The sequence below is a fragment of the Cobetia sp. 3AK genome, assembly GCF_029846335.1.
Classification (GTDB): Bacteria; Pseudomonadota; Gammaproteobacteria; order Pseudomonadales; family Halomonadaceae; genus Cobetia; species Cobetia marina.
The window spans coordinates 403,701-461,371 of the sequence record NZ_JARWKR010000001.1; the positions used below are offsets into that span (position 1 = coordinate 403,701).

The window sequence follows — 57,671 nt, forward strand, 5'->3', positions numbered from 1 at the left end:
CCAGACGAGTGAGGCTAGGATGCCCAGATTACGTAGTTATTTCACTACACAATGGCAAGGTAATCGGCGAATGGCAGTACACGACCTCATCAACCGCATCCGCGAACGTCTCGACGACCTCAATCGTTCAGAGCGCAAGGTCGCTGACGTCATTCTGACAGATCCGTCGGCCGCCACGGGAATGAGCATCGCGGCACTCGCTCAGGCCTCGCTGGTCAGCGAGCCGACCGTCAACCGTTTCTGTCGCAATTTCGACGCCAAGGGCTTCCCGGACTTCAAGATCAAGCTGGCCCAGAGTCTGGCCGGTGGCACGCCCTATGTCTCGCGCAGCGTCGAGCAGAATGATGACGCCGAATCCTATGGCGACAAGATACTTGGCGCCACGGTTGCCGCTCTCGATGATGCGCGCCGCGCCCTTGATGCCAAGCGCATCGAACGTGCGGTGGATTATCTGAGCCAGGCCAAGCAGATCTGCTTCTTCGGTCTGGGGGCTTCCGGGCCGGTGGCGGCAGATGCCCAGCACAAGTTCTTCCGTTTCAATCTGCCCGTGATGGCCTATGAAGACGTGCTGATGCAGCGCATGGTCGCGGCCGCCTGCCATACCGGTGACGTGATCGTGATCATCTCCTATACCGGCCGCACGCGGGAACTGGTCGATATCGCCAGGCTGGCGCGCGGCAACGGTGCCGCCGTGCTCGGCATCACCGCGCCGGACTCTCCGCTGGCGCGCGAGTGTACCGAGGTGCTGGAAGTCATGGCACCGGAGGACACCGACATCTACATGCCGATGACTTCGCGCATGATCCATCTGGCTCTGATCGATGTGCTGGCGACCGGCGTGACGCTCAGGCGTGGCGTGGACTTCCAGCATCACCTCAAGAAGATCAAGGATAGCCTCAAGGACACCCGTTTTCCGCCGGAATCCTGACGGTTCAAGCAGCGGTGGACTTGCACCGATGCCGCCAAGGCACAACAATACGCGCCATGAACCTGCATGCGGCCGCTGGCTGCATGATCTCCCATGTCGTGAATGCCGAGGAAGCCCCCATGCGCTGGTTGGCCACTGCTGCTCTGACCCTGTTCTCTGCCCTGCCTTTCAGCATCAGTCTGGCGCAAGCCGAGACCTTCAAGTTCACTGCCATTCCCGATGAAGATGAGTCGCGTCTGGTGGAGCGCTTTGACAAGGTCGCCGACTACCTGGAAGAGAAGCTCGGGGTGGATGTCGAGTACGTGCCGGTCAAGTCCTACAGCGCCGCGGTCAGTGCCTTCCGCAATGATCAGATCCAGATGGCATGGTTCGGCGGCCTCACCGGTGTCCAGGCCCGCCAGCTGGTGCCGGGCTCCCAGGCGATCGCCCAGGGTGTGGAAGATGCCGCCTTCCGCAGCTATTTCATCGCACGACGTGATCTCAAGCTGGCCGGCGATGCACAGACGCCGCTGGAGACGCTGCCCGAATCCGTGGAAGGCCACTCCTTCACCTTCGGTGCCAAGACCTCCACTTCCGGGCGCCTGATGCCGGAATACTATCTGCGCGAACAGTTCGATGACGCCCCCGAGAAGGTCTTCTCGCGCGTCGGCTTCTCCGGTGATCACTCACGCACCATCGCGCTGGTTGCCGCCGGCACCTACGACGTGGGCGCCGTGAACTACGCCGTGTGGGAAGCCGCCGTCAAGGATGGCAAGGTCGATCCCGCCAAGGTCCAGGTACTGTGGGAAACTCCGGCCTACCCCGACTATCAGTGGACAGTGCGCGGCGATGCCGACAGCCACTACGGTGCGGACTTCACGCAGCACCTCACTCAGGCGCTGCTGGACATGAAGGATCCGGACCTGCTGGAAAGCTTCCCGCGCTCCGGCTTCATCCCGGCCAGCAATGATGACTACGACCCGATCAAGACGGTTGGCGAGCAACTCGGTCTGCTGCGCTGAGTCATGACCCAGGCAACACCCTCTCCCCTGCTGCACCTGTCACGACACCACCTCGGCCATGGCGCCGAGGTGGTGTTGCGCGATCTGGACGTTCAACTCGAGCATGGCGAGCGCGTCGCTCTGCTTGGCGCCAGCGGTGCGGGCAAGTCCACGCTGCTGGAAGCCTTGCGCAGCGCCCTGCACGAGCAGGGTACGCCTGCAGCCTGGTGCCCTCAGCGTCAAGGACTGGTGCCTCAGCTCTCCGTGTATCACAACATCTTCATGGGCAGGCTGGATCAGCAATCGTCGCTGACCAACCTGCTCAATCTGCTGCGCCCCAGGCCCGCTCATTGGCAGGCAGTCGCCGCCGTATGTGAACCTCTGGGCATCGCCGGCCTGATGGAGCGCTCGGTCGAGGCGTTATCCGGTGGACAGCGTCAGCGGGTGGCCATCGCCAGGGCACTTTATCAGGGACATGATCTGTTTCTCGGGGACGAGCCCGTGGCGAGCGTGGACCCGCATCAGGCCAGTCAATTGATCCACTGGATTCACTCTCGCCATGCCACCAGCGTGGTAGCGCTTCACCAGAAGGAGTTGGCACTCACTCACTTCACTCGTGTCATCGGTCTGGGCAAGGATGAGAACGGCAACGGCAAGGTACTGCTCGACGCCAATACCGACGACCTGAAGCCGCAGGACCTCGACTGCCTCTACCCTGCCGCCAGCAGTGAGCCACTTGATGTCGACTGAACCCGGCCTCGCGCTCTCCAGACTGCGCAAGCCGCCACGCTGGTGGCAGGCGCGCAGTGAAGGCTCACACCTGCTGCGGCTCGGTATCGGCCTGCTGGCTGCCATGCTGATACTGGCACCCTTCGGTGATCTCTCCATTACCTCACGGGAGCCATGGCAGGAACTTGGCCGCATGCTGAATGGCCTGGTGATGCCGGCCCCCAGTGCACTGGAATCACCAGTGCATGCCTTGATCCTGACGGTGGCGTTCGCCTTATGGGGGACGCTGCTGGGGGCGCTGCTGGGACTGCCCCTTGCGCTGCTCTACTCCCGCTCACGAGCATTGCGCGCTGTCTGCGCCGGCCTGCGGGCCGTGCATGAGCTGTTCTGGGCACTGCTGCTGCTGCAGGTATTCGGCCTGTCCGCCATCACGGCGCTGGCCGCGATCACCATCCCCTACGCGGCAACCTTCGCCAAGGTCTACGCCGAGATACTGGAACAGGTCCCCCAGGCACCGCGCCGCGCTCTGCCTGCCACCACATCACGCCTGATGTGCTTCGTGTATGCAGAACTCCCACTGGCATGGTCGCGAATGGCGAGCTATACCCGCTACCGTTTCGAGTGCGCGCTACGCGCCAGCGTCCTGCTGGGCTTCGTCGGCTTGCCGACGTTGGGCTTCTATCTGGAAAGTGCTTTCCGCGAAGGGCGCTACCATGAAGCCGGCGCTCTGCTGTGGATCTTCTACCTGCTGATCGCCACGCTGCCATGGTGGGGACATCGTCGCCTGCTGCCCTTTCTGGGAGTCGCCAGTCTCTGGTGGCTGGGGCCGTGGCCGGACGTGAATTCGACACTGCTGTGGCGCTTCCTCAGCCACGACATATGGCCAGCGCCGCTGGTCAATGCCAGCGTCGAATCACTGATCTCCGGCCAGCTACTTGCTGATCTGCTGGATTGGGCGAGCCATCTGCCCCACCTGCTGTCCGCGCTGGGCAACACCCTGCTGCTCGGCCTGCTGGGCACCGCAGGCAGCCTGCTGATCGCCATGTTGCTGTGGCCATTGGCCAGCCGACATGTGGGCAATCGTGTCTCCCGACAGGCCACTCAAGGGCTGATGATCTTCCTGCGCACCACCCCTGAGCTGATGCTGGCCTTCATTCTGCTGCTGCTGCTGGGCCCCTCGCTCCTGCCTGCCTGGCTGGCACTGTCCCTGCACAATGGCGCCATCATCGCCTTTCTGTGTGCACGGCATGCCAACCAGATCCAGCTGCCGCCCGGCAAGCCCCGCGGACGACTGGAAAGCTGGCTGTATGAGATCAACCCGAGAGTCGCGCCCGGCATGTTCGCACTACTCTTCTATCGCGCCGAGACCATCATTCGCGAGACGGCGATTCTCGGCATGCTCGGCGTGGCAACGCTGGGCTTCCATATCGATTCGAGCTTCGAGTATCTGATGTTCGACCAGGCCTTTGCATTGCTGCTGCTGACCGCAATACTCAATATCGTCGTGGACAGCGTCGCGCGCCGTCTGCGTCCGACGCATGAAATCGCCGAAGACAGCTGCGTTCGCTGACCTCACTCCTTGCTGACCTGCATTCGATTCATGTGCAAGCAGTCACTTCCCTCACACCCGGCCTGCCGCGAGCTTCCCATGACGACATCCGCTCAGATGAAGACAGATTCTGCCGCACAGGCCAGACGTGAGGCGCAGCGCATCACTCTGATCGGCGCGGCGCTGGATGGGGTGGTGGGCATCGCTAAGCTGATCGTCGGGAAGCTGGTCGGCTCTCAAGCCTTGATCGCCGATGGCATCCATTCACTGTCAGACCTGGTGACGGATGCCTTCGTGTTGGTGGCCACTCACTTCGGTCGTCAGGCACCGGATCGCTCCCACCCCTGGGGGCATGAGCGCATCGAGACGCTGGGCACGCTGGTGCTTGGCAGCTTGCTCATCGCCGTGGCGGGTGCAATCGGCTGGGAAGGTGTGCTGCGCAGCTGGGAGCTGATATTCGGCACGCTGAGCATTCCGCTGCCAGGGGCTCTGGGCATCGGCGTCGCGGTGATTTCCTTGATCGCCAAGGAAGCCATCTTTCGTGCAACGCTCAAGGTGGCTCGCAAACAGAAGTCCAGACTGCTGGAAGCCAATGCCTGGCACTCACGCAGCGATGCGCTCTCGACCGTCGCCGTGCTGGTGGGCTTGATCGGCACTCAGCTCGGGGCAGGCTGGATGGATGGAATAGCTGCCATCATCGTCGCGGTGATGGTCGGCAAGATCGGCGTATCGCTGGCGTGGGAAGCCTCACGGGAATTGATCGACACCGCTCTGCCACGCGAACAACAACGCGCCATGAGTGAATGCCTGCTGTCATTGCCGGAAGTGCGTGGCGCACATGATCTTCGCAGTCGCACGCTCGCGGGTCGTATCGTGCTGGAAGTCCACCTGCTGGTCGCGCCACGCATCAGCGTCTCCGAAGGTCATGCCATCGGCCATCACGCCGTGGCACGCCTCAAGTCAGAATTCCCCCAGCTCAGCGATGTGCTCTACCACATCGACCCCGAAGACGATTCACATATCGGCCAGGCGGATACGACACATCCCACACCCATGCAGCCACTGCCGCTGCGCAGCGAGATCATCACTGCACTTGATGTCTGCTGGCAGTCACACCCTGTATGGCAAGAACGCAGCGGGCTGATGCTTCACTATGTCAATCATGTCACCACACCCCCCTCTGCTCCCTCGAGTGCTCCACATGTCGATGTCCAATTGGAGGTTGCCGATCAGGCACTCACTTCGCTCAGCGAATGTAACCTGGCACCTGCCTCACGCAACACGACTGTCGACGAACTGCAACGCCTGGCAAAGGACATCCGCTGGCTGGGAACGGTAAGACTCAGCATCATTTCGCGTGCCCAAGACGCCGAAACGTGAGTTACACTTTGCGATACACAGCAGTCTGCGCGGCGGTGCAGTGCCTCAACGAACCCACTAGTGACGATGATGTTCGTCACCTTGCCCATCTTCAGTGATCACACAAACACCCAAGGAGCACGCCATGAGCAACGCATCCGGCGAAATGCACAAGACACGCATCATCAATGAACTGAAAGGTTTCATTCGCAAGCTGCTGCAAGACCCGAAGATTCTCGAGCAGTCACTGGTGGTGGCGCGAGCGCGCCTCAAGGAAGGAGCAGAACAAGGAAAAAGCGAGCAAGCGGTGCTGGCCATCATCGCCAACGAGATTTCTGACACTACCAGTATCCATATCCCGGAAGATCCGGCAGAACATTCCGATGCGGATAAGCTGTTCCTGGAGCTGCTGAAGGATGTGGTGGAAGAGGAAGAGGCGCTTTATTGATTTTTAATGCTGCCCTCTTGGGCAGCATTATTTAATTTCTTAGGATAGTATCCCCACTCACTATACTATATCTTTTCTCAAGAGTTAAAGATTTCTCAAACTCTGGCTTTAGGGATAAACGTCCGTTTTGTATCTGGTATCCTCCTACACTTTTGTGAACAATCTCGTCAATATTAACTTTAGCTTTAAGCATAGCATCTAGAGTATAACCAGTCTCAATAGTTAGCCCCCTTCTTTTTTCACAAGAGGAACTATCCAACAAATTACAACCATCGCTAGAAATATCTATACCTATATACCACTTAGCTAGCGTGGGAAACACATCCATCGTAGTTATAAAGCTATCATGTCTATAAGCTATTTCTCTATCAATGTTTTTAGAAAATGAAATAAAATTATTGTATTGCTCAACAATCTTTTCGGAAGTACCATGGCCAGATACATCATTACAACAATACTTTCCATGCGAATGCACACCTGAAAAACTTTCTCCATGATCGGACCAGATCACACCACTCAGTCTATTACTTGGCACAGCAGTAAACCCCATAAACTTATCAACTGCAGAACCAACATCCATCACCATTTGCTCATATTTTTCATGATTAGTCTTTTTTTTATCATAGGACCACTTATGCTCCCAAGGAAGATGAGGAAGCGTTAAATGAAATACAACTAAGTTATCGCCAGATGTCAACATTGCACCTATTTTATTGGCATAAAACTCTGCTGCTCTTTTAGGATCGTAAGTGATATAGTTTGCTCGGTTATGGACATGAAACGGGAGGAGCTTTTTGAACAAATAATCATATCCGGATAATAAATTAAGCATAGGGTAATCAAAAAATGGTGATGCTCCTATAAAATCTAAAGCTTGCGCCGAAGCTCCAATATTGTTTTTTAATTTACAGTTATCACCTATATGATTAAACCTTTTTTCATCTGAGCCATATATGATATTCCACCCATTCTTTTCGAATTCCTTAAAAAGTGTACATTTAGGAGCTTTAGCTGACAGATTAAATCTTATACCATTATTTAATGGAGTTTCACCTGTAGTTAGTACATTCCATGAAGCATAGGTTCTACCTACCGGTGTATAGGCATTCAAGTAAACCTCTTGATTATCGTTGATAAATTTAGAATTTTCTCTTAAATCTTCATAAGCATCCGCTCTAACAGCATCAATTCCTATTAAATAAGCAATTTCATTCACTTTATTAGGAGCGATGACCCTTGAAACAAAATTTATCGAATAATTGAATAGCAATAAACCTAGCGGTATTGCACATAGCATAACGCCGTAGACCTTTTCTCTACAACTAAGGCGGTTAAAAAGGAAAATTCCACCCCCTACAAACATCATGAATACCGTACCTAAATTTACAAAAGAATAACCTATAATTTTATCTGAATAAAAATGTTTATAATTTGAACCAGGGAACTCTATGCCGTTTATCGTTTCGAGCAGATATATTATAGAAAGATAAATAAGCGTAAAAGCCAAGGCATTGTTGATCTTACTAAGATATTTTTCTTTAATATTCATAAAAAAACTGGCAATGCAAGCAAGCCATAGCGAATACGACACTATAATCATAAAGTAGGAAATAACAGAAAGATAATCCTCTAAAGAAAAACTGGATAAATTAACATCAATCTCAGGAAAACGATTTATAAATCGCCCACCAAAACTATTCAATATAATAGACGATAATGGATAGACAAAAAGGAATAAAAGGAAGAATATCTTAAACATATTACACCATAACAATATGACTAATAAAAAGCCGCGCTCAAGGCGCGGCTTTCATCAAAATGCAAGGATATTCAAGAACCAGCCCCACAACCATTAGGAACGTAATTGGCATCGACAGTAGTAGAGCAAGACCAACCACCATCATCGTCACGTGTCCAAGTGAGCGTATCAGCACTCAATGCAGCGGCTGCATTACCACCAAATGTGGCTACGATAGTAGAAGTCTCTGTAAGAGGACTAGTAATAGCCGGGCGACTATTAGTCATCAGATTTGAGTCAGTAGCGCCAATATCACATTGGCCTGATGCTTCACCAACAGTTAATCTGCCATTAAGAATACACTCTTCTACACTAGTACGCAGCGTGCCAGTCTCGCTCATTACTCGCGCAACCTGTGAACGAGCAACGTAGTTCTGATATTGCGGAATCGCGATGGCTGCCAGAATACCGATAATCGCGACCACGATCATCAGCTCGATCAATGTAAAACCTGCCTGTTGCTTGCGTGTCATGTTGTGACTCCCTTGCCTTTGCGTAGTGAGATCAGGTCGTACGTCCTGAAACCCCGGTTACTGTCCCTGAACACCAAACTGTTACTTAGGGTGACATGCCGTGTCGAGCGTTGCGACTCTGTATCAGCATCTCACCATTGTTAGCATAACATTTTGATATCACGGGGTATCGACCGGACGGGACGATTGATACCACAGCCACAGTTCAGGTGCCATTGCCATGTCGCAAGTCGCTTTCAAGGCGGCGCTGACGGCTGCTTGTGAGTTACAATAGATTACACTCGGTCACATTGCAAGCAACACCATGAAATTCTTTCAGCCCATCAAACCAACGCAGCTCAACGCTCACTGCAACTGCCTGACTACATCAGACTTCCCCTCCTTGATGGCAGTCTGATGACAAGACGGCGTTCAAGGGCCAGTTTTGATCTCTCCTTTTTACCCTCCCTCTTTTGCCCTGCAAGTCAGCCTCTCAAGACACGCCATCAGTGGATCTTCTCCTGGCCACCGCTCGAACATCGCCGAGTCCGACTGAGGCACTGACGGCTGCCTCCAAGCCTCTAGCTCGGGAGTGGGCTGGTAAAGTGAGGGTGCCGGCATTTCTGCCAAGTGCCAATCAGGCTACACTGGAGACAACATCAGCACTCTCGCAACTCACCACCATGGCGAGAGCGTGCAACGGTATTGGGGGCTGTCAGGTATCGCGGCGCTCATCGACACTAGCCGCAAGACAGACTTTCAGATTCGCCACAGGACTTTTCTATGCCCCAGAGTGATCAGACATTGAAGGGATTTGCCGCTCGCCTGGTGGAATCAGGCTTGCTGGAGCCTCAGGCTGCCTTGCTGGCTGAGCAGGAGGCCAATGAAGCTGGCGAGAGTCTGCTGCTGCATGTCATCACTCATGGCTTGGCTTCGGCACGTGAGGCCACCTTGGTGGCAGCATGGGAATACGGGCTGCCCTATGTGGATCTCGATGCAATACGTATCGATTCACTCCCGAGCATTGATGAGCTGCCAGAGAAGGTACTGCGAAAGCTGGGCGTACTGCCGCTCTATCGACGCGAACATCGTTTGACCGTCGGCGTGCCCTCGCCATCGACACTGACTCACCTTGATGAATTGCAGTTTGCCACCGGCCTGTCGATTGAAAGCGTACTGGTCGCAGCCGATCAACTCGCACCTGCGCTAGAGCAATATCTGGAAGCCGGCGAAGAAAGCGCCATGGACATGCTGAGCGAAGATGGCGAGGCTCTAGATGGACTCGAATTCGAAGGCGAAGAAGACAACAACCATGATATGGCCATCACGGCCAATAGTGATGATGCGCCAGTCGTGCGATTCGTTCACAAGGTACTGTTGGATGCCATCAAACGTGGCGCCTCGGACATTCACTTTGAACCTTATGAATCCACGTACCGGATTCGCTTTCGTATCGATGGCATGCTGGTCGAGAATACTCGTCCGCCCTTCAACATGCGCAACCGTATCTCGGCGCGATTGAAGGTGATGTCGCGCATGGATATCTCCGAGCGACGTCTGCCTCAAGATGGCGCCATCAAACTGCGCCTGTCCAAGTCACGCTCCATCGATTTTCGTGTCAACACCTTACCAACCGTTTACGGGGAGAAGTTGGTACTGCGTATTCTTGACCCCAGTTCCGCCAAGATGGGGATCGAGGCGCTGGGCTTCGAGCCGGAACAGCGTGCCATGTTCGAGAAGACACTTGCCGAGCCTCAGGGCATGATTCTGGTCACCGGCCCTACCGGTAGCGGCAAGACCGTCACCCTGTATACCGGCTTGAACATCCTCAACACGCCTGAGCGCAATATCTCGACCGCGGAAGACCCGGTCGAGCTCAAGGTGGAGGGTGTCAATCAGGTCAACGTACTACCCAAGATAGGACTCGACTTCGCCTCGGCACTGCGCGCTTTCCTGCGCCAAGATCCCGACGTGGTGATGGTCGGGGAGATTCGGGACAAGGAAACCGCGGAAATCGCCGTCAAGGCCGCGCAGACAGGCCACCTGGTGCTCTCGACCCTGCATACCAATTCTGCCCCTGAAACGTTGACGCGCCTCAGCAACATGGGAATTGCGCCCTTCAACATCGCAAGCTCGGTTTCCTTGATCATCGCGCAACGCCTGGCGCGGCGCCTGTGTCCCCACTGTCGCCAACCTGCCGAGATCCCCCAGGAAGCCATGGCCTCGATGGGCTTCAGCGCAGAAAATAGCTTCAGTGCGGAAGATCTGGACAATGCCACCATCTATCGCCCAACGGGTTGCAGCCAATGCACGCTGGGCTACAAGGGACGCGTCGGCATCTATGAAGTGATGCCCATCTCTGATGAGATGAGCCGCTTGATCATGCGGGAAGGCACCGCGATAGAACTGGCGGACCAGGCGCGCAAGGAAGGGTTATCGGATCTGCGCCGCAGCGGCCTGCGCAAGGTCATGGCGGGCATGACCTCGCTGGAAGAGGTCAACCGTATCACCAAGGATTGATGACAGCACGCTGGAGCGTTGACAGCGCCGATGTGAACAATCTTCACCAGCGCTGACTTTTGCTCAGTCATCAGGCACATTGAACATGGATTACCTCCCACCGCGATGAGCAGGTCACTCATGCACTGACTGCCAGCAGTGTAAATCGCGGCAAAGGGAAGGAGCAGCCACTGGCCTGCTCACGTGTAACATGAGTCTCGCGAGTCAAGACGGGGACTCTCATTCATCAGGGAATGACAACCGACATGGCGACGATCAGAACTGCCAAGAAAGACAAGAAGAAGGCGGGCATAGAAACCTGGCAATGGACGGGCAAGAATTCGCGTGGTGAAAAGGTCAAGGGCGAGTTGATGTCCGCCAATGTCGACCAGGTGAAGAATACGCTGGTCGGCCAAGGTATCGTCGTCAAGCGTTTGCGCAAGAAATCCGCCCTGTTCGGTGGCAGCAAGAAAGTCAGCGGCAAGGATGTCACCATGTTTGCTCGACAGATGGCGACGATGATTCGCGCCGGCGTCCCCGTTCTACAGGCCTTCGGTATCGTTGCCGAGAGCATGAAAAGTCCAGGCATGCGCCACCTGGTGGAAGATCTGATGAGTCAGGTCGGTGCGGGCGCCAGCTTCTCGGAAGCGCTGCGCCAGCACCCGCAACATTTTGACAATCTCTTCTCCAACCTGGTCGCCGCAGGTGAGCAGGCCGGAGCCCTCGACAAGATGCTGGACCGCGTCGCGACCTACAAGGAGAAGATCGAATCCCTCAAGGCTCGCGTGAAAAAAGCGCTCTACTACCCCATCGCCGTCATTGGCGTAGGCATCGGGGTGACGGCGATTCTGTTGATCAAGGTTGTCCCCCAATTCGAGAGCCTGTTCCAGGGCTTTGGTGCTGAACTACCTGCATTCACCCAAATGACTATACGGTTATCCGAGTATGCTCAGAGCTACTGGTATATCGCTCTGATGGCAATAATTCTGGCAGGCATACTTGTCGCTCAAGGCATGAAGCGCTCCGACAAGTTCGCCTATGCCATGCATCGCTTCATGCTCAAGATTCCGGTGCTGGGTGATATTCTCGACAAGTCATCCGTGGCACGTTATTCACGCACTCTCGCCACCACCTTTCAGGCTGGCGTGCCGCTGGTAGAATCACTGGATACTGCTGCAGGCGCTTCCGGCAACAAGGTTTATGAACGCGCGATCGCCCAGATCAAGGAGGATGTCTCCACTGGTCAGCAGCTCAACTTTGCCATGCGCAATACTCAGCTATTTCCCACGCTGGCGGTGCAGATGGTGGCCATCGGAGAAGAAGCCGGCTCTCTGGATGCCATGCTCAACAAGGTGGCCGACTTCTATGAAGAAGACGTCGATAACAAGGTCGATGCCCTGACCTCACTGCTGGAACCCCTGATCATCGTGGTGCTGGGCACTTTGGTTGGCGGGCTGGTGGTGTCGATGTATCTGCCGATCTTCGAACTCGGCAACGCTATCTGATACTTCACGGTCAGATGCTTCATCATGACAGGCGGCCGCGACACCCGAAGGGGCGCGGCCGCCTCATTTCCAGTCCAGCTTTTCTGACAAGGATGTTCCGTGGATTCTCTCGCCTCCCTCTCCCCCGCTCTTCAGGCCTGCCTCTCGGGGATTTTCGGCCTGTTGATCGGCAGTTTTCTGAATGTAGTGACCACACGCCTGCCGGTGATGATGATGCGTCAGTGGCGTGCAGAAGCACGTGAAGCGCTGGAGCTGGAGCCGGAAGCGTCGCCACGCTTCAATCTGTTGGTGCCTGCCTCACGCTGCCCTAGCTGCGACACCCCAATCAAATGGCATGACAATCTCCCTGTCATCGGCTGGCTGAAACGCCGCGGCCGCTGCGCGAGCTGCAATACCCGTATCAGTGCACAGTATCCACTGGTGGAGCTCGCCGGTGGCGCGCTCGGCGCTTCCATCGCGTTGATCTACGGCCTGGAAGCACAGAGCCTGTGGATCTTCGGCGCCTGTCTGACACTGCTGGTGTTGTCAGTGATCGATTTCCGCACCCAGCTGTTGCCTGATGCCATCACGCTACCGTTGCTGTGGGCCGGTCTCGCCTACCAACTGCTTTTCCAGCCATTGATGCTGCCCAGTGCCGTGATTGGTGCCATGGCCGGCTATCTGGTGCTGTGGAGCTTCTACTGGCTGTTCAAGCTGGTGACTGGCAAGGAAGGCATGGGCTATGGCGATTTCAAGCTGTTGGCGGCACTGGGCGCCTGGCTGGGCTGGCAGTGGTTGCCACTGCTGTTGATCCTCTCTGCGGGACTCGGCGCAGTACTCGGCATCCTGTTGCAACTGCTGGTGCCGCGCCTGCGGGGAGCCCCCATGCCATTCGGCCCTTATCTGGCCGTGGCAGGCTGGATCGCGCTGTTGTTCGGCACCCCGCTAATGAGCCTCTACCTCAGCGTGATAGGTGCCTGATGACGACTGCGTTCAATCAAGGCCCCATCATCGGGGTGACGGGCGGTATCGGAAGCGGAAAATCCAGTGTGGCACGGATGTTCGGAGAGCTCGGCATCCAGTGGGTGGACGCCGATGATGTCTCGCGCGAGATCGTGCGTCCCGGCGAAACCGCACTGGCCGAGATCATCGCCCACTTCGGCGAGTCGATCGTCACGGCGCAGGGCGAGCTTGATCGCGCCGCGCTGCGCGAGCGGATCTTTGCTGCCTCCGAGGAGCGTCAATGGCTGGAGCGCTGCACCCATCCGCGTATCCGGGAGCGCATCGTGCAACACCTGGCGGCCATGACCAGCCCCTATCGCCTGCTGGTCTCTCCCCTGCTGTTTGAGTCCGGCCAGGACAGCCTCGTCTCACGCACCCTGGTGGTGGATGTCAGCCAGGATGTTCAGCTGGCGCGTACGCTGAGCCGCGATGGTGTCAGCGAAGCGCAGGTACGCGCCATCCTCGCGGCCCAGCTGCCGCGCGAGACACGACTGGCCAAGGCCGACGATGTCATCGACAATAACGGCAATCAGGCGAGCTTGCGTGAGCAGGTCGCGGCCATGGATGTCCGCTATCGCTCGCTGGCCGCCTCCAATGCATCATTTCAGGAGCTTCCCGATGTCTGACTCCGCGTCCTCACAGCCCCATAAGGCGCCCTTGTCCGTTGCCTGCCCGCAATGTCGAACCCCCGTGGCATGGAGCGCCGCCAGCGAATATCGTCCCTTCTGCAGCAAGCGCTGCCAGCTACTGGACCTCGGCGCCTGGGCTGATGAGTCCCACAGCATCGCCGGCGAGCCGGCCATGGACGAGACCAGCATCGACGAGATGGTGGCACGCATGGAGCGCGACATGAATCAGCAGTAGCGCTCGAGAGAGCCCTGCTGGTTCAGACTGGCTCAAGCTCGACGCTCAAGATGCTCGCCAAAAAAAGACCCTCGAGGCTGGCCTCGAGGGTCTTTTTCGTTCAGGCAACTGCCATCAACGCGCGATCATCACTTCCAGAAGTCACGGATCGATGCGATACCCTGGGCGCCGACGGCGCGCGCATGGTCACTGTCGTAGCGCGACATGCCCCCAAGGGCATAGACCGGCATGCAGGCCTGCTCGACCAGCTCCTGGAAGTCATGCCACCCCAGTGGCGCACGCTCAGGATGGGAAGGCGTGACACGCAGCGGTGAAAGGCTGACGAAATCACAGGTCACCCGTCCCGCCTGATCCAGCTGTGCCTGGTCATGCGTCGAGGCGGACAACCACTTGTTGGCCGCGATCGGACGCTCGCCCTTCTCTGCCAGCTCCGCCAGACGCACGCTGGTCAGGTGGATACCGTCCGCATCGACCTTGTCGAGCATGGAAGGCTCGGCATTGAGCAACAGACGCGCACCACGTGCATGACAGATCGCCAGCGCCTTCTCGGCCCGGGCAATGTACGCCGCCTCATCGAGTTCCTTGGCACGCAGCTGTACCAGGCGCACGCCATCTTCATCCAATGCACGGATCAAGCGTGTCTCGAAGATTCCCTCATCAGCCTCTTCCGGCGTGATCAGATACTCGCGTGGCAGCGAGACCGCGCGCAGAATCGGCAGATTCGCAGCCGGGAAGGCATATTTGTAAAGGTCCTCGATCTCGACCCAACGCACTGCCTGCCCTTCGCGGCCAAAGGGCTCGCCATTGAACTGACGCGTTTCCCACACGTCCAGCAGGATATGCTTGTCCGGGTATTCGTGATGAATGCGGATCAGCGGCTGAGCACGCGTGATCTCGACACCCAGCTCTTCGCACAGCTCACGCTTGAGCGCTTCCAGACCGGTTTCGTAGGGCGCCAGCTTGCCACCCGGAAACTCCCATAAGCCGCCCTGATCCACCGTCGAGGGACGGCGTGCAATCAGGACCTGGCCCTGTTCGTTTAAGATGGCGGCAGCCGCCACGTGAACCCTTCGCTTCGGCATGATGCCTGTACCTTTGACTCGCGTTGTACATCCGACTCCACCCTGATGAGGCGAAGCCTGCGGGAGATGTTGCATTACCGTTTCAGCGTAAGCCTCTGCCCTCAGGCATCAGCTACGATAATCGGCATTGATCGAGACGTAATCGTGGGACAGATCCGATGTCCAGATACGCGCCTTCTGCTGGCCACGCCCCAGGCGGATACCGATCACCAGCTCTTCCTCGGCCATGGCAGCACTGCCGGCAGCCTCGGTATAGCTGGCGGCTCGTCCGCCCTGCTCGACGATGCTCACGCCGTTGAGCGTGATCGCAACGCCGTCAACCTCAAGATTCTCCAACGGCGCCCGTCCGACGGCTGCCAGAATTCGTCCCCAGTTGGCATCACTGGCGTAGAGAGCCGTCTTGACCAGTGGCGAGTGAGCCACGGTGAAGCCGACCGCACGCGCCTCTTCCACGGAGCGCGCTTCCTCCACCTCGAGGGTGACGAACTTGGTCGCCCCTTCACCATCACGGATAATGGCCTGCGCCAGCTCGAGCATGACGTCGGCCAGCGCAGCCTCGAAGGCGACCAGATCCTCACCCTCGACCCGAGCGGCCCTGGCCGTGACAGCCAGCATGCACGCATCATTGGTCGAGGTATCGGAATCCACCGTGATGCTGTTGAAGCTTCTGACCACGACCCGGCGCAGCATCTCATCCAGCGCAGACTGATCGATGCCGAGATCCGCGTCAGTGGCCACGAAGCCCAGCATGGTCGCCATGTTGGGGCAGATCATGCCAGAGCCCTTGGAAACCCCGGCAATGGTGACACACTCGCCATTGGCCAGCGTCACGCTACGCCAGCTGCCCTTGGGCCGGGTATCGGTGGTCATGATGCCGTGTGCCGCGTCGGACCAATCTCCCTTGCCCAATGCCGCGAAGGCCGTCGGCAGTGCGCCGGTCAGACGATCCATCGGCAAGGGCTCACCGATCACGCCGGTGGAGAACGGCAGAACGGCCTGTGCATCACAACCCGCGACATCGGCCAGGAACTCACAGGTAGCAAGCGCGTCTGTCATGCCCTGCTCACCTGTCCCCGCGTTGGCGTTGCCGGTGTTGATCACCAGATAGCGCGGCCCATCGATCTCGGCCTTGAGATGTCGACGCGCGACATGCACCGGTGCCGCACAGAAGGCATTGCGCGTGAAGGTTCCCGCGAGACGCGATCCTGCATCGAGCGCCATGATCACCAGATCACGTCGCCCCGGCTTCTTGATACCGGCTTCAGCAACCCCGATCTGCAGGCCGGAAATTTCCGGCATGTCTGCGGGGAAAGTGGAAGGCCCTACCGCCATCGTTCACGTCTCCAGTCGCGTTGTCCTGTCACTACACGGCATCGCGGGACAGACGGTGCTGCTCCGCGATGCATTCGATACTCAGTACTGAAAAGCTATGCTCAACGCTGAAAATCTCAGCTCAGCTTGCCATGGCACTGCTTGTACTTCTTGCCGGAACCGCAGGGGCACGGATCATTGCGGCCAACCTTGGGGACATCACGGCGCATCGGCTCATTGTCGCCCTCCGCCTGCGGTGCCGCACCGTACTGCGCCTCGACGATCTCCTCGGCAGCCTGAACGCTCTCATCGCTGACGGTGTCATCTTCCACGCGACGCGTCTCGGCACTGGCCTGCTCGCGCTCGAGATTGGCACGCCGCTCCTCTTCCAGCGTGTCGACCTCTTCCTGACGACGTACCTGGACGTGACTCAGAATGCGCACCACGTCAGCCTTGATGTTGACCAGCAATGACTGGAACTGTTCGAACGCCTCGCGCTTGTATTCCTGCTTGGGATTCTTCTGAGCGTAGCCACGCAGGTGGATACCGCGCCGCAGGTTGTCCATCGCCTGCAGATGCTCTTTCCAACGCGTATCGAGCACCTGCAGCATGACCTGCTTCTCGAAGCGGCGCATCAGCTCGGGACCGACAGCCTCTACCTTACCGGCATAGAGTTCCTCGTGTGCCGTCTGCAGTCGTTCGCGCAGAGTCTCTTCATGGAAGTGCTCATCCTCTTCCGCCCATTGCACGAGCGGCAGGTCGAGGTTGAAGTCCGTCTTGAGGTCATTCTCGAGCCCCGGAAGATCCCACTGCTCCGGCAGGCTCTGCGGCGGCACGCGCATGGAAATGGCGTCGTCCAGCACTTCACGGCGGATGCCGGCGATGTTCTCGGCGATCTCGTCGGCTTCCAGAATGTCGTTGCGCTGCTCGTAGATCACGCTGCGCTGATCGTTGGCGACATCATCGTACTCAAGCAGCTGCTTGCGCACGTCGAAGTTGCGACCCTCGACCTTCTTCTGCGCGCGCTCGACGGCATTGGAGACCATCTTGTGCTCGATGGCTTCGCCCTTCTCGAGCCCCAGCGCGCCCATGAGGCGCTGAACGCGATCGGAGCCGAACAGGCGCATCAGGCTGTCTTCCAGCGACAGGAAGAAGCGCGTGGAGCCTGGGTCACCCTGGCGACCGGCACGACCGCGCAGCTGGTTGTCGATACGACGCGATTCGTGACGCTCGGAGCCGATCACGTGCAGACCGCCCGCCGCCAGCACGGCTTCGTGACGCTCCTGCCAGCCATGCTTGATCTCGTTGATCTGCTCTTCGGTCGGCGCTTCCAGCTCGGCAAGCTCGGCTTCCCAGTTGCCGCCCAGCATGATGTCGGTACCACGACCCGCCATGTTGGTCGCGATGGTCACCGCGCCCGGACGACCCGCCTGGGCGATGATGGCAGCCTCACTGACGTGTTGCTTGGCATTCAGGACGTGATGCTTCACGCCAGCCTTGTGCATCATCTGGGACAGCAGTTCCGACGTCTCGACTGACGCCGTACCGACCAGCACCGGACGGCCTTCGGCGACCTTCTCGCGGGCATCCTCGATGATGGCGTTGAACTTCTCTTCCGCGGTCAGATAGACCAGATCATTCATGTCCTTGCGCGCGATGGGCTTGTTGGTGGGGATCACCATCACGTCGAGGTTGTAGATCTGACGGAATTCGAAGGCCTCGGTATCGGCGGTACCGGTCATGCCGGCCAGCTTCTCGTAGAGACGGAAGTAGTTCTGGAAGGTGGTCGAGGCCAGCGTCTGGCTTTCCTTCTGGATCGCCACGCCTTCCTTGGCCTCGACGGCCTGATGCAGGCCCTCGGACCAACGACGACCTACCATGGTGCGGCCGGTATGCTCGTCGACGATCACCACCTCGCCGTTGTGGACGATGTAGTCGACGTCCCGCACGAACAGATTCTGGGCACGCAGCGCGGAGTGCACATGATGCAGCAGACTCAGGTTCTGGGCGGCGTAAAGAGAGTCTTCCTCGCCGAGCAATTCCTGGGCACGCAGCAGTGACTCGACCTTCTGATGGCCCTGCTCGGTCAGCTCGACCTGCTTCTGCTTCTCATCGAGAGTGAAATCGCCACTCTCCGGATCTTCTTCGTCGGTGCATTGCACGAGCTCACGCGCCATGCGATCGATGATCTTGTAGAGGTCGGTATTCTCCTCCACCGGACCGGAAATGATCAGCGGCGTGCGCGCCTCATCGATCAGGATGGAGTCGACCTCATCGATGATGGCGTAGTGCAGCTTGCGCTGGACCTTGTCTTCCAGCGCGAATGCCATGTTGTCGCGCAGGTAATCGAAACCGTATTCATTGTTGGTGCCGTAGGTGATGTCGGCCTGGTAGGCGGCACGCTTGTCCTCGTTGTTCTGGCCGGAGAAGATGACGCCCACGCTCAGCCCGAGGAATTCATACAGCGGACGCATCCAGTTGGCATCACGCGTGGCCAGGTAATCATTGACCGTCACCACGTGAACGCCTTCACCAGCCAGGGCATTCAGGTAAACGGCGAGTGTCCCCACCAGCGTCTTGCCTTCGCCTGTCTTCATCTCGGCGATGCGCCCTTCATGCAGCGCGATGCCGCCTACCATCTGGGTATCGAAGTGACGCATGCCCATGATGCGCTTGCTGGCCTCACGCACGGTGGCGAAGGCCTCCGGCAACAGCTTGTCGAGGTTCTCGCCTTGCGCAAGGCGCTCACGGAATTCAGCCGTCTTGCCCGTCAGCGCCTCATCCGACAGTGATTCGAGACTTTCCTCGAGGGCATTGACGGCATTGACCCGCTTGCGCAGTCGCTTCACCTCACGGTCGTTCTTGGAGCCCACTACCTTGGTCAGAAATTTACCCAGCATCATCTATCCCTGTCCGTGCCCGGTGGGCACGCCTTCTAGAATCTTGAGATATACGCGTGCGCTTCACGCGCCAGAAGCATCCCGCAGATGACAACTGGCAAACGGCACACGCGAAAAGGAAACGACATCACCATCACCGGCGCCGAGGGCCAGGTGACGGGCAGACTCTCTCAGGACACCAGAGGTGGTGCGCGCGGGGACATGGCATTCGCCAATCCGCGCAGCAGTACGCGAGCACAGGAGACAAAGCGTCGTTGACGCGAAAGATTGGGACTTCTCTGAGCACCGGGACGGATGAGTCGGCGCAGTGAACGCAGGCTCTGGCGGCGGCTCTCGGCGCGAATCACGCCCGGCGCCAGCAATTGGATGCTGGCCAGGGTCAGATTGACGCGCTCGACCTGCGCAGCGCTCAAGCCTGCGGGGAACAGACAGCTGATCAGCAGGCCGGCCAGCAGCCAGCGCGGTGCCGTGCGCACCGACCAGCGACGCGCGCTGCCGCTACCGGAAGCCGGCAACGGTCTCGAGCGTGCTATGGCGTCGTCATGGCTCATGCTGTTGCCGGACTCCTGCTCATGATAGATTGCCGGAAACCACTGAACCGGCATGCAAGCCCATGAGTATAAAGGCTAAGCGTTTCCGCGCCCAGCCCGCGGCGCGCCTCTTGAACGGCAAGGGCCAGCTTGGCAACGTCATGCGCCAGGCGCGAATGCTGGAGCAGGCCCAGTGGCATCTGCGTGAGGCCCTGCCCAAGGACATGCAGGAGCAGGTCTTCGTCGGGGGCTATCACGAAGGAACCCTGACACTGATCACCAATCGTGCCTCCTGGCTGACCTGGCTACGTTATGAGCAGCGCAGGCTGATCAGCGTCCTGCGCGAGATCCCCGAGCTTGCCGCACTCACGCGCCTCAACTTCAAGGTCCGCCCCGTTCGTCCTGTCTTCGTACCGGCTCAACAGCCCAGGCATCTCCCTGCTGCGGCAGCGGAGCATCTGTTGGACTGTGCCTCCCACACCCGGGATGAACACCTGCGCCGCTCGCTTGAGCGTCTGGCAGCACATGCTGATGATCTGCAGGACACCCCGTCTGGCGACGATTGATGGTTGCGCGACATCCCTCTCTCTTGCGGGCGACCGTCGCGCCGGCGCTATTTCATGAAGACAAACAAGCGCGCCGCCCATGAGGGCGGCGCGCTTGTGATCGTTTCCATGCTTCGGCTGGCAAGGACCGAAGTCTGACATCAGGCTGGACGGGCTAGGTCACAGTCAACTTTCTTCAGGTCGTGCTTGTCACCATCTCGTGATCAGACGGCAAGTGCCGGTGAGGCGTAGGAAATCGGCATCGCTTCGGCATTGTCGAAGGTCACGATCTCATAGCTGTCTGCATTCTCGAGCAGGGCACGGCACAGCAGATTGTTCAGGCCGTGGCCTGACTTGTAGCCACGGAATTCCCCGATCAGGCTGTGGCCCAGCTGATACAGATCGCCGATGGCATCCAGCACCTTGTGCTTGACGAACTCATCGTCATAACGCAGACCTTCGTCATTGAGGATGCGGTAATCATCCACCACGATGGCGTTGTCGAGGCTGCCGCCCAGCGCGAGGTTCTGGGAGCGCAGGAATTCAAGATCACGCATGAAACCGAAAGTACGAGCGCGAGACACTTCCTTGACGAAGGAGGTCGTGGAGAAGTCGACCGTGGTGGTCTGCTTCTGCTGCTCGAACACCGGGTGATCGAAGTCGATGGTGAAGGACACCTTGAAGCCGTTGTGCGGCAGGAAGGTCGCGACCTTGTCGCCATCACGCACTTCGATCTCGCGCTTGATGCGGATGAACTTCTTGAGCGCGGACTGCTCCTGGATACCCGCGGACTGGATAAGGAAGACGAACGGACCGGCGCTGCCGTCCATGATCGGCACTTCCTGCGCGGAGAGCTCGACGAAGCAGTTGTCGATCCCGAGACCGGCGAAGGCGGACATCAGGTGCTCGACAGTCATCACCTTGTCCTGACCGTTGGAAACGGCAGTACACATGGTGGTGTCACGCACGCCCGTGGCATCGGCACGGATGTGTGCATGCGGCTCGAGGTCGGTACGCACGAAGACGATACCCGTGTTGACCGGAGCCGGGCGCAGGGTCAGATAGACCTTGTCACCGGAGTGCAGACCAACGCCTGTTGCGCGGATCGTATTCTGAAGCGTTTTTTGTCGAATCATAGGAGATAGCCAGTCAGCCTGAATTTGGAAACAGTGTTCATGATAACAGCAAAGCAGGTATTCAACAAATTGTCACCTACCGCTGATAGGGAAATTCAACATTGCCACGGGGGCACCATTCAACCCTTCAAGATGCTGACTGGAGCCATGTTGACTATGAACGCGCAAACCCAAAACAGTTCTCACTCTCAGCGACATCAATCGATAATCAATGTGCAAGAACTGCCAGGTTCCTCCCTCTCTTACGCAGGCAACCGCCGTGGCGGATGCCTGCCTTTCCTCTTCAGCCTGCCTGTCATGCTGTCCACCTGAATCGCCTGCAATGCCTTTTCGCGCCTCCCAGAACGACTTCACCCACCCGGGTCGCCCCGGGTGGGTGAAGAAAGGCAAAGCGCCTCTATCTGACCGCGCTGTCACCAGAAGATGTCATGGACACCCTGTCGACGTGCGCTTCCCTCTCAATCCGCCTGACGGCGCAGGAAGGCAGGAATGTCGAGATAGTCATCCATGTCACGATTCTTGCGCGGTTCTGGCTTCTTGGCTGCGGCCTGCTGCTGCTCTTCCTTGGCCTGACGGGTGACCGTCGGCGTCTGGAGGCTGCGATAATCAGCCGGCTTCTCCACCGTGCGCTTGGCCGGTGCGGTTTCACGCGCAGCCGGCTTCTCGACACGGCCATCGAGACCCGCCGCCACGACGGTGACACGCAGCTCGTCGCTCATGTCCATGTCGATGGAGGTACCCACCACGATGGTCGCGTCCGGAGAAGCGAACTCCTGCACGGTGGCACCGACATCGTTGAACTCACCGATGGAGAGATCCGGGCCTGCCGTGATGTTGACCAGGATGCCGCGCGCGCCGTGCAGATCGATATCCTCGAGCAGCGGGCTGCGAATGGCCTTCTCGGCCGCCTCGCGAGCGCGGTTCTCACCGACGGCATCACCGGTTCCCATCATGGCCATGCCCATCTCGGACATGACGGTGCGCACGTCGGCAAAGTCGACGTTGATGATGCCCGGGCTGGTGATCAGCTCAGCGATGCCCTGGACAGCGCCCAGCAGTACATCGTTGGCCGCACTGAAGGCACTCAGCAGGCTGGCGCTCTTGCCGAGGACCGAGAGCAGCTTCTCGTTGGGGATGGTGATCAGGGAATCGACATGCTCGGACAGCTCCTTCATGCCCTGCTCGGCCGCCTTCTGACGACGCGGCCCCTCGAACGGGAAGGGACGCGTCACGACCGCGACCGTCAGGATGCCCAGTTCCTTGGCTACCTGTGCCACGACAGGAGCGCCCCCGGTACCGGTACCACCCCCCATGCCTGCGGTGATGAAGACCATGTCGGCGCCTTGCAGCAGCTCGACGATACGCTCGCGATCTTCCATCGCCGCCTGACGACCCACTTCCGGGTTGGCGCCAGCGCCGAGACCCTTGGTGATCTCGCTGCCGAGCTGAAGGACTGTCTTGGCGGCCACGCGCTTGAGCGCTTGAGCATCGGTATTGGCGCAGATGAATTCGACGCCTTCGATATTGCTCTCGACCATGTGATTGACGGCGTTACCACCGCCGCCACCAACACCGATCACCTTGATGACCGCGCTGCTGGAGGGTGCGTTATCTACCAGTTCGAACATATGCCCTGTCTCCTGGATCACAGTCTTTCTGTAATCCCTGTCAGAAATTTCCCTTGAACCAGCCCTTGATCCGCTCCAGCGTGGAGGTGTCGTGCTCATGGCCGTGAACGCGTCGTGCGGCAGATTCCTCCCTGCGCACCGCGACCGCAGTCGAGGATGGCGTATGCCGCTCCTGTTTCATCCCGTAATGTAGCAAACCCACACCCGTGGAATAAATCGGATTACGGACCACATCTGCCAGTCCACGCACATTCTGCGGGCAGGCAATGCGAACCGGCATGTGGAAGATCTCCTCCGCCAGTTCCACCACACCTTCCATGCGTGATGTACCGCCCGTCAGTACCACACCCGCTGCCACGAGATCTTCATAACCACTGCGACGCAGCTCATCGCGGACCAGGGTGAAGAGTTCCTCATACCTGGGCTCGACCACTTCCGCCAACGCCTGGCGGGACAGATCACGGGCCGGTCGATCACCGACACTGGGCACCTTGATCGTCTCGTCGCTGGACGCCAGCTGTGTCAGAGCACAGGCATACTTGACCTTTATTTCTTCAGCGTACTGGGTCGGCGTACGGAGTGCCATCGCGATATCATTCGTTACCTGATCTCCCGCGATGGGAATCACGGCCGTATGACGAATGGCACCTTCGGTGAACACCGCGATGTCGGTCGTCCCGCCACCGATATCCACCATGCAGACTCCCAGCTCGCGCTCATCCTCGGTCAATACCGCATGACTCGAGGCGAGCTGTTCGAGAATGATATCGTCGACTTCAAGACCACAACGACGAACGCATTTCTCGATATTCTGTACGGCATTCAACGCCGCCGTGACCAGATGCACCCGCGCTTCAAGGCGCACACCGGACATCCCGAGCGGTTCACGAATACCTTCCTGACGATCGATGGCATATTCCTGCGGCAGCACATGAAGAATCCGCTGCCCCTCGGAGATTGCCCGTGCACGCGCCGAATCGATGACTCGTTCGATATCGGACGGTGTCACTTCACGATCCTTGATCGCGACCACACCATCGGAGTTCATCGAGCTGATATGACTGCCGGCAATCCCCACGTATACCGAGTGGATATCGCAGCCCGCCATCAATTCAGCTTCCTCCACCGCGCGCTGGATCGATTGCACGGTCGACTCGATATTGATGACGACACCCTTCTTCATGCCGCGTGAAGGATGTGAGCCGATACCCGCAATTTCGATGCCACCATCGTCGGTCGGTTGCCCCACGATCGCGACCACCTTGGAGGTTCCGATGTCCAGCCCGACCACCATATCCTGTGATTTGGAATGTCCTGCCATAGGTCGGGCCAGCTCCTTGATTCTGGTTCGTCATGAAAAAAATAGCGCGATCGGCGGCGGCAAGAATGCCAGAAACCACCCAGTCAGGTTAACGCTCCGTTTAACCCGAAGATGAATTTGCCTTCATAGTATAGAAGTCACCACTAACGGCACACCAGCCTGAAAATACCAGGAGGCGCAAATCCCCGCTAGAATAGGCGGGATTGTCCCGAAATGAAACTGGAGATAACTCCATTTCACTAATATCAGCGCCTCAAGACCTTCGTTCTGAAGTGTCGCCGATTCTCCCTCAACCGTTGCTTTCTTCCAGTGCTGTCGTCTCGCCATGCCATGCCACGGCTACGCCGTTGGGATAGCGGAGGTCAATGTAGCGAATCTGCGACGCCTGCCCCCCCAATTGACGCTGCCAGGCTGCCATGAAGCGAGCCAGACGGGCCTCCCTGTCATTGCGACCCAGCATGACCCAGACGCTGTCATTGACCTGAAAACGCCAGGCGCCACGTGGTTCAAGACGCAACTGGGAGACATTGAGCCCCAGACCGCCCAACTGGCTCTGCAGCGCGTCCAGCTCGGCCAGCACCTCGGAACCGCTACCCTTGGGGCCTGCCAGATTCGGCAGATTTCCCAGCTGGGTGACAGGGGCTGCCTTGAAGGCCTCGCCTCTCACGTTGATCAACTCACCGTCATTCCAGTAGGCCACCGGCTGCTGCTCGAACAGCTCGAATTCGAGTGTATCCGGCCAGCGACGCGAAATGCTCACCTCACTCAGCCAGTCGATCGCCAGAGCGCGACGCCGAACTTCCCCCAGCGGGACAGAGAGCCAGCTTTGTCCGCGAATCAACGGCGCGATATGGCGCTGGAGATAGGCGGCGCTCACGTGTTCGAAGTCACCCTTGATGGTGACTCGCTCGATGGGGCGGTCCAGCCAGGTCCACAATGCCTGGCCACCCGCCACCATCAGTGCCGCTCCCAGCACCAGGCCGAACAGTGCACCTGCAGAGCTACGCGCCGCCATGGGTCAGTGTTCGCTCTGTGGGCAGGCGGACGCGGCGACGTCATGACGCTCGGTCAGCGTCGTGTCGAGAATCCGCAGTACCAGCGCCGTGAAATCCAGCCCCACATGCGCGGCTGCCTGTGGCACGAGGCTGTGATCGGTCATGCCCGGCGAGGTGTTGACTTCCAGCAGCCAGAAGGCGCCGTCCGCATCTTCCATCACATCGACACGCCCCCAGCCCTCGCAGCCCAGCACGTTGAATGCATTGAGCGAGAGAGTCGCCAGTTCGGCTTCGCGCGCAGCCTCCAGACCGCAGGGCAGCAGGTAGCGAGTGGTATCGGTCAGGTACTTGGCATCGTAATCGTAGAAACCGCTGTCCGCTTCGATGCGAATGGCCGGCAACACCTCACCGTCCAGCACCGAGACCGTATATTCCGGCCCCTTGATAAACTGCTCGGCCATGACGACACCATCGAAACGACAGGCATCCTGCCAGGCGGCCTTGAGAGCGCCAGCCTCCTCGACGATATGGATGCCCAGCGTCGAGCCTTCGTGCACTGGCTTGACCACTACCGGCGTACCGAGCGTCTCGAGCACATTCTGCCAGTCAGTGTCCGCCGCCAGCCGACAGGAGCGTGGCGTCGGCAAGCCTTCGACATCCCAGAGTTTCTTGGTGCGCAGCTTGTCCATCCCCAGCGCGGAGGCCAGCACGCCACTCCCCGTATAGGGGATGCCCAGAAGCTCAAGCGCCCCCTGCAGAGTGCCGTCCTCGCCACCACGTCCATGCATGGCGATGAAGACGCGGTCTGCGCGCAGCGCCTCCAGACCGGCCAGGCCATGGGCCATGTCGTACCCCTGCACATCGAGGCCGGCCCCTTCCAGGGCCGCAAGCACCGCCGCACCACTCTTCAGCGATACCTCACGCTCGGCACTCACTCCACCGAACAGCACCACGACGCGACCATAGCGTGTCGCCATTTCCGGCTTCACCGCGGTCATAGCGCCACCTCGGAAAGCTTGAGACCCGCACCGGCCAGTGACAGGGCGATGCCACCGACATCACCCGCCCCCTGGGTGATCAGAATATCGCCCGGGCGCAGCACATTGTTGAGCAGACTCGGCAACGCACGCTTGTGCTCGACGAACAGCGGATCCACCTGCCCACGCTGACGGATCGAGCCGGCCAGAGAGCGGCCGTCAGCCCCCGGAATCATCGCCTCTCCTGCGCTGTAGACATCCAGCAGCAGCAGGGTATCGACCTCGGACAGCACTCGCACGAAATCCTCGTAGAGATCATGGGTGCGCGAGTAACGGTGAGGCTGGTAGGCCATCACCAACCGACGCTCCGGCCAGCCGGCACGCACGGCACGGATCACCATTTCCACTTCTCGCGGGTGATGGCCATAGTCATCGACCAGCATCACGCTCTGCTCGCCATTGGGTGCCGCGAATTCACCATGCACCTGGAAGCGACGACCCACACCGGCGAAGCTGGCCAGCGCACGCGCTATCGCGTCATCGCTCACGCCGACATCGGTGGCGATCGCGATGGCCGCCAGAGCGTTGAGCGCGTTGTGCTCACCCGGCATGGCCAGCGTGATCTCCAGTGGCGCATGCCCCTCCGGACGCAGCGCAGTGAAGCTCAGCTGACCGCCGCCCTGGCGGAAGTCGCTGATGCGATAATCGGCATCCTCGCTGAAGCCATAGGTCACGAACTGGCGCTGCACGCGCGGCAGCAGCTCGCGGACATTGGCGTCATCGAGACACAGCACCGCCAGGCCGTAGAACGGCAGGTTGTGCAGGAACTCGATGAAGGTGTCCTTGAGGCGATTGAAGTCACCCTCATAGGTCGCCATGTGGTCGGCATCGATGTTGGTGACCACCGAGATCAGCGGCTGCAGGTGCAGGAAGGAGGCGTCGGACTCATCCGCCTCGGCCACGAGGTATTCCCCTTCCCCCAGGCGTGCATTCGTGCCGGCGCTGGTCAACTTGCCACCGATGACGAAGGTCGGGTCCATGCCGCCCTCCGCGAGCAGCGTGGCCGTCAGGCTGGTCGTGGTGGTCTTGCCATGCGTGCCGGCAATCGCGATCCCCTGACGGAATCGCATCAGCTCCGCCAGCATCTCGGCACGACGTACCACCGGCACCCGATGGTCACGCGCCCAGGCCACTTCCGGGTTGCTGGTATCCACTGCCGTCGAGACCACCACCACATCGCTGCCTTCCGCGTTGACAGCCGCATGACCGATCGCCACGCGCACACCACAATCCCGCAGGTGCGCCGTCACGGTGGACTCCTTGAGGTCACTGCCGCTGACCTCATACCCCATGTTGCTCAGTACTTCAGCGATACCACACATGCCCACGCCGCCGATGCCGACGAAGTGGATGCGACGGATGCGGCGCATGCCGACACCACGATCAGAATTCCTAGCGTTCAAGGCGAGTCTCCATGCAGCCTGCCAGCATGGTCGCTACCGCGTCGAGTTCCGCACTTTCGCGGGCGCGAGCGGCCATGCCAGTGAGTATCTTGGGATCCAGCAATTCCCCCAGCGTCTCGGCGAGACGCTGGGCATTCAGCGTATTCTGGGGAATCAGACGCGCCGCGTCGGCCGTGACCATCACCGCCGCATTGACGGTCTGGTGATCATCCACGGCATGCGGGAACGGCACGAAGATGGCAGGTCGTCCGGCGGCGGCAAGCTCAGCGACCGTCAAGGCACCCGAGCGACACACCACCAGATCCGCCCAGGCATAGGCCTCGGCCATGTCGGTGATGAACTCGCTGACCTCGGCCGTGACACTGGCGGTCTGATAGGCGGCAACGGTCGCCTCCTGCTTGTCACGCCCGGCCTGATGGCGCACCAGGGGGCGCGAAGACTCCGGCAACAGTGCCAGCGCCGGCGCCAGCTGCTCGTTGAGTGCCTGGGCACCCAGTGAGCCCCCCATCACCAGCAGGTGAAGCGGTCGCGCGCGCATGGCCTGCTCCCGGGAAGCGCTCTCGGTGTCTGCCGTCTGACCGACGGCGGCGATCTCGTCGCGCACCGGATTGCCCACCACCTGCGCAGCGATGGCGGCAGGGAAGGCGCCGGGAAAGGCGGCGTAGACCCGCGTTGCCATCCGGGCCAACACCTTGTTGGTCAGTCCGGCGATGGCATTCTGCTCATGGATCACCAGCGGAATGCCCTCCAGGCGTGCCGCCAGTCCGCCAGGACCGCTGGCGAAGCCTCCCAGCCCGACGACCAGCACCGGCTTGAGTTCACGGATGATGCGTCGCGCCTGCAGAACGGCGCGGGTCAGGCGAAACGGGATCGCCGCATAGCCGGCAAGCCCCTTGCCACGCAGCCCAGCCACTTCCACTCGATGCAGCGGATACCCCGCCTCCGGAACCAGTCGGTTCTCGATGCCACGCGGACTGCCCAGCCAGTGGATTTCATGTCCCTGGCTGGCGAGAGCACGCGCCAGCGACAACGCCGGTATCACATGCCCCCCCGTCCCTCCAGCCATCATCAGCACGATGCCTGCAGAGGGCGTGTCAGCAGGGGCGTCAGAGGTCTCGGGTCGCGAGGCATCAGCCGCAGGCACTGCAGAAGAAGATGACGTCATGCCTTGGCTCCTTGCGTGGTCTCGGGCGACTTGCCGGTCTTGCGCCGCGCGGGACTCTTGCCGCGCGTCAGCAGACGAACTTCCGTATCGATTCGCATCAGAATGGCGATCTGTATGCAGCTGACGATCAAGCTGGAGCCTCCATAGCTCATCAGCGGCAGCGTCAGCCCCTTCGTCGGCAGCAATCCACTGGCGACCCCGATGTTGATGAAGGCCTGGGCCCCCAGCACGAGGGCGATACCGTAGCCGAGGTAGGCGCTGAACGGCAAGCCGGCAAGCTCGGCACGTCGGGCGATCTTGAAGGCCCGATAGATCAGGAGCGCGAACAGCCCGACGACCGCCGTGGCACCGATCAATCCCAATTCCTCGGCCAGTACCGCGAACACGAAATCGGTATGCGCTTCGGGTAGATAGAAGAGTTTCTGCACGCTGTTGCCCAGCCCCATGCCGCTCAGGTGTCCTCGCCCGAAGGCGATCAGGGCCTGGGTCAGCTGATAGCCGCTGTCGTACATGTTCGCCCACGGGTCGGTATAGGTGGTCAGGCGCTCCCAGCGATAGGGTTCGGCGATCGCCAGCGACCAACCGCCGCCGATGGCCGCTGCCAGCAGGACGATGAAGCCCCACCAGGCGACCCCCGCCAGCAGCAGCATGCCCATCACCGCACCGCCCATCACCACGATGGACCCGAAGTCAGGCTCCAGTGCCAGCAAGAGAATCATCAGCATCAAGGGCATGCAGGGCAGCACGAGACCATTGACGACACTGGCGCGCACCTTGTCGAGACGCCGATCCAGATACCCCGCCAGCCACATCATCAGGCACAACTTGGCGACCTCGGAGGCCTGCACCCCGCCGATCACCGGCAAGGGAATCCAGCGCTTGGCGCCGTTGATCTCACGCCCGACCACCAGCACGACCACCAGCAACACGAACCCCAGCATCAGCATCGCGAAACTGCGTTGCTGCCAGGCCGACATCGGTATGCGCAGCGTGCAATAGGCCGCCACCAGTCCGATCAGAATGAAGATGCCGTGACGCATGCTGTAGTAGAAGGCGTTGCCGTCAAAGCGCTCGCTGGAGATCTCGCTGGAAGCCGAGGTGACCATCACCCAGCCGATACACAGAATCGCCAATGCCGCGAAGACCAGCCAGCCATCCACTGGCTGCTGCTCGGTACTCATCGCCTGACGCACTCGACTGGCCTTGTCACCCATCCGCTTCGCCCTCGTTGCCCGCGTCCATCACATGCTCCGACACCCAGTCACGAAACGCATCGCCGCGCACCATGTAATTGGGGAACTGATCGAGACTGGCGCAGGCAGGTGACAGCAGCACGCAATCTCCCGGCCGAGCGACTCGCTGAGCATGCGCCATGCCTTCCGCCAGCGTCGCGACCCGGCTGACGCGAAGGCTATCCTCCAGCGCCAGCGACAGGCGTTCTGCATCCTGTCCGAAAAGCACCGCCTCACGCGCAAAGCGTGCCAGCGGCGCGGCCAACGGCGTGAAGTCCGCGCCCTTGCCCTGGCCACCGGCCAGCAGAATCAGCTTGCCATCGAGTGTCGGACCGAGACCGGCGATCGCCGCCAGCGTCGCGCCGACGTTGGTGCCTTTGGAATCGTTGATCCAGCGCACGCCTGCCACGTCAGCGATCAGCTCGCCCCGGTGCGGCAGCCCCGCGAAGTGCTCGAGTTCGGCCACCATGGCCTCCTGCGCGAGACCGATCGCCGTGCCCATCGCCAGCGCCGCCAGCGCGTTGGCCTGATTGTGACGCCCGGCCAGACGCACCTGTCCGGCAGGCATCACGCCATGCAGGCCTTCGGATGCCACGTGACACAGCATGAGCGTGCCGTTCTGCTCCGCCAGACGCCATTCAGCCCCTTCACTCAACTCCTCGCTGTCATCACCAGAGTCGCCCTCATCCAGGCATACGCTGAAGCTGGCGCGCGCCACTGCATCCTCCTCGGCCGGCCAGCTCCAGGCATCGTCGGCATTGATGACCGCCAGGCCCGCCCCGCGGAAGATGGCACGCTTGGCGGCCTGATAGCCGCGCATGCCGTCATGGCGATCGAGATGGTCTTCGGAGAGGTTCAGGAAGCAGGCGACATCTGCCTTGAGCTCGGGCGTGGTCTCGAGCTGAAAGGATGACAGTTCCAGCACATACAGTTCGGCATCGGGCTGCTCACGCAGCAGCGTCAGCGCGGCAGTGCCCAGATTGCCACCGACCGCCACGTCACGGCCTGCCCGCTCGGCCATCCTCGCCACCAGCGTGGTGACAGTGGACTTGGCGTTTGAACCGGTGATGGCGATCAGCGTCGGCCGCCTGCCCTGCGCATCCCGGGCCTGGCGTTCATCGAGTGCCCGCACGAACAGCGCGATCTCGCCGACCAGGCGCTCGCGTACCGGGTCAAATACGGCCTGACGCGGGTCGATGCCCGGACTGAGCACCACTTCACCAAAGCGTGACAGATCCAGCGCTTCCAGCGGCCCGAGATGGACCTCGGCCTGCGGTGCATGCTCGCGCAGATTCTCGAGCCCCGGCGGTGCACTGCGGGTATCGGCGACGGCAAAATCGATGCCACGATCACTCAGATGGCGAGCGATCGCCTGTCCGGAGACACCAAGACCGACCACCAGGGTCGGTCCTTCTGCAGGCACCGGCGGGGCCGGTGCGTGGGAGGTGACAGAGAGGGTCATCGCGAAAGCGTCCTCAGCGAACCTTGAGTGTGGCCAGGCCAAGCAGCACCAGCACGACGGTGATGATCCAGAAGCGCACGATGACGCGCGGCTCCGGCCAGCCCTTGAGTTCGAAGTGGTGATGCAGCGGCGCCATGCGGAAGATGCGTCGTCCGGTCAGCTTGTAGGAGCCGACCTGCAGGATGACCGAGACGGTCTCCATCACGAAGACGCCCCCCATGATGAACAGCACGATTTCCTGACGCACGATGACCGCGACCACGCCCAGTGCCGCACCGAGAGCCAAGGCGCCCACATCGCCCATGAAGACCTGGGCGGGATAGGTGTTGAACCACAGAAAGCCCAGGCCGGCGCCCGCGATGGTGGCACAGAACACCGCCAGCTCGCCGGAACCGGCGATGAACGGAATGTGCAGATACTCCGCGAACTTCAGGTTGCCCGAGGCGTAGGCGAAGATCGCAAGCCCCATGGCCACCAGCACGGTCGGCATGATCGCCAGCCCATCGAGGCCATCGGTCAGATTGACGGCATTGGAGCTGCCGACGATCACGAAATAGGTCAGCACCATGTAGAAGATGCCCAGCGGGATGACGACATCCTTGAAGAACGGCACCAGCAGTGCTGTCTCGGCAGGCGTGGAAGCCGTCAGGTACAGCACCACGGCCGCCCCGATGCCCACCACCGACTGCCAGAAATACTTCCAGCGCGCCGGCAGGCCACGGGGATTCTTCTCCACCACCTTGCGGTAGTCATCCACCCAGCCGACCGCACCGAAGCCCAATGTGACCGCCAGCACCACCCAGACATACAGATTGGTCAGGTCGCCCCACAGCAGGGTCGAGACGGCCATCGACAGCAGGATCATCACGCCGCCCATGGTCGGCGTACCGGCCTTGGACAGGTGGGACTGAGGGCCATCATCACGCACGGCCTGGCCGATCTGGCCATCCACCAGCTTGCGGATGACCCAGGGGCCGAGCCACAGGCACAGCAACAAGGCCGTCAGCGTGGCCAGCACCACACGCAGGGTCAGATAATTGAAAACCGTAAAGGCGCCATTGAATTGGGCCAGAAACTCAGCAAGCAGCAGCAGCATGACTCACATTCACCTTGATGCGTCGACCTTGAGCGCGGCAACGACATGTTCCATGCCTGCGCTACGAGACCCCTTGACCAGAACACTGGCCCCGGTGGGTAGATGGGTACGGGCGTAAGCTTCAAGCTCCGCCCGCTCCTTGAAATGCATGCCACCTGCGCCGAAGGCCTCGGCAGTCGCTCTGGCCTTTTCACCACAGGTGGCAACGAAATCGATACCGAGCTTGCGGGCGTAGGCGCCCACCTCGGCGTGCAGCCGCTCGGCGTCCTCGCCCAGCTCGCCCATGGCGCCCATCAGGCACCAGCGCGGAGCAGGAAGGCTCGCCAACAGCTCCAGCGCGGCCAGCATGGCCCCGGGGTTGGCGTTGTAGCTGTCATCGAGCAGACGAGCCCCATTTTGTCCTTCCACGACCCCCAGGCGACCCGGAACGCTCTCGGCGCTCTCGAGCCCCTCGATGACCAGCTGGCTGTCCACGCCCAGCGCCAGACAGGCAGCGGCTGCCGCCAACGCATTGGCGACATTGTGCCGTCCCAGCAGGGCAAGCTGGACCCGCCCCAGCGAGTGGCCGTCAAACGTCAGTTCGAAAGCATAACGCCCGAGCTCATCCGCGCCTAGCTTGCGTGCCTGCAGGCGTGCCGAACTCTCCGCCAGGTCCGCGACGCTGAAGTCGATGATATCCATCGCCTGCCCCGTCACTGCCAGCGCCTGCCAGAGCGTGAAATAGACATCATCACGATTGAGTACCGCCACCGGACGGCGCCCCCCCAGCGGACTGAGTCCGGCAAGAATCTCGCCCTTGGCCTGGGCGATCTGCCCCATGCCACCGAATTCCCCGACGTGAGCACCGGTGACATTGGTGATGACCGCCACCTGTGGCCGTGCCAGCGCGGTGGTCCAGGCGATCTCACCGAGATGATTGGCGCCCAGCTCGACGACGCCATGCTGATGCGCATCGTTCAGGCGCAGCAGCGTCATCGGCAGACCATAGTCATTGTTGAGGTTGCCCTGTGTGGCAAGGCTCTCGGCGTCGAAGCGCGCGGCATCACGCACCAGGATGGCATGCACCAGTCCCTTGACGCTGGTCTTGCCGCTGTTGCCGGTCACGGCGATCAACGGCCGCCCCCAGGCTCGCCGACGTGCCGCCGCCAGCAGACCGAAGGCGAGCCGCGTGTCAGGCACCACGATCTGCGGCAACGGGTCATCCACCGGATGCTCGACCAGCGCCGCGATCGCGCCATTGTCACGAGCCTGAGCCAGGAAGTCATGGGCATCGAAACGCTCGCCCTTCAGCGCCACGAAAAGCGGCGCCCGCTGGCTGGACAGCTTGCGGGTATCCGTCTCGATGGCCCCCAATGATCGGCCGACCAGCGCCGAAGGCAGCCGAGCCGAGAGCAGCTGAGCCACCTCATCGAAGCACTCCAGGCCAGGAGACTGCACTGACGCACTCATGCGTCGCTCTCCAGACCTTCCTGAGTGGAGAGCGCACGACGCTCGAGCGCCGCCACCGCATGTGCGACATCCGAGAACGGCAGACGCTCGCCCGCCACTTCCTGGTAATCCTCGTGGCCCTTGCCGGCGATGAGAATCACGTCATGTTCGCCTGCATCACGGATGACCTGGGCAATGGCCTCGGCGCGCCCGGCGATTTCCCGGGCGCGCTCCCGGGCCTGGATGCCATCCATCATCTGCTGACGAATGACAGCGGCCTCTTCACTGCGCGGGTTGTCATCGGTAATGACGACGCGATCGGCGCCCTGCTCGGCGGCCGTCGCCATCAGCGGGCGCTTGCCGGTATCGCGATCACCGCCACAGCCGAGTACGCACCACAGGCGCGCATCATCACGCGCCGGCAGATGGGCACGCAGTGCCGTCAGCGCGGTCTCGACCGCCTCCGGGGTGTGGGCATAGTCCACCACCACCACGGGCGCGCCCTCGCGGGTCAGGCGCTGCATGCGTCCCGGCACCGGCGTCAGACGCGGTGCCGCCGCGAACAGGTCCGCCAGCGAATGGCCGAGACCATGCAGGATCAGCATCGCCAGCAAGGCATTGTCGAGGTTGAAGCGCCCCATCAGATTGAGGCCGAGCTCACGCTCACCGTCAGGCGTCGCGATCACGGCCACCTGCCCCAGCGGCTCGGGGAAGACGTCCAGCACGCGCAGGGTGGCCACCTCGTCACGCCCCATCGCCAACACGCGCACACCGCGCTGCATGCCGGCCAGCATCAGACGCGCCAGCGCATCATCGGCATTGAGCACCGCAAGCTTGAGTTCCGGTCGCTTGAAGAGCTTGGCCTTGGCCGCGGCATATGCCGCCATGCTGCCGTGGTAATCCAGATGATCACGCGACAGATTGGTATAGCCCGCCACCGTGAAGCGGCAGCCGTTGACACGGTCCTGGTCCAGCGCATGGGAAGAGACTTCCATCGCGACCAGTTCCGCACCGGCCATGCTCAGGCCCTTGAGCGCCGCCTGGACGGCGAGTGCATCCGGCGTGGTGCGCTCGCCGGCGACCAGCGCGCCAGGGCGGCCGATCCCCAGCGTGCCGATCATGCCGGAGGGGATGCCGAGCGCTTCGGCAAACTCGGCAATGTAATGGGTCACGGAGGACTTGCCGTTGGTGCCGGTCACGCCGACCAGCGTCAGTGACTCCGGCACGCCAAAGGCCTGTCGTCCCAGCTCGCCGAGCTGCGCGCCGAGCCCCTCGAGCCAGACGACACGCTCGTCTGCGTGAGACTCAGGCGAGGCTTCCCCTTCGGAAGACTGCTGTGCCACTACCAGCGCCGCGCCCTTCTCGAGGGCGGAGGCAATGTAGTCGCGACCATCGCTGCCGATACCGGGTACCGCGATGAACAGCGACCCCGGCGTCACGTGGCGACTGTCGATCGTCAGATGCCAGTCGTCTTGCGCCATCACGAGTGCGGTCAGGCGACTATCGCTGAACACGCCGGGCCACAGCGCCATGAGCGCGCCAAGCAGCTCGCTGGCTGTCGCCAGTGGCCGTGCCAGAAATTCGCCCAGCGGCTCTGCCGAGGCCTGCTCGGCCAGATCTTGCGATGAAGTCATGCTGGAAGACCTTCCTTGTTGCTGAAGCTGGGACGTATTCGCTACACGAAAGAAATGGATGTCACGCGCCGTCTCCGGGATGCATGGCGGCAGATGTCACCGCTCACTCGCCGACGGCGCTGTCAGGTGGCACATCCAGAAGGCGCAGCGCCTTGCCGACCACGCGACCGAACACCGGAGCCGCGACTAGGCCCCCGTAGTATTCCTCGCCCTTGGGATTCTCGATCATCACCACGGTCACGATGCGCGGGTCGGACACCGGCGCAATGCCGGCGAACAAGGAGCGATAGGCCGTCTTCTGATAGCCACCGGAGGTCACCTTACGCACCGTACCCGTCTTGCCCGCGATACGGTAGCCCTCGACCACGGCACGCTTGGCGGGACCATTGGGCTGGACGATCTTCTCCATCATCCCGAGCAGGGCATGGGAATTCTCGGGCGAGATGATCTGATCCCCCACCGGCGGGGTATTCACCTTGAGCAGCGACGGCGCCAGCCGGCGACCATCATTGGCCAGCGCGGTATAGGCGCTGGCCAGCTGCAAGGCCGAGACACTGATCCCGTACCCGTAGGACATGGAGGCCCGCTTGCTGCGCGACCAGTTGGTCGGGGCCGGCAGAACGCCCGTCGTCTCGCCCGGGAAGCCGGTACCCGGTGCCTGCCCCAGACCCAGCTCATAATAGCGATTCCATACCGCGTCATCCTCGAGGCTCAGCGCCATGCGGCTCATGCCGATGTTGGAGGAGTGATAGAGAATGCCGGCCATGTCGAGCTTGCCGTAATTGCGAAAATCGCGAATCGTAAAGCGGTCGACCCGCATGTAACCCGGCGTGGTGTCGATCACCGAGTCCGGCTGATACTTGCCGGAGGCCAGACCTGCACTCATCGCCAGAGGCTTCATGACCGAGCCCGGCTCGAAGGCATCGGTGATCGCACGGTTGCGCAGACCGGCAGGGTCAAGCCCCGCACGATTGTTGGGGTTGTAGGACTTCTGATTGACCATCGCCAGCACCTCCCCCGTGCGAGCGTCCATCATCACCAGGGTGCCACCGTCGGCACGGTGCTCGGCCACGGCGGCCTTCAGCTCACGGTAGGCCATGTACTGCAGACGCAGGTCGATGGAGAGGGTCAAATCACCACCGGGCTTGGCTTCGCTGATCAGATGCAGGTCACGCACCAGGCGACCCTTGCGGTCCTTGAGCACGCGACGCTTGCCCTGCGTACCGGAGAGGTAGGAATTGTAGGCAAGCTCAAGCCCCTCCTGGCCCTTATCATCGACATTGGTCACGCCGACCAGCTGCGCGGAGACCTCGCCCGAGGGGTAGTAACGCTTGTATTCCTGCTTGTGGTGGACACCCGGAACATCCAGGTCGATGGCGGGTTGTGCCTGAGGAGGGGTCATCTGACGCTTGATGTACATGAAGCCCTTGCCGGCATCACGATATTGGCGCACACGGCGGATCAGGTCGTCAGGCTGCTGGCCGAGCGCGCGTGCCAGCAGTGACAGGCGCACCGGATCATCCGGCACCAGACGCGGGTCCGCCCACAGCGTGATGACCGGCGTCGAGATGGCCAGCGGCTCGCCACTGCGATCGGTGATCATGCCACGGTGCGCGTTGATGCTGTCGACGCGCAGGGTGCGCGCATCCCCTTGATCCTGAAGGAACTGCTGATCGAAGAGCTGCAGATAGCCGATACGCCCCACCAGGGCCAGGAGCCCTGCGAACACGATACCCAGCATGATGCGATAGCGGGCGGACCCCATGGGCCCACGCGCACTCTTGCGCGCCCCGGCGGCGGCAGAACCAGCCGTCTTGCCGCGACTGGCCGCGCCGGGTGGCGCAGTGCGTGCGCCGCGGGAGCGAGGGGCCTTGGGGTCCGAGGAAGGAGGTCGACGTGTAGCCATCAGCGAATGACCTCGACATCGTGGACATCCGGTACGCGCATCTCGAGACGCTCGGTACTGATGCTCTCGATACGCGCAGGGGCGGACCAGGCACTTTCCTCAAGCAGCAGGCGCCCCCAGCGAGCACGCGCATCATCACGCGCCGCCTCGAGCTTCTGGAGTTGCGCGTATTGGCCGCGCGAGAGATGGGAGCTTACGACGACAGCAGCGGCGGATCCCAGCAGGCAGATCATCAGCACCACGAAGCACAGATGACGCCAACGCATCTGGAACCTGATCGGCCAGTTCCCTCTCCAGCTGCCCTGCTGCTTGCGTCCCGCCATGCTGACTCCCTTATCACTCTGAACGCGGTGATCTGCACCACGATTTATCCCTGCGGGACGACCCGTCGATCCATGCATGCCAGGCATGCAACACCCGATGGCTGACGGCTTGTCCTGTTCATCGCCGCAACATGCCGGCCACTCATCACTCGTGATGACCAGCGGTACCATCAGGCGACGACCGGCGCATTATGTCAGCTTGTGGCGTTGGTCGTTAAGCGTTGCGAGGCACCGACACACATGTCGCACAACGCTGCGCCCCCTTGCGAGCGCGCCTGCCAAAAGGCAGGCGCTGGGATGACTACGATACACGCCACGAACCGGGCGTTATTTCAGCTTCTCGGCGATGCGCATCACGGCGCTGCGTGAGCGTACGTTCGCCTGCACCTCGCTTTCGGAGGCCTTCTGAGCCTTGCCGACCAGCTTGAGGCGCTTGTTGAGTTGATCTTCGCGAATGGGCATGCCACGCGGCGCCTGATCGCCACGCGCCTTGTCGCGCATGAAGCGTTTGACGATGCGGTCTTCCAGCGAATGGAAGCTGATCACCACCAGCCTTCCCCCCGGCTTCAGGGCTTCCAGGCCCGCATCCAGCGCGCGGGTCAGCTCATCCAGCTCGCCGTTGACATGGATGCGGATCGCCTGGAAGACACGCGTCGCCGGGTGCTTATGCTTCTCCCAGTTGGGATGCGCGTCCTTGATCAGGCTGGCGAAGTCACCGGTCCGCGTGATGGGACGCTCGGCGCGGCGCTCGACCACCGCACGTGCGAGACGCTTGGCATAGCGCTCCTCACCATAGGTCTTGAAGACCCACGCCATGTCCTCGGCACTGGCACGTGACAACCACTCAGCGGCACTCTCGCCACTGGTGGGGTCCATGCGCATGTCCAGCGGACCATCATTCATGAAGCTGAAGCCACGCTCGGCATCATCCAGCTGCGGCGAGGACACGCCGATATCCAGCAGAATGCCATCGAGCTGACCATGCACGCCTTCCCGCTCGGCATATTCGCCCAGGCGGGCAAATTCACCGGCGTGAATGGAAAAACGGGAATCCTCGATGGTGGCGGCTTCCGCCAATGCCTGGGGGTCGCGATCACAGGCGATCAGACGTCCACCGTCATCGAGACGCGACAGGATCAGGCGTGAGTGACCGCCGCGCCCGAAAGTACCGTCGAAATAGACACCGGAGACGTCCTGAATCAGCCCATCCACCGCGCCATCGAGCATGACACTGACATGCGCGAAGCGATCCGCAGCTTCGGATTCGGCGGCTGACATGGCAGCGGCTGATTCGGGAACGGAGGGAGCGCTGGGCTTGGACATGACGAAATTCGGGACCTTGGCACGCGTTGCGGGCAGTAAAGGCGGACGCCAGTCGTCTGGCGGTAGACCGCAGGAAAGCAGAGACATTCGCATGATTATCGATGGCACAATCGACAACCGGCGCCGGTCACGGCTTCATGTCCGCCGCCATTGCAAATGGCCAGCCACGGAGCACGGAGCGGACGGCGCCGGTCATGCGGTGTCACATGTCAGCCCTGAACTGCGCGTTTCGCATCACAGGGCTGACATCTTCAATATTAGGCGGGAGACGGCCGATAAGCCGGGTCTTGTCGTGGACAGTCATTCATCTAGGCCCTGAATCACTTCAGGGCTCAAGCAACCAACCCGCCCCCACTGCGGGCAGCAGCATAGGGGGCCTATTTGGTCTTGCTCCAGGTGGGGTTTACCTCGCCGCGAACTGTTACCAGACGCGCGGTGCGCTCTTACCGCACCCTTTCACCCTTACCGGCCAGCCGAAGCTGACGTAGGCGGTCTTCTCTCTGCTGCACTTGCCGTCGGCTCACGCCGCCCAGACGTTATCTGGCACCTTGCCCTATGGAGCCCGGACTTTCCTCCCCCAGCTCACGCTGGCGGCGACTGTCTGGCCATCTCCCAAGCGCGCAAGACTATCAGTGTCACATCGTTTCCACAAGCTGGCGCTGCAGTGCACCTGGCCCGGAGGAACGCCGAAAAGCCAGACATGCCAAGCACTTGGAAAACACCTCTCGCTTACGCTTCTCGTGGTTCCGCCGCATCCTTCATGGCTTGTGCCTTGGCATACCAGGCCTTCTTGCGCCCGCCGACCAGACGAGTGGCGATCGCCGCCATCTGCTTGACGCCGACCCCCTCTTCCCACAGCACCTTGAGAAGCGCATCACCCTCGACGCTGGCAGCCTCGTCGCCCTCACGTGCCGGAGCCCCTTCGATCATGACCACGAATTCACCGCGCGTCTGATCGCCATCCGCCTCCATCATCGCCAGCAGCTCAGCAGCCGTCCCGTCCAGGAAGGTCTCGAAGGTCTTGGTCAGCTCACGTGCCAACACGACTCGGCGCGCCCCGAGAACGTCGTGGACATCCTTCAACAACGCCTGGATACGGTGAGGCGACTCATAAAGCACATGCGTCGCGCCATCCTCACGCAGTGCCGTGAGACGCGCCTGACGTGGTCCACCCTTGTGAGCGAGAAACCCCTCGAAGGTGAAGCGATCCGTCGGCAGGCCAGCAGCGCTGAGCGCGGTAATCAACGCGCAGGGGCCGGGAAGCGGGACTACCTTGAAGCCGCGCTCCCGCAGCGCCCGCACCACGATGAAGCCGGGATCGGAGATCAGCGGCGTCCCGGCGTCGGAGACCAGCGCGACACGCCGCCCCGCCTCCAGGGCCTCGCACAGCTGATCGACCCGCCCGCGCTCATTGTGGTCATGCAGTGACATCATGGGGACTTCCAGCCCCAGATGGCGCAGCAGACGGGCACTGTGGCGGGTGTCCTCAGCCGCGATCAGATCCACTTCGCCCAGCACCCGCGCGGCACGTGGGCTGAGGTCATCGAGGTTACCAATCGGCGTGGCGACCACGTACAATACGCCTTCAGAAGACTCAGACATTCAATGCTTCGACTCGTTGAACTCAGTGGTAGATATGGACGTCAGAGACAGCCGAGTGGCCTGACCACCTGCGGCAGACATGCCCGCACGAGCAGCCACTCCGAGACCCGTCTCATTCGTCATTGCAGTATTCATCCGTCATTACAGCAGCGGCGACGCGGGCCACGGCCTCATCGCCCATCAGCCAAGGGACCGTCGTACATGGGCCAGACATGGAATCGTGCGCCTGACAACGTGCTGCGCACTGCGTCAACCATTCGGCACAAGAGCTTGCGCCTCCCACGCACCAGCCTGCGCGGACTGGCCGGCATGGCCATCGCGGCACTGCTGCTGGCCGGGTGTGCCGGGCAGTCCTCCCGTCCCAGCGGACCGGGGGCGGACGCGCTGCTGGCTCAAGCGGAGCAACAACAGGGCCAACAGGCCGCCGGCACCCGACTGCAGGCCGCCGATATCCTAGCACGCAGCGGCGACAACGCGCAGGCGATCACCATCACCTCGGACATCGACCCCGCGAGTCTGGAACCCCAGCAACGCGTGCAATGGGCCCTGTTGCTGTCGCGCATCGCCCTCGAGCAGCAGGATGGCTGGAACACGATACTCGCCACGTCCGTGCTGGAAGACGACATCACGATGTCCAGCGACGATCAGCGCACGCTGCGCAAGCGTCGCGGACTGGCGCTCGGCATGGTCGGCGAACCTCTGGCCAGTGCCCAGACGCTGATTGCCCTGCAGGCGGACACTGATGACCTCAGCATCAATGACACCCTGTGGGAACAGCTCACGCGCCTGTCTCCCAGCCAGCTCGGCGAGCTGGCCAGCGCCAACGCCATTGCCAGCGGCTGGACGGACCTGCTGCGTCTGCAGCGGCGCTTCGGCGGCAACATCGACCAGATGTTTTCCGCCATCAACGACTGGGCGGATGCCAATCCGCAGCATCCGGCCGCACGCCAGATGCCGCAGGGCATCCTCGATCTGCGCGAGCTCTCCGGCCAGGAAGTCCGCAAGATCGCGGTCTTCCTTCCGCAGTCCGGCCCACTCAAGCGTATCGCGCAGGCAATTCGTGAGGGCATCGAGGCACGCCATCGCAGCGCCATCGACAATGCCGAAGCCACGCCGCAGCTGAGCTTCTTCGATACCTCAGGCGCCGATCTCAAGACATTGTATGCCCGCGCGACCATGGAGGGAGCTCAGGTCGTGCTCGGCCCGCTGGACAAGCAGCTGGTCAGCCAGCTCGAGACCCAGAGCAGCCTGCCGCTGCCAACCCTGGCCCTCAATTACGGCACCCATGAGCGCAATCAGGCCGACAATCTCTTCCAGTACGGCCTGTCCGCCGAAGACGAAGCGCGACAGGTCGCACTGCGCGCCTCACTTGACGGTCATCGTGGTGCCGCGGCCATGATTCCCGACAATGCCTGGGGTCAGCGCGTCTACAGCGCCTTCCGTGATCGCTTCGAGCAAGAAGGTGGCGACATCGTTTCCATCGAGCGCTACAACCCCAAGGGCCCGGTCAGTGAAGCGGTCAAGGATCTGCTTTCCGTCTCCAGCCAGGATCAGGCGCGCATGAAATCCGCCAAGAAATCCGGCAGCAAGTATGGCCGCGCCCACTCCGGCAACATCGACATGATCTTCCTGCTGGCGCTGCCAAGCTACGCTCGTCAGGTGCCGCCGATGCTGGACTTCTACTACGCGGGCAACCTGCCGATCTACGGCACCTCACACCTTTACGAAGGCTCCCCCCAGCCCGCTCAGGATGGCGACCTCAATGGCGTCAATTTCGTCGACATCCCCTGGGAAGTGCCGCAGGCCTCCTCCGGCGGCAAGGCCACTCTGCCGGAAGCCGATACCTATCGCGCCCTGTCGGATGCCTCTCCGCGCATGCTCAAGCTCAATGCCATGGGCGTCGATGCCTATCGCCTGGCACAGCGCGTTCCGCTGATGCTGGCCGGTGCCGGCGGGGAACTCTTCGGAGCGACCGGCAGTCTATTCCCGCGTCATGATGGACGCATCGAACGCACGCTGCCGTGGGCGGAGTTCAGAGGCGGCGTACCACGCCCGCCGCTGAAAGGCGCCAGCAGCCGCACCGTCGAAGCCTACACGCCCTGACATGGCGCGCCCTGGAACGACCGGGCAGGAGCCACCACAGCGTCGCGCGAGAGCGCGCGGCGCCGTGATCGAAGCCGAGGTCGAGAAATGGCTGTCAGCCAGAGGTCTCGTGCCTGTCACGCGCAATTCGCATGCCAAGGGCGGCGAGATCGACTTGATCATGCGTGATGGTGACACCCTGGTGTTCATCGAAGTGCGTTACCGCGCCAGCTCCCGGTTCGGCAGCGCACTGGAAAGCGTGACCGACACAAAGCAACGCCGGCTGATCAAGGCCGCGCGTTTTTATCTGGCCCATCACGGGCTATCATGTTCCTGCCGCTTCGACGTGGTCGGCGTGGAGGGTCCTCCCCCTCTCGCCATTCACTGGATACGCCACGCATTCGAAGCGTTCTGAAGCCAACGACCAAGAGCCATCATGGATTTCCAATCTCGTATTCTCGGCCACTTCAACGCCAGCATCGACACCAAGACATACGCCAGTGAAGTGCTGCCGCCCTTCATCGAAGCGGCGAGTCAGATGATGGTCCAGAGCCTGGTCAATGACGGCAAGATTCTGGCCTGCGGCAACGGCGGCAGCGCCGGTGACAGCCAGCACTTCTCGTCAGAGCTGCTCAATCGCTTCGAGCGTGAACGCCCGAGCCTGCCGGCCATCGCCCTGACCACCGACACCTCGACGTTGACGTCCATCGCCAACGATTACAGCTACAACGAGGTGTTCTCCAAGCAGATTCGCGCCCTGGGCCAGCCCGGCGACATCCTGCTGGCCATTTCCACCAGCGGCAACTCCGCCAACGTGGTACAGGCCATCCAGGCGGCCCATGACCGCGACATGCGCGTGGTGGCACTGACCGGTCGTGACGGTGGCGACATGGCTTCCCTGCTGGGCAGCGAAGATTGCGAGATCCGCGTACCGGCGACCTCCACCGCGCGCATTCAAGAAGTCCATCTGCTGGCCATTCATTGCCTGTGTGATCTGATCGATCACCAGCTGTTCGGCAGCAACGAATAACGCCTTGCGACACACGGCGCTCACCAGGAGATTACGGCATGACGCCAAAGTACCTGCTTTCCCTCATGGCCACCGCCGGCTTTCTATCCCTTGCGGGCTGTACCACCGTGGCCGACCTGACTCACAGTGGTCCCATTGACGAGGACTACGGTGATCGCACTCTGGGCGCTCAAGTGGAAGACGAGAGCATCGAGACCAAGATCGAAGTCAATCTCGGCAAGATCGATGCGCGCTTCAATGACGCCCATGTCAACGTGAATGCCTACAACGGCATGGTCCTGCTGACCGGGCAAGTGCCCAGCGACGAGCTCAAGCAACGCGCCGCGGAAGTCGCCAAGGATGTCCGTCGCGTACGCCAGGTACACAACGCCCTGGAAGTCAGCGCCAATGCGCCTACCAGCCAGCGCGTCCAGGACACCTGGCTGACCACCCGCGTCAAGGCGACTCTCGCGGCCGATGCCAACATCGATTCCGGGCGCATCATGGTGCTGACCGAGAATGCCAGCGTCTACCTGATGGGCATCGTGACCCGCTCGGAGGCCGACCAGATCGTCAGCAAGGTCTCGGAAGTCGGTGGCATCCAGCGTATCGCCAAGGTCTTCGAGTATCTTGATTGACGTCGACCGCACTCCCTGACGTATGGGTGATAACGACGACGCCCCACAGGCCTGGCCTGTGGGGCGTCGTCGTTATCAGCCCAAGAGGACTGAAGAGGAGTGTCCGCTTACTTGATGACTCGCAGCGACGGACGCCCCTTGCGGGGAGGCTTCGGCTGATCATCGCCGCCATCCTCATCGGAAGAGGAGATGCTGCCGCCCTCCTGCTCCTCGGCACTCGCGACCTCATCGGCCGCCGCATCACCCCGTGACGCCTCCTCACCCTGCTCATCATCAGCAGCGCTGCTGGCACCACCGACACTGGCCAGAGTCGGACGTGAAGGTGCCTGAGCCTCCTCACCGGAGGTCGCCTCATCCGAGGCTGCCTCACCGAAGGCCAGGTCATCCGCACCCGGCATGACAGGCTCATGCCCGAACACCATGCCAACGCCATTCTCGCGAGAGTACAGCGCCACCAGCGCCGGTGTCGGCACGCTGACGTGCATCGGCTGACCACCGAAACGGGCATTGAAGCTGACACCCTCATTGGCGATGAGCAGATCACGCACGGCACCCGGCGCGATGTTCAGCACGATCTGGCCATTCTGCACGTGTTGACGCGGCACCTGAACGCCATCCTGCTCGGCATCCACCACGATGTACGGCGTATTGTCGTTATCCAGCAGCCACTCGTAGAGCGCACGTGCCAGATAAGGGCGACTGGAAAGCATGAGAGAACCTCTTGAACTGCAATGGATGTCACGATGACCGACGTCCTGCGACGCCGAGCTACAGCTTGCGGGCACTGACACCACGTGACGGTCGAGACACCTGACCTCGGCCCCTCCCCGCCTCATGATCCGAGCCCGGAACCCACCCCGGAGTGGGTTCCAGCGACTCAAGCACCCCTTTCGGGATTGCTCAAGCGAATCAGATACGCATCTCGCGCTCTGCCTCGGAGAGAGACGCCTTGAAGGCATCACGATCGAACAGACGCTCCATGTAGTTCAGCAGCGGCTTGACCTGCTTCTCCGGCAGCTCGATGTTCAATGTCGGCAGACGCCACAGAATCGGGGCGATGCACGTGTCGACCAGAGAGAACTCGTCGCTCATGAAGAACGGCATGTCATCGAAGATCGGCGCGATTCCGATCAGGCTCTCGCGCAATTCCTTGCGTGCCTTGTCGGCTTCCTTCTTGGTGCCATTCTGGATGGTTTCCATCATCGGCACCCACTCGCGCTCGATGCGGTGCATCCACAGACGGCTCTGGGCGCGCGCCACCGGATACACCGGCAACAGCGGCGGATGCGGGAAGCGCTCGTCCAGGTACTCCATCATCACCTTGGACTCGTAGAGGACCAGGTCACGGTCCAGCAACGTCGGCACACTGTTGTACGGGTTCAGATCAGCCAGCTCGGCCGGACGGTTGTCATCATCTACATCAATGACATCGACTGCTACACCCTTCTCGGCCAGCACGATCCGTACACGGTGGCTGAAGTGGTCGTCACCACCGGAGTAGAAGGTCATCGATGAACGCTTGGCCACAACACCCATGAAACTGTCCTCGCATCTGTTCGAGCCATGCCCGCGTCAGCTTTTGGCCTGACGAACGGGAATAAGTTTCCTCTGGGCGCCTCATCAACTGCGTGACGCGCCCAGAGGGTCAACCTTGCGTCACCCGCAAGCGACGCAAGCGGGCGCACGACCGATCAGCCGTGCGCCCGTCACTGCCTGCACGCCATTATCAATGAGCGCCACTCCGGGAGCCATCAATGAATGTCGCGCCAGTATTCCTTCTTGAGAAGATATGCCAGCAGAGTAAAGATCAGGATGAATATTAACACCTTGGGGGCCATGCTCTCAGCCTTGAGTCGCGATGGTTCGCCCACATAGGCCAGAAAGTTGGTCAGATCCCACACGGCCTGGTCGAATTCCTCTGCTGTCATGCTGCCCGGCGAGGTGATCTCCAGCACGTCGCAGGAGTCATAGTGCCCCGTTGCCGGGTTCAGCTCCGCGCCCGGAGGCACCAGGTCGCTCTGGGCGCAGACCTTTTCCTGAACGCCCTGCAATGTCTCCAGCACATTGGGCATCGCCACCAGCGGATAGACAGCATTGTTGACACCCCAGGGGCGCTCGGGATCGCGATAGAAGCTCTTCAGGTAGGAGTAGATCCAGTCCGTCCCGCGCAGACGCGCCTCGAGAGACAGATCCGGTGGCGGCGTACCGAACCAGCTCGCGGCGTCCTCAGTCTTCATCCCGATGCGCATGGTGTCATTGATCTTGAGTTCTGGCGAGAAAATCAGATATCGCTCGACCAGATCCTCGGGCATCTCCAGGTCCTCTGCGGCACGCGAATAGCGCTGATACTGCAGGCTGTGACAGCCGAGGCAATAATTGGTGTAGAGCTGCATGCCGCGCTGCAACGAGGGCTTGTCATGCAGATCCGGCTGCATCGACTCACGCACTGCCTCGCCCCCTGCCGCGCTGACAGCTCCCGCCCCCAGCAGGCCGGCCACCACCACGCCTGCAGCCAGTACATGCCTCAGCCAGTCCCTTGACCCACCCTTTTGCCCGCTCATCGGCCTGTCACCCTGTCCGGCACCGCTCGCGTCTTCTCGAATCGCGTATACAGCGGCATCAGTATGAAGAAGGCGAAGTACGCCACCGTCGCGATCTGCGCGATGATCGTGCGCTCGAACGTCGGCGGCATCACGCCAAGCACCCCCAAGGTCACGAAGCTGACCACGAACACGAGTATCGCGATACGCGATAGCCAGCCCTTGTAACGGATGGAGCGCACAGGAGAACGATCAAGCCATGGCAACACGAACAGGATGGCGATCGCCAACCCCATCACCACCACGCCCCAGAACTTGGCATCGACCCCGAACAAGGGATAGTTCACGGCCCGCAACATCGCGTAGAACGGCGTGAAATACCAGACAGGGGCAATATGCTCAGGTGTCTTCAACGAGTTGGCCGGTTCGAAATTGGGCGTCTCGAGGAAGTAGCCGCCCCCTTCCGGGAAGTAGAAGATCACGGCACAGAACACGAACAGGAACACACCGACACCCACCAGATCCTTCACCGTGTAGTAGGGATGGAACGGAATGCCATCCAACGGCTGACCCGCCTCATCCTTCCTGTCCTTGATCTCGATGCCATCCGGATTGTTCGACCCCACCTCATGCAGCGCCACCAGATGCAGCACCACCAGCCCGACGATGACCAGTGGCAAGGCGATGACATGCAGGGCAAAGAAGCGATTCAAGGTAATGCCGGACACCAGATAGTCGCCACGGATCATCTGCGCCAGATCCGCTCCGATGACCGGGATCGCCGTGAACAGCGAGATGATCACCTGCGCCCCCCAGTAGGACATCTGCCCCCAGGGCAGCAGATACCCCATGAAGGCCTCGGCCATCAACGCCAGATAGATGCACATGCCGAAGATCCACACCAGCTCACGCGGCGCTCGGTAGGAGCCGTAGATCAGCCCCCGGAACATGTGCAGATAGATGACGACGAAGAATGCGGACGCCCCCGTGGAATGCATGTAACGGATCAGCCAGCCATATTCCACATCGCGCATGATGTATTCGATCGAGGCAAAGGCCCCTTCGGCGGTCGGGGTATAGCTCATGGTCAACCAGATACCGGTAATGATCTGATTGACCAGCACCAGCAGCGCCAGCGAGCCGAAGAAATAGAAGAAATTGAAGTTTCTGGGCGCGTAGTAGCCTGTCAGATGGTCCTGCAGCATCTGGGTGGCCGGAAAGCGATCATCGATCCAGCGCATGATGCCTCGCGACGCCTTGGCACGTTCTGGATTCCCCATCACACAGCCTCCTCATCGACGCCGATCACCAGCACCTGCTCGCTTTCATAATGATGCGGCGGCACCTCGAGATTCGAGGGCGCCGGCACTCCGATGAACACGCGACCCGCGAGATCGAATTTCGAGCCATGACAGGCACACAGATAGCCACCCGGCCAGTCAGCGCCAAGATCCGCGGCCCCCATCTCGGGTCGATAACCCGGCGAGCAGCCCAGATGGGTGCAGATTCCCACCAGTACCACGTACTCAGGCTTGATGGAGCGCAGGACAGCATCCACATAGGCTGGCTGCTGGGGACGGCGTGATTCGGGGTCCTGCAACTCGGCGTGCGGGATGGCCCGGATGTCATCAATCATCTCGGGGGTGCGACGCACCACCCATACCGGCTTGCCGCGCCACTCGATGGTCATCTGCTGACCCGGTGCCAGGCGCGAGATATCCGCCGTGACAGGTGCACCTGCCGCTCTTGCCCGTGCGCTCGGCTGCCAGGAAGCCAGAAAGGGCGTCGCGATGCCAACGGCGCCTATCGCCCCCACGACACTGGTCGCACTGACGAGGAAGCGGCGCCGCCCTCGATTCACACCTCGATTAGCCATATTGTTATTGTCTCCCGAACACCACCGCATGCTGCCAGACCATTCCCTTGCCGGGCACTTGACGCTTGACTGTATTAAAGGGCAAGAACCCACCGCTCACAACTCAAGAAAATCACTTTACCAGAAGCGGCTTTCTTCAATTGCGCTCGCACCATGCGCTTGACGCCCCTATCAAGATCGCAAAAAAAACGCCCAGCACCCTTTCGGGTACTGGACGTTCTTGTGGTCGACGCCTGTTCTCTTAACGCTTGGAGAACTGCGGACGACGACGGGCCTTGCGCAGGCCGACTTTCTTACGCTCGACTTCACGAGCATCACGAGTGACGTAGCCGGCGGCACGCAGTGCCGGACGGAAGTCCTCGTTGTAAGCCATCAGGGCACGAGTGATGCCGTGACGGATGGCGCCAGCTTGAGCGGAACCACCACCACCGGCGACAGTGACGTAGACGTCGAACTGTTCGGTAGTTTCGGTCAGCTCGAGCGGCTGGCGAACAACCATGCGACCTGTCACACGACCGAAGTAGTCGTTCAGGTCACGCTGGTTGACAGTGATTTTGCCGGTGCCCGGCTTCAGGAAGACGCGCGCGGTAGAAGTCTTGCGGCGCCCGGTACCGTAGTGCTGCTGTGTCATGGCGATGCTTCCCTCAGATGTTCAGTTCTTGCGGCTGCTGCGCAGCGTGCGGATGCTCGGCGCCAGCATAGACTTTCAGCTTGGACTGCATGGCACGACCCAGCGGGCCCTTCGGCAGCATGCCCTTCACCGCCAGCTCGATCACGCGCTCAGGCTTGTGCTCGATCATCTGGTTGAAGTTCATGGAGCGCAGGCCGCCCGGGTAACCGGTGTGACGGTAGTAGGTCTTGGCTTCTGCCTTGCGACCAGTCACAGCGACTTTCTCGGCGTTGATGACGACGATGTAGTCGCCAGTGTCAACGTGCGGAGTGTACTCGGCTTTATGCTTGCCGCGCAGGCGACGAGCAATTTCGGTAGCCATACGGCCCAGCGTCTTGCCGGCTGCGTCGACGACGAACCAGTCACGCTGGACGGACTGCGGCTTGGCAGTAAACGTCTTCATGGATGAATCACCTATAGTCGGGTCTTGCACTTGAGTGCGCGACCAATCCCTATTTTTCTTGGTTGTCCGACGCCTGGCAGTCAGTGGCAGGCCGCTTGCGCGGTCACCGCCGACTCGACTCCAGACTGCCCACGCCCATCAAGGGTGATTGACCCAGGACGACTCGTGGACCGGACAACAATTCGAGCGAGCGCGCATTGTACATGCCAGACGCCCGCACCACAAAGGCTATTTCGTCTTCCGACATCGCCTCATGGCTTGTGAGGCAGCGCCAGGTATTCACGCGACTGCATTTCCTGCAGGCGTGACAGGGTGCGCTCGAATTCGAAGTCGAGGTTGCCGCCGGTGTAGAGCTGCTCGACCGGTGTCTCGGCACTCATCAGCAGCTTGACGCCACGGTCATAGAACTCATCGACCATATTGATGAAGCGGCGCACCTGATCATCGCTGTCACGCCCCATCTGCGGCACCTCCGACACCAGCACGGTGTGGAACTCGCGCGCAAGCTCGATGTAGTCATTCTGGCTGCGCGGGCCATCGCACAGCTCATCGAAATGGAACCACACCACATCCTCGTGGCGACGCAAGGCATGCAGCACGCGGTGATTGATGCTCAAGCCTTCATCGGCATGACCTTCGGCTCCGGCAATGGAGCGGAACTCACGCGCCAGTCTGGCACCGCTCTCGTCACCCAGCGGACTGTGGAACAGCTCGGCATGCTCCAGAGCGCGCAGGCGATAATCGATACCCGAATCCACATTGACCACGGTGCAATGGCGCTTGACCAGGTCGATAGCCGGCAGGAAGCGCGCACGCTGCAGGCCATCCTTGTAGAGATCATCCGGCACGATGTTCGAGGTCGCGACCAGTACCACGCCCTGCTTGAACAGCTCCTCGAACAGGGTGGCGAGAATCATGGCATCGGTGATGTCCTTGACGAAGAATTCGTCAAAGCAGATCACGCGCGCTTCCACGGCAAACTTGGCCGCCACCAGCGTCAGCGGGTTCTTCTCGCCCTTGTAATGGCCAAGCTCGTTGTGGACGCGCTGCATGAAGCGGTGGAAGTGCGTCCGCATCTTGTCCGCGAAGGGCAGGCTCTCGTAGAAGGTATCGACGAGATAGGTCTTGCCGCGCCCCACGCCACCCCAGAAATACAGCCCCATGATGTCCGGGGTCCTGTCGACGGCGGCCGGCCGCGACGGCTTGCCGAACAATCGACGCACCTTGGAGCCAAGCCCGCCATTGCCCGTGACATCTTCGACCTTGTCAGGCGTCTGGCGCGGAGTACGCACCAGATCGTCATAAAGGCGCTGCAGGTGACGAACGGCATCTTCCTGGGCGGCATCGTAGGCAAAGTCATCACGCTTGAGGTCTGCCTGGTACTTCTCGAGGGGCGTAGGTGCTGGCATGGAGAAACCCGGTGCAGGCCAGATTCAGCACTGGGCTGCATCTGGCGCGAAGTGAAACGAGGTCACGCCTGCGCCAGCATGGCTGACAATCAGGCAAGAACGAAATTGCGCGGCATTATACGCCCTGAGTGCAACTTTACCCACCACACCCGACGGGAAGTCCTGCTTCCCAGGCCCTTCAGTGCCATGACGCGCCTCGATGGCGAATGGCGCCCTTGCTTCGGGGCGACCAAGGTCTCTCTCATGACGAATTGACGTGACGCGCCAACCCATCGATATAATGGAGTGCGTACGCTTTTGAAATACAGGCACTCTTTGCCTCATGGCCAGCGTCGCTGGACACACTGCAAGAGTCTGGACATTGGCAGCACATCATCGTGATGGCCTGCCCCGGCGGTGAAGATCACCGCAGTCGTGACACAAGGAGAGCGACGTGAACGAGAGCAATATTGACTGGATCCTGGCCATCGCCTGTTTTCTGGCTGGCATCGGTATCGGCGCCTTGTGCTACCACCTCCTGAATGCCAACGTGGCCCGCAATCAGAAGACCCGCCAGAAGCTGGCGGAGCGTGAGCTGGAACTGACCCAGTTCCGTGACGCCCTGAATGATCATTTCTCCAAGGCCAGTGATCTGACGGATCAGATCCAACGTGCCGGCAACGAGCTGCGCCAGCACCTGGCCAGCGGTGCCTCTTCACTGTGCGATGACAGCCAGCTCAAGCGCCGCCTGCTGGATACTGACACCACGCTTGAAGAAGACATGGGCGAGAAGGTCGACCTGCCACGTGACTATGCCGACAATCGCGGCACGCTGTCAGAGGATTTCGGTCTCAAGCCACAACCCGCGGAAGGCGAAGCGCAGAGCGCCAACCCGCCGCGCATCTGAGCAACCTCCGCCTGCCGTGAGTTCCCTCACGGCCATTGGATACGACAACGGCCACCTTCCAGGGGTGGCCGTTGTCGTTGGCAAGGATCACTCAGGCCGTCACAGGGCGACCATGAGCTGACTCAAGCAGGGTTGTCGATATCCACGAAGCGATGCTCGACGCCATGCTCGGCCGCCAGCCACTCGCCCAGCGCCCGAACCCCATCGCGCTCGGTCGCATGATGCCCTGCCGCCAGGTAGGTCACCCCCTCTTCGCGCGCACTGTGCGTGGTCCGCTCCGAGATCTCACCGGAGAGGAAGGCATCGACTCCCGCCTCGATGGCCAGACCGATATAGTCCTGCGCCCCTCCCGTGCACCAGGCAATGCGCTTGATCGGCCGATCATGCCCGGCGATCACGAGCACCTCTCGCCCCAGACGACGACTGAACTCGGCCCCCAACGCGGCACTGTCCAGCTCACCGCCTGCCGCAAGCTCATCTGCGAGACGCCCGACATGCACCAGTCCACGCCCGGGGACGCCATCCAGGCATCCTTCACTGACCAACCCCAGGCGCTCGGCCAGCTGGACATTGTTGCCCAGCGTCGGATGGGCATCCAGGGGCAGGTGATACGCCGCCAGATTGATGTCGTTCGCCAGCAGTGTCTTGAGGCGACGGCGCTTCATGCCCGTGATCCGAGCGGGTTCGTTCTTCCAGAAATAGCCGTGATGCACCAGCACCATATCCGCCTGCCATGCCACGGCTTCATCCAGCAGCGCCTGATTGGCGGTAACGCCCGTCAACACTCTGCGGACCTCGCGCCGCCCCTCGACCTGAAGTCCATTGACGGTGTAATCCTTGAAGGCCTGCGCCTCCAGACAGCCATCCAGCGCCTCGACCAGCACGTCACGATCAGCCATTGAGCCTCCAGCAGTCAGATTCATCGAGTGTTACACTGGCTGCCATTGTAACGGCGCAGCCTCACCATGTAAGCGCATGGCAGCTTCGCCGGGTACCGAGACATGGGTGACACGTCTTGAGCACGTCATCAATCTTCCTCTTCACCCTCCGCCTGCCAGCAGCAACCCTGCGGATGCCGACCGCCCCACGGCGGTTGCCCTCAGGAAAGCTGACGGCCCGGCAGGACCACGGATCATTCACCAGGACTCCTGATGCCTCAGACGCGACGCCCCCTTCGCAGTTCATTGCTCCCCCTTCTCTGGCCAGTGGTCACCGGGGTATTGCTTGCCATCGTGGTGCTGGATCGCTTCCCTGAACTTGGACATTCCGAGCCGGCGCCCGAGGTTGGCCAACAGGGCGGCCAACAGGGCGGCCAACAGGGCGGCCAACAGGGCGGCGCGATCGTCTCTCGAGATCAGCAGGTGTTGCCATCTCCCGCCTTGACCCTCTCCGCCGAACAGCGCGAGGAATCCGCCAATCCGGTACTGCGCGAAGCGCCGCCACTGCAGCGCAACAGCGGGCCGGCCAGCTACCAGACCGCCGTGGACGCCGCCGCCCCCGCCGTCGTCAACATCTACTCCTCGCGCAAGATCGAGGACGACAGCAAGCACCCGCTGATGTCCGACCCCTTCTTCAACCAGTTCTACGGGGAAAATGCCTTGCGCAGCCAGCGCATGCTGTCGAGCCTGGGCTCCGGCGTCATTCTCTCGAGCGACGGCTATATCCTGACCAACAACCATGTCATTCAGGGCGCGGACCAGATACAGGTCGCCCTGCGTGATGGCCGCGAGACACTGGCCAAGGTGGTCGGGGTCGACCCCGAGTCCGATCTCGCGGCGCTGAAGATCGATCTTGAAGATCTGCCGACGGTGGCGATCGCCGACTCGACCCAGGTCCACGTCGGGGATGTCTCGCTGGCCATCGGCAACCCCTTCGGAGTCGGTCAGACCGTCACCATGGGCATCATCTCGGCCACCGGACGCAACCATCTTGGCCTGAATGCCTACGAGGACTTCATCCAGACCGATGCCGCGATCAATCCCGGCAACTCCGGTGGAGCGTTGATCAATACCGATGGCTCACTGGTCGGCATCAATACTGCCATCTACTCCCGCTCCGGTGGCTCGCAGGGCATCGGTTTCGCCATCCCCGCCAACCTGGCACGTGACATCCTCGAATCACTGGTCGATCACGGCCGGGTGATTCGCGGCTGGCTGGGCCTGGAAGTCCAGGAGCTGACGCCGTCGCTGGCGCACTCCTTCGGCTTGAGCGCTCCGCAAGGCGTGGTGGTCGCCGCCGTGCTGCGGGATGGCCCCGCGGCGCAGGCCGGCCTGCGTCCCGGTGACATCCTGACGGCAGTCGCCGGCAAGCGCCTGATCGATGCACGCCTTGCCATGGCCGACATCGCCGCGGTCAAGCCGGGCGACACCCTGCAACTCAATCTGTTGCGGGATGGCAAGCCCATGGAGGTCAGCGTCAAGGTCGGTGAGCGGCCGATTCCCGACAGCACGCCCTCTCCTGCCGCCGCAGCTCCGGGCGTCTCATCCCCCGGCTGACAATGGCCGCCGGACTGGCCAACGGCTTTCACGCAAGAACCAGAGCCAGAACCAGAACCAGAACCAGAACCAGAACCAGAACCAGAACCAGAAAAGCCCGCCACGGAAACCGTGGCGGGCTTTTTCATGCTCATGAACTACACCATGCTCATGAACTACACCATGCTCACTCGATGATGCGATTCTCGGCACTACGGGCGTGAGCGGTCAGCGACTCACCCCGCGCCAGCACCGATGCGGTACGCCCGAGGATGGAGGCACCTTCGGCCGAGCACTGGATCAGCGAGGAGCGCTTCTGGAAGTCATAGACCCCCAGCGGCGAGGAGAAGCGCGCGGTACCGGACGTCGGCAGCACATGATTCGGGCCGGCACAGTAATCGCCCAGTGCCTCGGAGGTGTGGGAGCCCATGAAGATGGCGCCCGCATGGCGGACACCTTCGACCCACGCTTCCGGATCCGCCACCGACAGCTCCAGGTGCTCCGGCGCGATACGGTTGGTCAGTTCCAGCGCCTGCTCCGGCCCGCTGACGCGAATCAGGGCGCCACGCTCGCGCAGCGAGGTCTTGATGATCTCGGCACGCTCCATGGTCGGCGCGAGACGTTCGATTGACGCCTCGACCGCAGCGAGGTGCTCATCATCCCAGCTGATCAGGATCGCCTGGGCATCCTCGTCATGCTCGGCCTGCGAGAACAGGTCCATCGCCAGCCAGTCCGGATCGGTCACGCCATCGCTGACCACCAGAATCTCGGACGGTCCGGCGATCATGTCGATGCCGACCTGACCGAACACCGCCCGCTTGGCAGTGGCCACATAGATGTTGCCGGGACCGACGATCTTGTCGACGCGCGGCACCGTCTCGGTGCCATAGGCCAGTGCCGCGACGGCCTGGGCGCCGCCGATGGTGAAGACCCGATCGATACCCGCCAGGTGAGCCGCGGCCAGCACCAGTTCATTGACCACGCCATCGGGGGTCGGCACGACCATGATGATCTCGCGCACACCGGCGACATGCGCGGGGATCGCGTTCATCAGCACGGAAGAGGGATAGGCGGCCTTGCCTCCCGGGACATAGATGCCAGCGCGATCCAGCGGCGTGACCTTCTGCCCCAGCAAGCTGCCATGCTCATCCTTGAAGGACCAGCTTTCCGGCTTCTGATGCTCGTGATAGACGCGCACACGCTCCGCCGCGACCGCCAGTGCCTCGCGCTGATCCGCCGGCAGATCGGCGTAGGCCTTTGCCAGACGTTCGGCGTCGATCACCAGCTCCGACATGCTGGAGACACTCAGACGGTCGAAGCGATTGGAAAACTCCACCAGCGCGGCATCGCCTTCCTGCTTGACGCGCGAAAGGATGTCGGTGACACGATGCTGTACCTCGGCATCGGACACCCCCTCCCAGGCCAGCAATGCATCCAGGCGGGCAGTGAAATCGGTATCGCGGCTATCGAGCCGGTTGATCAGGGTATCCATGCGAACCTCTTGTCATGTCATTGGCAGTGAGGGCTGAGCCGGACGGGCGCTGCTGCCAGATCGTCTCTGCGATCTTGAGTGATGTCGTTGCTGACGAGTCCCGCCGCGTGACACGAGGCCGGGACCTGGTCATTCATGCGTCGCGACGTGCTTCCACCGCCTGACGCAGGCGGTCGATCAACGGCTTGAGGCGATCATGCTTCATGGTCATGGCGGCCTTGTTGACCACCAGACGCGTGCTGATGTCGGTGATCAGCTCACGCGGCTCCATGCCATTGGCACGCAGGGTATTGCCGGTATCGACGATATCGACGATCTCATCGGCCAGATTCATCAACGGGGCCAGCTCCATCGCGCCATACAGCTTGATGACTTCAGCCTGGATGCCCTGTTCCGCGTAGTAGCGACGCGCGACATCGACGAACTTGGTGGCGACGCGACGACGCGCGCCCTGCTGCTGCTGACCGACAACCCCGGCCGTCATCAGACGACAGGCCGCGATCTCCAGATCCAGAGGCTCATAGAGACCTTCGGCGCCATGTTCGAGCAGCACGTCCTTGCCGGCGATGCCCAGATCAGCCGCTCCCAGCTGCACATAGGTCGGCACATCGGTGGCGCGAATGATGACCAGCTTGACGTCAGGCAGGTTGGTATCGAAGAGCAGCTTGCGGCTCTTGTCCAGATCTTCCAGCGGTTCGATGCCGGCATCCGCCAGCAGCGGCAGGGTTTCCTTGAGGATACGCCCCTTGGAAAGGGCGACGACCAGTTGCTTGCTCATGGGGTATTCGCCCGTGCTTGTGCGTAAGAATTCAGCAGACGCTGCCGACCTGCGATGGCCGGCAGCGCATGGAGGCAGGACTCGGCTCAACCGGCGGAGCGGCGGATGATCACGCCCAGCCCGGAGAGCTTCTCCTCGATGCATTCATAACCACGATCGATGTGGTAGATGCGATCCACCATGGTTTCGCCATCGGCGACGATGGCCGCGATCACCAGCGAGGCCGAGGCACGCAGGTCCGTGGCCATCACCGGGGCGCCCGA

52 protein-coding genes and 1 other RNA gene (1 of these 53 only partly in view) are annotated in these 57,671 nt (G+C 61.1%); 18 read left to right on the forward strand and 35 right to left on the reverse strand.

What is annotated here, in order from left to right; genetic code table 11:
• Positions 1-70 precede the first annotated feature (70 nt).
• From QD228_RS01730 to QD228_RS01755, 6 genes are all read left to right on the forward strand, one after another.
• A complete protein-coding gene (locus tag QD228_RS01730) occupies positions 71-928 on the forward strand; it encodes a MurR/RpiR family transcriptional regulator (RefSeq protein ID WP_077371737.1) in 858 nt (285 codons plus the stop codon).
• Between the two features lie 119 nt (positions 929-1,047).
• The gene (locus QD228_RS01735) at positions 1,048-1,929 is read left to right on the forward strand and encodes a putative selenate ABC transporter substrate-binding protein (protein WP_136938484.1); all 882 of its coding nucleotides are present in this window, start codon (positions 1,048-1,050) and stop codon (positions 1,927-1,929) included.
• Positions 1,930-1,932: 3 nt separating this feature from the next.
• Positions 1,933-2,658, forward strand: a complete 726-nt coding sequence (locus QD228_RS01740; RefSeq protein ID WP_077371734.1) for an ATP-binding cassette domain-containing protein — start codon at positions 1,933-1,935, stop codon at positions 2,656-2,658.
• Positions 2,648-4,207 carry an ABC transporter permease gene (locus tag QD228_RS01745; protein WP_279874246.1) on the forward strand — a complete coding sequence of 520 codons (1,560 nt, stop codon included), beginning with the start codon at positions 2,648-2,650 and terminating at the stop codon, positions 4,205-4,207. Before QD228_RS01740 ends, QD228_RS01745 begins: the two co-directional genes overlap by 11 nt.
• Positions 4,208-4,285: 78 nt before the next feature.
• On the forward strand, positions 4,286-5,566 hold the full coding sequence (locus QD228_RS01750; RefSeq protein WP_279874247.1) for a cation diffusion facilitator family transporter: 1,281 nt from the start codon (positions 4,286-4,288) through the stop codon (positions 5,564-5,566).
• A gap of 124 nt (positions 5,567-5,690) precedes the next feature.
• Positions 5,691-5,993 (forward strand): hypothetical protein, encoded by a 303-nt coding sequence (locus tag QD228_RS01755; RefSeq protein ID WP_077371726.1) that lies wholly within the window; start codon positions 5,691-5,693, stop codon positions 5,991-5,993.
• A gap of 31 nt (positions 5,994-6,024) precedes the next feature.
• Here QD228_RS01755 and QD228_RS01760 read toward each other — a convergent pair whose 3' ends face one another.
• Positions 6,025-7,752 (reverse strand): hypothetical protein, encoded by a 1,728-nt coding sequence (locus tag QD228_RS01760; RefSeq protein ID WP_279874248.1) that lies wholly within the window; start codon positions 7,750-7,752, stop codon positions 6,025-6,027.
• A 71-nt stretch (positions 7,753-7,823) separates the two neighbouring features.
• A complete protein-coding gene (locus QD228_RS01765) occupies positions 7,824-8,264 on the reverse strand; it encodes a pilin (RefSeq protein ID WP_279874249.1) in 441 nt (146 codons plus the stop codon).
• Between the two features lie 762 nt (positions 8,265-9,026).
• Here QD228_RS01765 and pilB point away from each other — a divergent pair.
• From pilB to yacG, 5 genes are all read left to right on the forward strand, one after another.
• Positions 9,027-10,763: a type IV-A pilus assembly ATPase PilB gene (pilB, locus tag QD228_RS01770; protein ID WP_279874250.1), complete on the forward strand. Its 1,737-nt coding sequence runs from the start codon at positions 9,027-9,029 to the stop codon at positions 10,761-10,763.
• Between the two features lie 245 nt (positions 10,764-11,008).
• Complete coding sequence (locus tag QD228_RS01775; protein WP_279874251.1) at positions 11,009-12,247, forward strand: type II secretion system F family protein; 1,239 nt, start codon at positions 11,009-11,011, stop codon at positions 12,245-12,247.
• Positions 12,248-12,346: 99 nt separating this feature from the next.
• Positions 12,347-13,207 carry an A24 family peptidase gene (locus QD228_RS01780; protein ID WP_279874252.1) on the forward strand — a complete coding sequence of 287 codons (861 nt, stop codon included), beginning with the start codon at positions 12,347-12,349 and terminating at the stop codon, positions 13,205-13,207.
• Positions 13,207-13,854 (forward strand): dephospho-CoA kinase, encoded by a 648-nt coding sequence (gene coaE, locus QD228_RS01785; RefSeq protein ID WP_279874253.1) that lies wholly within the window; start codon positions 13,207-13,209, stop codon positions 13,852-13,854. Before QD228_RS01780 ends, coaE begins: the two co-directional genes overlap by 1 nt.
• On the forward strand, positions 13,847-14,092 hold the full coding sequence (yacG, locus tag QD228_RS01790; protein WP_084209207.1) for a DNA gyrase inhibitor YacG: 246 nt from the start codon (positions 13,847-13,849) through the stop codon (positions 14,090-14,092). The genes coaE and yacG overlap by 8 nt, the downstream gene beginning before the upstream one ends.
• Positions 14,093-14,220: 128 nt before the next feature.
• On the opposite strand, the gene QD228_RS01795 is transcribed toward yacG, so the two are convergent.
• The 4 genes from QD228_RS01795 to QD228_RS01810 all read right to left on the reverse strand — a co-directional run bounded on the left by QD228_RS01795 (position 14,221) and on the right by QD228_RS01810 (position 19,936).
• The gene (locus QD228_RS01795; protein WP_077371708.1) at positions 14,221-15,174 is read right to left on the reverse strand and encodes a Nudix family hydrolase; all 954 of its coding nucleotides are present in this window, start codon (positions 15,172-15,174) and stop codon (positions 14,221-14,223) included.
• 108 nt (positions 15,175-15,282) lie between these two features.
• The gene (gene argJ / locus QD228_RS01800; protein ID WP_279874254.1) at positions 15,283-16,506 is read right to left on the reverse strand and encodes a bifunctional glutamate N-acetyltransferase/amino-acid acetyltransferase ArgJ; all 1,224 of its coding nucleotides are present in this window, start codon (positions 16,504-16,506) and stop codon (positions 15,283-15,285) included.
• Between the two features lie 116 nt (positions 16,507-16,622).
• On the reverse strand, positions 16,623-19,385 hold the full coding sequence (gene secA / locus QD228_RS01805) for a preprotein translocase subunit SecA (RefSeq protein ID WP_279874255.1): 2,763 nt from the start codon (positions 19,383-19,385) through the stop codon (positions 16,623-16,625).
• A 170-nt stretch (positions 19,386-19,555) separates the two neighbouring features.
• Complete coding sequence (locus QD228_RS01810) at positions 19,556-19,936, reverse strand: hypothetical protein (protein WP_127736140.1); 381 nt, start codon at positions 19,934-19,936, stop codon at positions 19,556-19,558.
• Positions 19,937-19,998: 62 nt separating this feature from the next.
• Here QD228_RS01810 and QD228_RS01815 point away from each other — a divergent pair, with 62 nt between their 5' ends.
• Positions 19,999-20,481: a DciA family protein gene (locus QD228_RS01815; RefSeq protein ID WP_279855180.1), complete on the forward strand. Its 483-nt coding sequence runs from the start codon at positions 19,999-20,001 to the stop codon at positions 20,479-20,481.
• Between the two features lie 203 nt (positions 20,482-20,684).
• Here QD228_RS01815 and lpxC read toward each other — a convergent pair whose 3' ends face one another.
• The 17 genes from lpxC to rsmI form a co-directional block, all read right to left on the reverse strand.
• On the reverse strand, positions 20,685-21,596 hold the full coding sequence (lpxC, locus tag QD228_RS01820) for a UDP-3-O-acyl-N-acetylglucosamine deacetylase (protein WP_065392615.1): 912 nt from the start codon (positions 21,594-21,596) through the stop codon (positions 20,685-20,687).
• Positions 21,597-22,054: 458 nt separating this feature from the next.
• Positions 22,055-23,224 carry a cell division protein FtsZ gene (gene ftsZ, locus QD228_RS01825; RefSeq protein WP_077371697.1) on the reverse strand — a complete coding sequence of 390 codons (1,170 nt, stop codon included), beginning with the start codon at positions 23,222-23,224 and terminating at the stop codon, positions 22,055-22,057.
• A gap of 40 nt (positions 23,225-23,264) precedes the next feature.
• On the reverse strand, positions 23,265-24,545 hold the full coding sequence (gene ftsA, locus QD228_RS01830) for a cell division protein FtsA (protein WP_077371694.1): 1,281 nt from the start codon (positions 24,543-24,545) through the stop codon (positions 23,265-23,267).
• Positions 24,546-24,834: 289 nt separating this feature from the next.
• Complete coding sequence (locus QD228_RS01835) at positions 24,835-25,560, reverse strand: cell division protein FtsQ/DivIB (protein ID WP_077371691.1); 726 nt, start codon at positions 25,558-25,560, stop codon at positions 24,835-24,837.
• Positions 25,561-25,563: 3 nt separating this feature from the next.
• A complete protein-coding gene (locus QD228_RS01840; RefSeq protein WP_279874256.1) occupies positions 25,564-26,538 on the reverse strand; it encodes a D-alanine--D-alanine ligase in 975 nt (324 codons plus the stop codon).
• Complete coding sequence (gene murC, locus QD228_RS01845; RefSeq protein ID WP_279874313.1) at positions 26,535-27,947, reverse strand: UDP-N-acetylmuramate--L-alanine ligase; 1,413 nt, start codon at positions 27,945-27,947, stop codon at positions 26,535-26,537. The genes QD228_RS01840 and murC overlap by 4 nt, the downstream gene beginning before the upstream one ends.
• Before the next feature lie 22 nt (positions 27,948-27,969).
• Positions 27,970-29,046, reverse strand: a complete 1,077-nt coding sequence (murG, locus tag QD228_RS01850) for an undecaprenyldiphospho-muramoylpentapeptide beta-N-acetylglucosaminyltransferase (protein ID WP_279874314.1) — start codon at positions 29,044-29,046, stop codon at positions 27,970-27,972.
• Positions 29,047-29,141: 95 nt separating this feature from the next.
• Positions 29,142-30,359, reverse strand: coding sequence for a putative lipid II flippase FtsW (ftsW, locus tag QD228_RS01855; protein WP_077371685.1), 1,218 nt, complete (start codon positions 30,357-30,359; stop codon positions 29,142-29,144).
• On the reverse strand, positions 30,352-31,839 hold the full coding sequence (gene murD / locus QD228_RS01860) for a UDP-N-acetylmuramoyl-L-alanine--D-glutamate ligase (protein WP_279874257.1): 1,488 nt from the start codon (positions 31,837-31,839) through the stop codon (positions 30,352-30,354). Before murD ends, ftsW begins: the two co-directional genes overlap by 8 nt.
• 13 nt (positions 31,840-31,852) lie before the next feature.
• Positions 31,853-32,935 carry a phospho-N-acetylmuramoyl-pentapeptide-transferase gene (gene mraY, locus QD228_RS01865; RefSeq protein ID WP_077371680.1) on the reverse strand — a complete coding sequence of 361 codons (1,083 nt, stop codon included), beginning with the start codon at positions 32,933-32,935 and terminating at the stop codon, positions 31,853-31,855.
• Positions 32,936-32,944: 9 nt separating this feature from the next.
• Positions 32,945-34,384: a UDP-N-acetylmuramoyl-tripeptide--D-alanyl-D-alanine ligase gene (gene murF, locus QD228_RS01870; RefSeq protein ID WP_279874258.1), complete on the reverse strand. Its 1,440-nt coding sequence runs from the start codon at positions 34,382-34,384 to the stop codon at positions 32,945-32,947.
• On the reverse strand, positions 34,381-35,997 hold the full coding sequence (locus QD228_RS01875) for a UDP-N-acetylmuramoyl-L-alanyl-D-glutamate--2,6-diaminopimelate ligase (RefSeq protein ID WP_240704186.1): 1,617 nt from the start codon (positions 35,995-35,997) through the stop codon (positions 34,381-34,383). The genes murF and QD228_RS01875 overlap by 4 nt, the downstream gene beginning before the upstream one ends.
• A 103-nt stretch (positions 35,998-36,100) precedes the next feature.
• Complete coding sequence (locus QD228_RS01880; protein WP_279874316.1) at positions 36,101-37,762, reverse strand: penicillin-binding protein 2; 1,662 nt, start codon at positions 37,760-37,762, stop codon at positions 36,101-36,103.
• A 140-nt stretch (positions 37,763-37,902) separates the two neighbouring features.
• Positions 37,903-38,226 (reverse strand): cell division protein FtsL, encoded by a 324-nt coding sequence (gene ftsL / locus QD228_RS01885; protein ID WP_077371668.1) that lies wholly within the window; start codon positions 38,224-38,226, stop codon positions 37,903-37,905.
• Positions 38,227-38,553: 327 nt separating this feature from the next.
• Positions 38,554-39,504, reverse strand: a complete 951-nt coding sequence (gene rsmH, locus QD228_RS01890) for a 16S rRNA (cytosine(1402)-N(4))-methyltransferase RsmH (protein WP_077371665.1) — start codon at positions 39,502-39,504, stop codon at positions 38,554-38,556.
• A 305-nt stretch (positions 39,505-39,809) separates the two neighbouring features.
• Positions 39,810-40,162: RNase P RNA component class A (gene rnpB, locus QD228_RS01895), an RNA gene on the reverse strand.
• A gap of 116 nt (positions 40,163-40,278) precedes the next feature.
• Positions 40,279-41,151 carry a 16S rRNA (cytidine(1402)-2'-O)-methyltransferase gene (rsmI, locus tag QD228_RS01900; protein WP_279874259.1) on the reverse strand — a complete coding sequence of 291 codons (873 nt, stop codon included), beginning with the start codon at positions 41,149-41,151 and terminating at the stop codon, positions 40,279-40,281.
• 201 nt (positions 41,152-41,352) lie between these two features.
• On the opposite strand from rsmI, the gene QD228_RS01905 reads away from it, so the two are divergent.
• Genes QD228_RS01905 through QD228_RS01920 form a run of 4 tightly spaced genes read left to right on the forward strand, consistent with a single transcriptional unit; the run spans position 41,353 to position 44,880 of the window.
• Positions 41,353-43,254 carry a penicillin-binding protein activator gene (locus QD228_RS01905; RefSeq protein ID WP_279874260.1) on the forward strand — a complete coding sequence of 634 codons (1,902 nt, stop codon included), beginning with the start codon at positions 41,353-41,355 and terminating at the stop codon, positions 43,252-43,254.
• A 1-nt stretch (position 43,255) separates the two neighbouring features.
• Entirely contained in the window at positions 43,256-43,648 is a 393-nt protein-coding gene (locus tag QD228_RS01910) for a YraN family protein (protein WP_279874261.1), read from the forward strand.
• Between the two features lie 21 nt (positions 43,649-43,669).
• Positions 43,670-44,263 (forward strand): phosphoheptose isomerase, encoded by a 594-nt coding sequence (locus QD228_RS01915; protein ID WP_043332512.1) that lies wholly within the window; start codon positions 43,670-43,672, stop codon positions 44,261-44,263.
• Between the two features lie 38 nt (positions 44,264-44,301).
• Entirely contained in the window at positions 44,302-44,880 is a 579-nt protein-coding gene (locus QD228_RS01920; RefSeq protein ID WP_077371653.1) for a BON domain-containing protein, read from the forward strand.
• A 107-nt stretch (positions 44,881-44,987) separates the two neighbouring features.
• Here the strand turns inward: QD228_RS01920 and QD228_RS01925 are convergent, their stop codons facing one another.
• The 8 genes from QD228_RS01925 to zapE all read right to left on the reverse strand — a co-directional run bounded on the left by QD228_RS01925 (position 44,988) and on the right by zapE (position 51,778).
• Complete coding sequence (locus QD228_RS01925; protein ID WP_077371650.1) at positions 44,988-45,590, reverse strand: ClpXP protease specificity-enhancing factor; 603 nt, start codon at positions 45,588-45,590, stop codon at positions 44,988-44,990.
• Positions 45,591-45,789: 199 nt separating this feature from the next.
• Complete coding sequence (gene sspA, locus QD228_RS01930) at positions 45,790-46,416, reverse strand: stringent starvation protein SspA (RefSeq protein ID WP_077371647.1); 627 nt, start codon at positions 46,414-46,416, stop codon at positions 45,790-45,792.
• A gap of 215 nt (positions 46,417-46,631) precedes the next feature.
• Positions 46,632-47,441, reverse strand: coding sequence for a cytochrome c1 (locus tag QD228_RS01935; RefSeq protein WP_176492886.1), 810 nt, complete (start codon positions 47,439-47,441; stop codon positions 46,632-46,634).
• Positions 47,438-48,700, reverse strand: a complete 1,263-nt coding sequence (locus tag QD228_RS01940) for a cytochrome bc complex cytochrome b subunit (protein WP_077371641.1) — start codon at positions 48,698-48,700, stop codon at positions 47,438-47,440. Before QD228_RS01940 ends, QD228_RS01935 begins: the two co-directional genes overlap by 4 nt.
• A complete protein-coding gene (gene petA, locus QD228_RS01945; protein WP_279874262.1) occupies positions 48,700-49,296 on the reverse strand; it encodes a ubiquinol-cytochrome c reductase iron-sulfur subunit in 597 nt (198 codons plus the stop codon). The genes QD228_RS01940 and petA overlap by 1 nt, the downstream gene beginning before the upstream one ends.
• Positions 49,297-49,537: 241 nt before the next feature.
• Positions 49,538-49,927 (reverse strand): 30S ribosomal protein S9, encoded by a 390-nt coding sequence (rpsI, locus tag QD228_RS01950; RefSeq protein WP_043332522.1) that lies wholly within the window; start codon positions 49,925-49,927, stop codon positions 49,538-49,540.
• Between the two features lie 13 nt (positions 49,928-49,940).
• On the reverse strand, positions 49,941-50,369 hold the full coding sequence (gene rplM, locus QD228_RS01955) for a 50S ribosomal protein L13 (protein ID WP_065392477.1): 429 nt from the start codon (positions 50,367-50,369) through the stop codon (positions 49,941-49,943).
• A gap of 251 nt (positions 50,370-50,620) precedes the next feature.
• The gene (gene zapE, locus QD228_RS01960) at positions 50,621-51,778 is read right to left on the reverse strand and encodes a cell division protein ZapE (protein WP_077371635.1); all 1,158 of its coding nucleotides are present in this window, start codon (positions 51,776-51,778) and stop codon (positions 50,621-50,623) included.
• Positions 51,779-52,211: 433 nt separating this feature from the next.
• Between zapE and QD228_RS01965 the strand changes: the two genes are divergently transcribed.
• Positions 52,212-52,664 carry a DUF1043 family protein gene (locus QD228_RS01965; RefSeq protein WP_077371632.1) on the forward strand — a complete coding sequence of 151 codons (453 nt, stop codon included), beginning with the start codon at positions 52,212-52,214 and terminating at the stop codon, positions 52,662-52,664.
• A gap of 122 nt (positions 52,665-52,786) precedes the next feature.
• On the opposite strand, the gene QD228_RS01970 is transcribed toward QD228_RS01965, so the two are convergent.
• A complete protein-coding gene (locus tag QD228_RS01970; protein ID WP_084209220.1) occupies positions 52,787-53,563 on the reverse strand; it encodes a Nif3-like dinuclear metal center hexameric protein in 777 nt (258 codons plus the stop codon).
• Positions 53,564-53,815: 252 nt separating this feature from the next.
• On the opposite strand from QD228_RS01970, the gene QD228_RS01975 reads away from it, so the two are divergent.
• Entirely contained in the window at positions 53,816-55,159 is a 1,344-nt protein-coding gene (locus QD228_RS01975) for a Do family serine endopeptidase (RefSeq protein ID WP_279874264.1), read from the forward strand.
• A 166-nt stretch (positions 55,160-55,325) separates the two neighbouring features.
• On the opposite strand, the gene hisD is transcribed toward QD228_RS01975, so the two are convergent.
• The 3 genes from hisD to murA form a co-directional block, all read right to left on the reverse strand.
• Complete coding sequence (hisD, locus tag QD228_RS01980) at positions 55,326-56,630, reverse strand: histidinol dehydrogenase (protein WP_077371622.1); 1,305 nt, start codon at positions 56,628-56,630, stop codon at positions 55,326-55,328.
• A 133-nt stretch (positions 56,631-56,763) separates the two neighbouring features.
• Positions 56,764-57,408: an ATP phosphoribosyltransferase gene (hisG, locus tag QD228_RS01985; RefSeq protein ID WP_077371619.1), complete on the reverse strand. Its 645-nt coding sequence runs from the start codon at positions 57,406-57,408 to the stop codon at positions 56,764-56,766.
• Positions 57,409-57,494: 86 nt separating this feature from the next.
• Positions 57,495-57,671 carry the 3' portion of a UDP-N-acetylglucosamine 1-carboxyvinyltransferase gene (gene murA / locus QD228_RS01990; protein ID WP_077371616.1) on the reverse strand. Its footprint extends 1,089 nt past the window's final position, so 177 of the gene's 1,266 nt are visible here — the last part of the coding sequence; its start codon lies beyond the right edge, outside the window; it ends in the stop codon at positions 57,495-57,497.

Bases quoted from the DNA above. Each gene is read 5' to 3' on its own strand.
- QD228_RS01730 (WP_077371737.1), top strand. From the start codon at position 71: ATGGCAGTACACGACCTCATCAACCGCATCCGCGAACGTCTCGACGAC.
- QD228_RS01735 (WP_136938484.1), top strand. From the start codon at position 1,048: ATGCGCTGGTTGGCCACTGCTGCTCTGACCCTGTTCTCTGCCCTGCCT.
- QD228_RS01740 (WP_077371734.1), top strand. From the start codon at position 1,933: ATGACCCAGGCAACACCCTCTCCCCTGCTGCACCTGTCACGACACCAC.
- QD228_RS01745 (WP_279874246.1), top strand. From the start codon at position 2,648: ATGTCGACTGAACCCGGCCTCGCGCTCTCCAGACTGCGCAAGCCGCCA.
- QD228_RS01750 (WP_279874247.1), top strand. From the start codon at position 4,286: ATGACGACATCCGCTCAGATGAAGACAGATTCTGCCGCACAGGCCAGA.
- QD228_RS01755 (WP_077371726.1), top strand. From the start codon at position 5,691: ATGAGCAACGCATCCGGCGAAATGCACAAGACACGCATCATCAATGAA.
- QD228_RS01760 (WP_279874248.1), bottom strand. From the start codon at position 7,752: ATGTTTAAGATATTCTTCCTTTTATTCCTTTTTGTCTATCCATTATCG.
- QD228_RS01765 (WP_279874249.1), bottom strand. From the start codon at position 8,264: ATGACACGCAAGCAACAGGCAGGTTTTACATTGATCGAGCTGATGATC.
- pilB (WP_279874250.1), top strand. From the start codon at position 9,027: ATGCCCCAGAGTGATCAGACATTGAAGGGATTTGCCGCTCGCCTGGTG.
- QD228_RS01775 (WP_279874251.1), top strand. From the start codon at position 11,009: ATGGCGACGATCAGAACTGCCAAGAAAGACAAGAAGAAGGCGGGCATA.
- coaE (WP_279874253.1), top strand. From the start codon at position 13,207: ATGACGACTGCGTTCAATCAAGGCCCCATCATCGGGGTGACGGGCGGT.
- yacG (WP_084209207.1), top strand. From the start codon at position 13,847: ATGTCTGACTCCGCGTCCTCACAGCCCCATAAGGCGCCCTTGTCCGTT.
- QD228_RS01795 (WP_077371708.1), bottom strand. From the start codon at position 15,174: ATGCCGAAGCGAAGGGTTCACGTGGCGGCTGCCGCCATCTTAAACGAA.
- argJ (WP_279874254.1), bottom strand. From the start codon at position 16,506: ATGGCGGTAGGGCCTTCCACTTTCCCCGCAGACATGCCGGAAATTTCC.
- secA (WP_279874255.1), bottom strand. From the start codon at position 19,385: ATGCTGGGTAAATTTCTGACCAAGGTAGTGGGCTCCAAGAACGACCGT.
- QD228_RS01810 (WP_127736140.1), bottom strand. From the start codon at position 19,936: ATGAGCCATGACGACGCCATAGCACGCTCGAGACCGTTGCCGGCTTCC.
- QD228_RS01815 (WP_279855180.1), top strand. From the start codon at position 19,999: ATGAGTATAAAGGCTAAGCGTTTCCGCGCCCAGCCCGCGGCGCGCCTC.
- lpxC (WP_065392615.1), bottom strand. From the start codon at position 21,596: ATGATTCGACAAAAAACGCTTCAGAATACGATCCGCGCAACAGGCGTT.
- ftsZ (WP_077371697.1), bottom strand. From the start codon at position 23,224: ATGTTCGAACTGGTAGATAACGCACCCTCCAGCAGCGCGGTCATCAAG.
- ftsA (WP_077371694.1), bottom strand. From the start codon at position 24,545: ATGGCAGGACATTCCAAATCACAGGATATGGTGGTCGGGCTGGACATC.
- QD228_RS01835 (WP_077371691.1), bottom strand. From the start codon at position 25,560: ATGGCGGCGCGTAGCTCTGCAGGTGCACTGTTCGGCCTGGTGCTGGGA.
- QD228_RS01840 (WP_279874256.1), bottom strand. From the start codon at position 26,538: ATGACCGCGGTGAAGCCGGAAATGGCGACACGCTATGGTCGCGTCGTG.
- murC (WP_279874313.1), bottom strand. From the start codon at position 27,947: ATGCGCCGCATCCGTCGCATCCACTTCGTCGGCATCGGCGGCGTGGGC.
- murG (WP_279874314.1), bottom strand. From the start codon at position 29,046: ATGGCTGGAGGGACGGGGGGGCATGTGATACCGGCGTTGTCGCTGGCG.
- ftsW (WP_077371685.1), bottom strand. From the start codon at position 30,359: ATGGGTGACAAGGCCAGTCGAGTGCGTCAGGCGATGAGTACCGAGCAG.
- murD (WP_279874257.1), bottom strand. From the start codon at position 31,839: ATGACCCTCTCTGTCACCTCCCACGCACCGGCCCCGCCGGTGCCTGCA.
- mraY (WP_077371680.1), bottom strand. From the start codon at position 32,935: ATGCTGCTGCTGCTTGCTGAGTTTCTGGCCCAATTCAATGGCGCCTTT.
- murF (WP_279874258.1), bottom strand. From the start codon at position 34,384: ATGAGTGCGTCAGTGCAGTCTCCTGGCCTGGAGTGCTTCGATGAGGTG.
- QD228_RS01875 (WP_240704186.1), bottom strand. From the start codon at position 35,997: ATGACTTCATCGCAAGATCTGGCCGAGCAGGCCTCGGCAGAGCCGCTG.
- QD228_RS01880 (WP_279874316.1), bottom strand. From the start codon at position 37,762: ATGGGGTCCGCCCGCTATCGCATCATGCTGGGTATCGTGTTCGCAGGG.
- ftsL (WP_077371668.1), bottom strand. From the start codon at position 38,226: ATGGCGGGACGCAAGCAGCAGGGCAGCTGGAGAGGGAACTGGCCGATC.
- rsmH (WP_077371665.1), bottom strand. From the start codon at position 39,504: ATGTCAGCCGCCGAATCCGAAGCTGCGGATCGCTTCGCGCATGTCAGT.
- rsmI (WP_279874259.1), bottom strand. From the start codon at position 41,151: ATGTCTGAGTCTTCTGAAGGCGTATTGTACGTGGTCGCCACGCCGATT.
- QD228_RS01905 (WP_279874260.1), top strand. From the start codon at position 41,353: ATGGGCCAGACATGGAATCGTGCGCCTGACAACGTGCTGCGCACTGCG.
- QD228_RS01910 (WP_279874261.1), top strand. From the start codon at position 43,256: ATGGCGCGCCCTGGAACGACCGGGCAGGAGCCACCACAGCGTCGCGCG.
- QD228_RS01915 (WP_043332512.1), top strand. From the start codon at position 43,670: ATGGATTTCCAATCTCGTATTCTCGGCCACTTCAACGCCAGCATCGAC.
- QD228_RS01920 (WP_077371653.1), top strand. From the start codon at position 44,302: ATGACGCCAAAGTACCTGCTTTCCCTCATGGCCACCGCCGGCTTTCTA.
- QD228_RS01925 (WP_077371650.1), bottom strand. From the start codon at position 45,590: ATGCTTTCCAGTCGCCCTTATCTGGCACGTGCGCTCTACGAGTGGCTG.
- sspA (WP_077371647.1), bottom strand. From the start codon at position 46,416: ATGGGTGTTGTGGCCAAGCGTTCATCGATGACCTTCTACTCCGGTGGT.
- QD228_RS01935 (WP_176492886.1), bottom strand. From the start codon at position 47,441: ATGAGCGGGCAAAAGGGTGGGTCAAGGGACTGGCTGAGGCATGTACTG.
- QD228_RS01940 (WP_077371641.1), bottom strand. From the start codon at position 48,700: ATGGGGAATCCAGAACGTGCCAAGGCGTCGCGAGGCATCATGCGCTGG.
- petA (WP_279874262.1), bottom strand. From the start codon at position 49,296: ATGGCTAATCGAGGTGTGAATCGAGGGCGGCGCCGCTTCCTCGTCAGT.
- rpsI (WP_043332522.1), bottom strand. From the start codon at position 49,927: ATGACACAGCAGCACTACGGTACCGGGCGCCGCAAGACTTCTACCGCG.
- rplM (WP_065392477.1), bottom strand. From the start codon at position 50,369: ATGAAGACGTTTACTGCCAAGCCGCAGTCCGTCCAGCGTGACTGGTTC.
- zapE (WP_077371635.1), bottom strand. From the start codon at position 51,778: ATGCCAGCACCTACGCCCCTCGAGAAGTACCAGGCAGACCTCAAGCGT.
- QD228_RS01970 (WP_084209220.1), bottom strand. From the start codon at position 53,563: ATGGCTGATCGTGACGTGCTGGTCGAGGCGCTGGATGGCTGTCTGGAG.
- QD228_RS01975 (WP_279874264.1), top strand. From the start codon at position 53,816: ATGCCTCAGACGCGACGCCCCCTTCGCAGTTCATTGCTCCCCCTTCTC.
- hisD (WP_077371622.1), bottom strand. From the start codon at position 56,630: ATGGATACCCTGATCAACCGGCTCGATAGCCGCGATACCGATTTCACT.
- hisG (WP_077371619.1), bottom strand. From the start codon at position 57,408: ATGAGCAAGCAACTGGTCGTCGCCCTTTCCAAGGGGCGTATCCTCAAG.